We start from the raw sequence: 55,979 nt of genomic DNA, 5'->3' as shown, positions 1-55,979 counted from the left end.
TTCCCAGTTCGGCAGCGGCGCAGCGAAGGACCGGTTCAGGTTTGGGCTTGCCAGCCCGATTTGAAAGTCCGCTTCCGCCGTTTCGACTCGGTGTTCTCGCGGTCGCAGAGAATGGCCAGTGTCCGGCCATTCTGTGGAAAAACAACTTGTTGCTAGGGTCCGAAATTGCTTCGGAGGTGCGATGCGCTGATGCAGTGCCGGGCTAGAATGTTGGGCATGTTAAATGTCGGCTATCGCGTTTGAAGTAGCTGTGAAAACCAGTTCTTCGCTCAGCGCCATGCGCATCACTTCGAACTCGTACCTGTTTCATAAGCCGACTCGGATATCTGACGGAGGCCTCAAATTGACCGATTTTCCGAGCGTGTCCGAAGTATTGGTACGAGCTATGTTTTGACAACTCCAACAGCTCCGTTCACATCACCCGTGGTGACACGAAGGTGACCGCGGACCTCTACCAAAACGGTGACACGATGCCGAAACGGTAACAGGTTACCGCTTAACACGTTGGAAACATTTCAGGAATGTATGTAGGGTTTTGGTGGAGCCTAGGAGGATCGAACTCCTGACCTCTACAATGCCATTGTAGCGCTCTCCCAGCTGAGCTAAGGCCCCAAATTTTCCAAGCTTGTCAGCTTGTGACGCGCTATTTAGGCGCTCGCCGGGGCGGGATCAAGCGAAAAAATCCCGCCCCGCCAAAATTATTCGTCGTCGTCATTGCTCGGAACGTCGGCGATCTCATCGAGCGACATGTCGTCGTCCTCTTCGTCGTCCAGAACATCGTCATCGAGGTCCAGATCGACGGAATCATCATCTTCCAGAACCGAATCCGCATCATCGGACGCCATGGCTTTTGCCTTCATGGTTTCCGCATCCTCGGAATCAGCTGCGATCATCCGGCTCTTGCCGGCTTCGACTTCCACGACATCGCCCGTGTAGGGGCTGATGATTGGGTTTTTGTTCAGGTCATAAAAGCGTTTGCCGGTGGTCGGGCACACGCGCTTGACGCCCCATTCTTCTTTGGGCATGGGTAATCCCCTTCAATTCGGTGTGAGTTGTTTCTCGACGATCCGCGCCACCTGCCATATCAGGAACGGCGTGTCAAAGGGTAACACGCGACAACCGGCCAAGGAGCGCGCATGACGCAACATATCCTCCCCGGATCGCCGCCGCTGACGGTGAATCTGCGCCGCGCGCCGCGCGCCCGCCGGATCAGCCTGCGCGTGTCGCGACTCGACGGCACCGTGACCCTGACCATCCCCCCCGGCGTGTCCGAACGCGAAGCCCTCGCCTTTGCGCTTGAAAAACGCGACTGGCTGCGCGCGCAACAGGCCAAAAGCCCGGATCGCATCGCCGTCGGCCTTGGCACCACGCTGCCCGTGGCCGGCCGCCCCCGCGAGGTTGTCCCCGGCACCGGGCGCTCGGTCGTGCTTGGCGCCGACACCCTTGCTGCCCCCGGCAAAGCCGACGACGTGGGTGCGCGCCTCCAGGGCTACCTGCGCGAACTGGCCCGCCACCGGCTTGCCGAGGCCGTGGATCACTACGCCGCCCGGCTTGGCCGCCCCTATACCCGTCTCACCCTGCGCGATACCCGCTCGCGCTGGGGCTCCTGTTCGTCACGTGGCGCGCTCATGTTCTCGTGGCGCCTCGTCATGGCCCCGCCCGAGATCCTCGACTACGTTGCCGCCCACGAGGTTGCACATCTTGCAGAGATGAACCACGCACCCGCCTTCTGGAACACCGTCACCCGGATTCACGGCCCCTATGACACGGCACGCCGCTGGCTGCGCGACCAGGGGCAGGAACTGCACAAGTACCGTTTCACCCGCGACTGAAACGCGCAATTGACCCGGCGCGGTTTTGTGATCACATTCACCCCATGATCACATCCGGCCGCTCCGCTCAGGACCCTTCCAGCTCCGCCCATGACCGCGTCTACCGCACCTTGCGCGCGCGCATCATGTATGGCCGCCTCTCTCCGGGCGAAGCCCTGACACTGCGCGGCATCGGCAAGGAATTCGATGTCTCCATGACCCCCGCGCGCGAAGCGGTGCGCCGCCTTGTTGCCGAAGGCGCGCTGTTCCTGTCCAACTCCGGCCGGGTCTCCACCCCGGAACTCACCCCCGAGCGGATCGAAGAGCTTGCGGCCCTGCGCGCCCTGATCGAGGTCGAACTCGCCAGCCGCGCCCTGCCGCGCGCCCACATGGCCCTGATCGACCGACTCACGGCGATCAACGGCAACGTCGCCGAAGCGGTCGCCCGGCGCGACGCGGTCAGCTATATTCAGTCCAACCTCGAATTCCACCGCACGCTATACCTGCGCGCCCAGGCCCCGGCGATGCTTGCCATGGCCGAAACCGTCTGGCTGCAACTCGGCCCCACCATGCGCGCGCTCTATGGCCGGCTGCGCAAGACCGAACCGCCGCATTACCACCGCCTGATCATCGCCGCCCTGCGCGCCGGAGACGAACCCGGCCTGCGCCTCGCGGTGCGCTCGGATGTCACCCAGGGGCTGCGTCTGCTCGCCGGCTGACCCCTCTTTCTTTTTCCCCAAATACCCCGGGGGGAGTCGCAGCCCCGCTGCGACGGGGGGCAGCGCCCCCCACTACCCCTGTGTTGGCCAGACCCGGTGTTCATCGTCGATCACCACCGCGTGACGATGCCGTCGTCCACCATGTTCCAGAATATGCGGATGATCCTCCGGCAGGTCGGGATGCACATGCTCCACGACGCGCTCCCCCCGCCACAACCAAAGCGCCAGCGCCGTGCTCGCGGCGGCAATCGCCCCCATGAGCACCAGCGCCCCCCAAAGCGAGCCATAGGTGGCGCCATATCCCGCAAGCGGATATGTCACCAGCCAGCACAGGTGGCTCAGCGCGAATTGCGCCGTGAACACTGCCGGGCGGTCCTCGGCGTGGGCCGATCGCCGCAACAGCCGCCCCGACGGGGTCAGCACCGCCGAATAGAGCGCCCCGGTCACGGCCCAGACGCCAAGGAAGACCCCCCAGGCCAGCGGTCCCTGCATGGCCATCCACAGCCCATGTGCCAGGGTCAGCACCGTCAGTAGAACCGCCGCGCACGCCATCACCCGGCGATCCCGCAACCGTTCCAGCACCCCCGGCAGGATCAGCGCTGCTGCCATGCTGCCCGCGCCAAACGCCGCCATCGCCACGGCCAGCGCACTTTCGCCCAACCCATATGTCTCGCGCACCATCACCACCGTGTTGACCAGCACAAAGGCCCCGACCGCCGCCGCACCCATGTTAAAGGCCAGCAACCCGCGCAGACGCGGTGTGTTGAGGTAAATCCAGATCCCCCGCGTCACCCGCTCGCGAAACGGACGCGGCACATCGCTGCCACGCTGCGGTATCCGCGCCTGCCACACCAGCAGGGCGGATCCGAGAAACCCAAAAGCCGTCCCCACGAACAAACCGTGATAACTCATCACCAAGAGCAACAAACCGGCCAGCATCGGCGACAGCAGGTTTTCCAGATCATACGCCACGCGCGACAGCGACAATGCCCGCGTATAGGCCCCCTCGTCTTCCAGAATATCCGGGATCGTCGCCTGAAAGGTCGGCGTGAACGTGGCCGAAGCCGCCTGTAACAGGAAGATCAGCCCATAGACCTGCCCCACGGTCTCGACAAAGGGCAGGCACAGCGCCACCCCCATCCGCACCACGTCCATCCCGATCAACACCGCGCGGCGTGGCAGCCGCGCCACCAGCGCGCCGGTGATGGGGGACAAGCCGACATAGGCCACCATCTTGACCGCATAAGCCGTGCCCAGCACCGCCCCCGCCGCCGGTCCCGCAAGATCATAGGCCAGCAGGCCCAGCGCCACGGTCAACAGCCCGGTGCCGATCAACGCCACCACCTGTGCTGCGAACAGGCGCGCAAAATCCCGATGTTTCAGAATCTCCAGCATGGCGCCAGCCTACCCGCCGCGCCGCCGGGCGCAATGGCTCATGCCGTGTCGTCCGGGTCCGCGATCACACCCTTCCACTGTGCCCGCGCGGCGAAAGTTTGCAGCAATTGCCAGCCATAGGTCTCGCGAACCCCGGTCGCCTGCCCGTGACTGGCCGGGGTCACCGGCGCCGTCAGCGCCGGTTCAAGAAAAAACCCGACCGAATGGCGCGGCCCTGGACGGCTCAGCACCCGATGCGGCGTCGCGGGCACCGCGCCATCCGTCAGCCGGGTCATAACGTCCCCCACATGCACCGAAATCGCATTTTCACGGACCGGGATATCCCGGAACACCCCGTCCGGCCCCTCGGCCTGCAAGCCCGGCGCGGCCTGCCACAACAGCGAAAGGCCCGACGCATCCGTATGCCGCCCGGCGGACACAACCGCACCGCCCGCCGCCGGGTCGGCCGCCGCCGCCCCCTCCGGATAGCTGAGAAACCGCAGGGTCGAATGATCCCCTTCGAACCGGGCACGGATCGTCGCCTCGTCAAACCCCGCCGACCGCCCGATGGAAAGGATCATGGCCTGCGCCACCCGGTTCAGATGCGCGTAATGCGCCCGGACGGTTGCCCGCCACCCCGGTTCCGGCTCCGGATCGGGCCAAGGCGTCGGCTCGCTCAGGATCTCCATCCCCGGCAGATCCGGCCCCGGCGCCGGTCGCTCCGGCCCCACGTCATAGAAGTCATTCTGCAAAAGCCGCTCGGGACTGCGCGGCCAAAGGCCCCGATAGTAGAATCTGTTTTCCGGCGCCATATGTCGCGTCGTGATCGCGCGACGCGTGTCCTCGGGCAAGTCGAATACCTTGAGACCCACACGCGCCCGCGCATCCACCTTGTCGGCATCCGGATAGCCGGTGACAACCACCGCCCCGGTGCGTCTCAACCCATCCCATAGCGCCGCAACACAGGCGTCCCGCGCCGCCCCGTCGGGGCCAAACAACGCAGAAATATCAACGCTCTCAACGATTTCTGGTGCAGGTGTATCGGTCACGGGCACGCCTCTCGGTGTCCGAGTGTAGCGCGCCGCCCTGACCTGTCAATTCAGGGGGTCAGGCCGCCAGTCCCTTGGAGCCAAGCCCGAGGAACTTCTCGCGCCGTGCCTTGATCAGCTCTTTCGGCCCCTGGTTGTCCATTTCCTTGAGCATGCCGGCAATCGCCGCACCCACGGCCTTGATCGTCGCCGCGCGGTCCCGATGCGCGCCCCCCTTGGGTTCGCCAATCACCCGGTCCGCGACGCCCAGCTTCTTGAGGTCCTGCGCCGTCAGGCGCAGCGCCTCGGCCGCTTCGCGCATCTTTTCGGCATCCTTCCACAGGATCGACGCACAGCCCTCGGGCGAGATCACCGAATAGACCGAATGTTCCAGCATCGCGACTCGGTTCGCCGTGGCAAAGGCCACCGCCCCGCCCGATCCGCCTTCGCCGATCACCACGGACACCACCGGCACACCGATCTGCAGGCATTTTTCCGTCGAGCGCGCAATCGCCTCGGACTGGCCGCGTTCTTCCGCGCCCTTGCCCGGATAGGCGCCGGGCGTATCCACTAGCGTCACCACCGGCAGGCCGAACTTGTCCGCCATCTCCATCAGCCGGATGGCCTTGCGATAGCCTTCGGGGCGCGCCATGCCGAAATTGCGCTCGATGCGCGATTTGGTGTCGTTGCCCTTTTCGTGGCCAATCACCATCACCGGCCTGTCGTTGAACCGCGCCAGACCGCCCATGACCGCGTGGTCATCGGCAAAGTTCCGGTCCCCGGCCAGCGGCGTGTACTCGGTGAACAGCGCCTCGATGTAATCCTTGCAATGGGGCCGCTCGGGATGCCGCGCCACCTGGCATTTGCGCCACGGCGTCAGGTCCTTGTAAAGCTCATCCAGAAGCGCGGCCGCCTTGCGGTCCAGCGCCGCCGCCTCTTCGGACACATCCATCTCTTCGTTCTGCCGCGCCATCGCGCGCAGTTCTTCTGCCTTGCCTTCGATTTCGGCCAGCGGTTTTTCGAAGTCGAGATAGTTGGTCATTGGGCACTCCGGACGACTTTATTTCTCTCGCTATATGACCTTGACCAAGGGTAATTGCAACGGTCCGATGACAAGGGCAGGGATCGCCATGAACTCAGCAAGATTTGTGACATCGGCCTGTGCCATGGCTTGGGACGTGACAAGGAAACTGTAATGCAAAGCTACGAAGACCGCCTGATGCGCGTTTTGCGCTACATCCACGACAACCCCGCCGAGGACCTGTCGCTGGATCGCCTCGCAGACGTCGCCGCGCTGTCACGGTTTCACTGGCACCGCGTGTTTCACGCCATGACCGGGGAAACCTGTGCACAGGCCGTGCGCCGCGTGCGCCTGCACCGCGCCGCCAACCTGCTTCTGGAAAGCGACATGGCGCTGGATCACATCGCCTCTACGGTCGGCTATGACAACCTGCGCAGCTTTTCGCGCGCCTTCCGCGCGGAATACACCCTTTCGCCCAGCAGTTTTCGCAAAAATGGCGGTCCCCTGACGCCGCTTCTCACCCGTACCAGAAAGGCCCCCGCCATGCATCCCGTGACGATCCGCACGGACCCGCCCCGCACCCTTGTCGGCCTGCCCCATACCGGCGCCTACAACCAGATCGGACGCAGCTTTGATGCCTTCTCCGCGCTGGCCCAATCGCGCAACCTATGGCCCCAGCTTGGCCACATGATCGGCATGTATCACGACGACCCCAGCATCACACCCGAAGCCGACCTGCCCAGCTTTGCCGGGGCCGAATGGCGCGGCGAGGAGAGCCCACAAGGGCTGGAACAGCGCCACCTTCCCGGCGGACGCGTTGCGGTCATGACCTTCAAGGGCCCCTATGCCGAACTGCCCAAGGCCTATGACATGTTCTACGGTACATGGCTGCCGCACTCGGGCGAACTGCCCGCCGATGATCCCTGTTACGAGATCTCGCTCAACTCCCCGATGACCACTCCGCCACGGGACCTGATGACCGAAATCTGCCTGCCCCTCAGGGAGCCGGAACAATGACCGGCAAGCTGGATTTCAAAAAAAGCGACAAGGCGTTCTATGCGGGCAAGCAAGCCCGCTGGGACCGGCTCACCATCCCCGCCATGACCTTTCTCTGCATCACTGGTCAGGGCGATCCCAACGGCCCGACCTATGCCCGGGCCCTCGCGGTGCTCTACCCCGTCGCCTATGCGATCAAGTTCGCCCACAAGGCGCGCGGCGCGGATTTTGTCGTTCCACCGCTCGAGGCGCTCTGGTGGGCCGACGACCCTTCGGTCTTTGTCAGCGGTACCCGCAGCGCATGGCAATGGACTGCCCAACTGCGCCTGCCCGATGACGTGACACAAGACGACCTCGACACCGCGCGCGACAACGCCGCCGCCAAGCTTTCGAAAAAGGGGAGCGACACACGTGCGCTCGCGGAACTCCGCCATGAAACCCGGACCGAAGGCGACTGTCTGCAAACCCTGCATATCGGTCCCTATACCGACGAGGCTCCTACGCTGGCCCATCTGCATGATGTTCTGATGCCTGAACAGAACCTGACCTTCCACGGCCCGCATCACGAAATCTACCTCTCCGACCCCCGTCGCACCGCCCCGGAAAAACTCCGCACGCTCCTGCGTCAGCCGGTTCAGCCCGTCACAAGCACCGGATAAAGCGACGCCAGCAGCAGCCCGGCCATGCTCCAGTTGAACACCGCCAGCCGCCGGGGCGAGGTCAGCACCCGCTGCATCTGCTGGCCCAAAACGGTCCAGCAGCTCACACTCGGCAGGTTGATCGCCCCGAACACCGCCGCCACAAGGCCAATCGCCCAGAGCGTCCGGTCCGGCGCATAAAGCGTGATCGCGGTCAGCGCCATGCTCCACGCCTTGGGATTGACCCATTGGAACAGCGCCGCCTGCAAAAACGTCAACGGCCGCCCGCCCTCCTGCCCCGCCTCGGGCGCGCCCGCATGGGCAATCTTCCACGCCAGCCACACCAGATAGGCCACCGAAAGCACTTTCAAAACGGTGTAGGACACCGGAAAGGCCTCAAACACCTGCATTAGCCCGACCCCGACCAAAACGATCATCACCGTGAACCCGACCCCGATCCCCAGCATATGCGGGATCGTGCGCCAGAACCCGAAATTTGCGCCCGACGCCATCAGCATCAGGTTGTTCGGCCCCGGTGTGATCGAGGAAACGAAGGCATAAAGGCTTAGCGCCGCAAGAAGGTCAGTCGTCATGACCGAAATCTTGCCCCAATGTCACCCGCCATGGAAATCAATATGTGTGACCTGCCAGCGCACATTTCCTGATGGGCCCCACTCGACCGGCAGGCGCTCCCGCCCTCTTCGGGGCCTGACGGCCCCTGCCAGAGCTTGGGCCCGGCTCAGCAAGCTGAGCCTGCCCTTCCATGACAAACCCGCCTCAGAACCCCGCGACCCGTTCAGCCAGCCAGAAGGTCGCGATACAACCGATCCCATACCCCGCGACCCGCTCCCCCAGACGCATCACCGCCGGACCGCCAAGCCCGATACCGTTCACGACCCGCCCCCCGACAAACATCGCCGCAAGGATGACCGCCACGAAGACAAGCTGCCCGGTCTCCACCCCGATATTGAACGCCAGCAACGCAACCGCGACATCCGACTCGGGCAAACCGATCTCGCGAAGCGCCCCGGCAAACCCCAGCCCGTGCAACAGCCCGAAGGCAAAGGCGACCATCCACGGTGCCCGCTCGGACAACCGGGGATGTGCATGGTTGCGCTTGAGCATTTCGATCGCAAGGAACACGACCGAAAGCGCAATGATCGCCTCGACCGGCGGGCCCGGGATCGACAGATGCCCCAGCGCCGCCAGCGCGAGGGTGATACTATGCGCCACGGTAAAGGCGGTGATCGCACCGACAAGCCGCCGGGGCGCGCGGATCAGAAGCACGAGGGCCAGCACGAAAAGCAGGTGGTCCCACCCTTCGAGAATATGCTCGAACCCCAAGACCCCGTATGTCCCCAGAACCCCCCACACGGTTTGCACCTCCGGCACGACGAATTCCGGTGCAGACGGGGTCAACCGGAACGTCACGGGCGACTGTTCCAGAGCCTCGAAACGCACCAGAACATCCGTGGCCTGCCGCTCAAGCCCCTCGATACGGATCATCCGACCGGCCATCCCTTCGGGACAGATTGCAGTCCAGCCAGAAGCCCACGCCTGCCCGTCCGACACCGGCGCCGGCCCTGTTGCAGGCGCACAGCCTTCGGGCAACCGGGCGGTGATCGCCATGGGTGTACCCTGCACATCCGGCTTGCGCCAGAACACCTGCCACGCCCGCGCATCAAGCTGACGCAGGCTCAAGTAGCCCGGATCAAGCGCATGGGCGCGCGCACCAGTCGCCGCAACCACGAACAGGCAACAAACCATCAAAGCACGCAAAAGGCTCATTGGGACATCCAGTTCGCAATGTCGTCTGCGCTGGGCTGCTCTACCTCGTACAGCCCCAGAAGCGACTTCACATAGGCTTCGGTGATCTCGGCACCCAGCGCCCTGCGCCAATCGGCCAGCACGTCGTCCCGGATGTCGTCAAGGCGGGGCAGTTCACCCGGCTGATACGTCGAAACCCGCACAAGATGCGGCCCATAACCGGACATCACCGGACCGGCCCACTCCCCGACCGGCAGCGCCTGTACCTGCGCAAAGAACCCGGTTCCGAACACCCCGTCCACCTGTCGGTCGGTGCTGAGCGCAAAATCGGTCGGCAGCAATTGCTGTCGGCGCGCCATCGCAGGGTCCTCCCCCCGCTGCAACACCTCCAAAGCGGCTGCAATCGTCGCGCTGTCCGCGCCGCGCGGCAGGCCATATTGCGCAAACGCGATCTGCGGGCTTCTGGTGTAGCGGCTGGCATTTTCTTCCAGATGCGCCTGCAGCGTCGCATCGTCGGGGATCATGGCCTGCGCCTGCGACGTGGTCAAAAACCCCATCTTCTGAACCAGCCGGTTGCGGATGATTCCGTCCCCCTGATCCAACCCCATCGCACGCGCTTCGCGCACCATCACCTCTTCCTGCACATAGTTCTCGACAAGTGCGAACAATTCATCAACCGTCGGCGCCCGGTTCAGCTTGGCTTCGAACTGGGCGGCCATCGTCTCGACCATGGGTCGTGCGACCTGAATGCGCTTCGCATCCGGCTCCGGCTCTGGCGGCGCGTCCGCGTTTGCCAACGCAAACCATGCAAAAATGGCGATACCGATGGCGGCAAAATGAACGAAAGGTTCTTTGAGAAATGACATGGCCTGCCTGTGATTTTATGTGAATTAGATGTCCTGAACCTGTCTCGGGCAAAGTCTGCACCAGCGCCCTCAACATTTTCCAGCACCGCTCGTTTGTCCAGCCTTCATGCGTGACTATCGCCCAAAGCCCTATCCCGAAAGGCGCGCATTGGTCTGGGATGGTAGCTCGCCATAGACGGCCTTGTATTGCGCGCTGAACCGACCCAGCTCGGTAAATCCCTGCTCAAGCGCCGCCGCCTTGACCGGTGCGGCGCCTGACTCGCTCCCGGCCAGGGCCGAACGCGCACGCGCAAGCCGTTGCAGCATGAAAAACCGGTTCGGGGTTTGCCCGGTCATATCACGAAACACGCTGATCAACGTGGGTGCGCTCATGGAAAACGCGGCGCAAAGCTGCGCCATGGACACGGTTCCCGGATCTCTTTCATCGACATAGTCCCGGATACGCCTGACCAATGCCGCCTTGTTGCGAAGCGGTGTCTTTTGATCGGCATCCCGGATCGAAGACGCCGCCACCGATGCCGCCAGCAACCGGATCAACGCCTGCGCGCCACCATGGCCATCCCCGCGCATGCATCTCTGCTCAAGGATGTGTTCCATCTCGAACACAAGCTGCCTGTATTGCGCGGCAGGCAAACGGCACAAAAGCGTCAGACTGTGCCCATCCGGCAGGTCGCGCCCGGTCAGGGCCTCCAATTCCTCAAGGAAGGGCACAAGCGGCACACGGCCACACAGCACCTTGCGCCTTTCGGCCAACAGCTCGTTTTCATCCGAAAACAGGTTCATGAAGAACGTGTCTCGCTCAAGGATATGGCCGTTGATCCTCCAATGGCTGCCAGCGTCATAGGGCACCGTGAAATTTGCGTTCAGCCTGAGCTGTGCTGTATTTATGAGCGCCTGAGGTTCGAAACCCAGCCTCAGAAGACGTGAGTCGCCGAACTTTGCGACAATCAACTCGCCCACGTCCAACCCCTTGCCATATTGCACAATTTTTCCATCCACCAAACCAGACGCATAGGCTTCGCGGATTGAAGTTTGCAGGATTTTAGTCTCGGATTTTAATTTTTGCATATCGAATTTCGAAACAAAGCGAAGCGCTGGGACTATGCTGAGCTAATCTGATTTAGCTGGAGTATACCATGCGCAACTTCGTTCTGACGACTCTTCTGTCAATTTCAACTGCGATTGCCCCATTTGCGGCGGCGGCCCAGGATAACGGGGCAGAAGGTTCGCCGAATGCCGTTCTGATTCGAGGAGCGAGCATTTTCACCGGCTGTTCGCCCGACCTTCTCGAAGGTCAGGACGTCTATGTCGCGGGCAACCTGATTTCCAAGATCGGCCCCAACCTCGAGGCCCCCGATTTCGCCACCGTGATCGAGGCCGACGGCCACATCCTCATGCCCGGCCTGATCGACGCTCACTGGCACGGCGTGTTTGCCGAGGCCACGATCGGCAAGCTTTTCACCACCAACGAAGGCTATTGGAACCTGCTGGCTGCGCGCGCCAGCAAGAACGCGCTGATGCGCGGCTTCACCACGCTGCGCGACACGGCTGGCCCGATGTTCGACATCGCTCGTGCAACCAACGACGGGACCATCGTGGGCCCGCGTATTTATCCTTCCGGCCCCGCGCTGTCACAAACCTCCGGACACCAGGATTTCCGCCTGACACGCGATGTGCCCGCGACACCGGACAAGCTGCACTCATTTGAAACCTCGGACATGTTCTATATCGCGGACGGCGTGCCCGAAATGCTCAAGCGCGTACGCGAAAATTTGATGCAGGGCGCAACCCAGATCAAGGTGATGGCCGGTGGCGGTGTCACCTCGGCCTATGACCCGATCCACACGATCCAGTTCACCAAGGCCGAAATGGCGGCTGCTGTCGAGGCCGCCGAAAACTGGGGCACCTATGTCCTGACCCACGCCATCAACGACGCTGCGGTCAATCACTCGCTGGATGCCGGGGTGAAAAGCATTGAACACGGCCACACCTCCACGCGCGAAACGCTTCAGCGGATCAAGGACGAAGGCGCTTGGCTCTCGATGCAGCCGTTCCTGAATGATGACAGCGCCCCGGCCCTTAACGAGTTCCAGCAGGCGAAATACGATTCCGTGGTGAACGGTACCGAATTCGTCTATACCGTCGGCAAGGAAATCGGCGTCAAGTTCGCTTTCGGCACCGACGTGCTGTTCAGCGCGGAACTGGCCGCGAAACAGGGGGCCATCCTCGCCAAACTGGGCAAATGGTTCACCCCTTACGAAACCCTTAAGATGGCGACCTGCGACAACGCCGAACTGCTCAAGATGTCGGGCGAACTGAACCCCTACAAGCAAGGCCCGCTCGGCGTGATCGAGGAAGGCGCCTATGCCGACATTCTTCTCGTTGACGGCAACCCGCTTGATGATCTGGACCTTGTCGCAGATGCCGCAAAGAACTTCGACCTCATCATGAAAGACGGCGTGATCTACAAGAACACGCTCAACTGACCCCTTTTGCGGCGCGCGCCCGCTGCGCGCCGCGACAACTTACCCGGTCGGTACGCTCCGTACCTCATCTTCCCGACGGTTTTCTCAAGGAGTCCGACGTGACATCTTCCGTAACACACCACACCGCCATGAACACGATTGCTGTTTCCTTGATGCTGGGCGCGACGCTGGCCTCTCCTGTCGCGGCGCAGGACGGCTCGAACCTCAACCAGGTTCAGGGCGCGGTGGAAGAAATCAACAACGGCACCAACCCGACACTGCTGACCACCCAAATGGGCCTGCAGTACCAGTTCAACCAGATCAATTCGTCCCTGAACACCGGGCTGCTCGAAGCCTTCTACACCCGCCCCTTCGGTGACGGCAGCAAGGCGTTTCGCTTTACACTTCCCGTTTCCGACAGCCCCTTCAACGCGGCGCCAAATTTCGGCGGCGCGTCTGCGGCCGGGAGCGCAACCGGGCTGGGTGGTGACGAAATGCGCCTGGGTGACATCAGCGTCACCTATATCGACGTGTTCCACCTGACGGAAAGCAATGGCGCGGCCTTTACGGTGGAACTGTTCCTCGACACGGCGGAAACACCAACTTCCGGCTTCGGTCAATTCGCGATGGAAACCTCCGTGTTTTATGCATGGTTCCTCGAAAACGGGTCCATATTTGCGCCTGCATGGGTCCAGACATTCGGCCTTGAAGGCGGCAACAAGGACGGCGTCGACGTCAATACGACGACGATCGACTTCTATTACGTGCCCAAGCTCGCCAACCCCAAATATTACATGACCTTTGACCCGGCCATCATTCATGACTGGGAAAGCAACGACACCTTCGGTAGCCTTCAGGTCACGTTCGGCATGCTGACGGGCAAGGCATTTGGCGGAGATGGGCAGCTTTTCATCAAACCCGGTGTGATGTTCGGCGGCGACGCTCCGGCAGACTGGTCCATCCAGGTTGGCTACAAGGTTCTGAATTTCTGAACCGACCGGGCGCGTGCGCGCTCAGAATGGCGCTTTCGCGCGAAACTTCATGCCCTGCCCGCTTTCGGGATGGTTGATGCGCAATTCCTCGGAATGCAGCATCAACCGGTCATGGGCCGCCGCGTCCCCCTCGGCATAAAGCGGATCGCCAAGGATCACGTGCCCCAGCGCCAGCATGTGCACACGAAGCTGGTGCGACCGCCCGGTCTTGGGCATCAGCCGTACGCGGCTCTCGGCATCTGACTGTTTCAGCACCCGCCAATCCGTCACGGCGGGCTTGCCGTTTTCATGATCCACCATCTGGCGCGGCCGGTTCGGCCAGTCCACGATCAACGGCAGGTCCACCGTCCCGGTCTTTGGCTCCAGTCGGCCCCAAACCCGCGCCACATAGGTTTTCTTGGTCTTGCGCTGCTCGAACTGCATCGACAGGTGCCGCTGGGCATGCGGGGTAAGGGCGAACACCATCACCCCCGACGTGTCCCGGTCCAGCCGATGCACCAACAGGGCGGTCGGAAACGCCGCCTGCACGCGGGTCAGCAGGCAATCGGCAAGGTGCGCGCCCCGCCCCGGCACGGACAACAACCCGGAAGGTTTGTCCACCACGACAATGTCACTGTCCTCATGCAGGACCACCAGCGGGTCCATGGGCGGGTCATATTCGGTCGAAAAACTCATGCGCCCGCAATAGAGCGCCGACGCGGCGTCGGCAACCCGACGTCAGCCTTGCCTGACGCCCCGGAATGGGCAGGCTGATACGCAACAAGAGGAGATCCCCCATGCACCCCACGATCCAGCGCATGACCGAAATCGTCGCCTCGGGCGATGACAGCAAGATCATCGACATCCTGGCCCCCGACGTGGCCTTTCTGCCGCCGACCTACTGGAAAACCTGGACCGGCGGCGAACCCGTGGCCGCGATCCTCGGTCATGTCGGGCAGATCTTCGAGGATTTCACCTATCGCCGCATCATGGGCGAAGGTGCCGACTGGGCGCTCGAATTCCAGTGCAGGATCGGCGATCTCGACGCGGTTGGCGTCGACCTGATCACGCTGAATGACGACGGCCTGATCCAGACCTTCGAAGTTGTCATGCGCCCGCTCAAATCCATCGCCGTCCTGCGCGAAGAGATGATGTCCCGGATCGGCAAGGACGCGCGCTTCCTGAAATACATGAGCGCCATGCGCTGAACGCCAATGGCCTTGGATCGCCTCCTGCGCCTGCCCCTCTCCCCGCTCCTTCTGGCGCAGGGGCTCTGGGTACGTTTCAGCGCCCTGAAACTGCCCGAACCACCGGGCGCACGCGCCGGGGGCGACGCGGGCCCGCGCCTCCTCATCCTGGGCGATTCCTCGGCCGCCGGGGTCGGCGCCACGCACCAGTCCACCGCCCTCTCGGGCCAGCTTTCGCAGGCTCTCGCCCCCCTGACATGGCACCTTGAGGCGGAAACCGGCGCCACCACCAAAACCTCTCTGGCCCGGCTCGACCGCCTGCCGGATACCCCCTTTGACGCGGCCCTTCTCGTGCATGGCGTCAACGACACAACCCGTTTCACGCAACCGCACCGCTTCCGCAGTCGCCAGACAACCCTGATCAACGCGTTGCGCCAGCGCCACGGCGTGGCGCACATCATCCTCTCCGGCGTGCCGCCCATGCATCATTTTCCGCTGCTGCCCCAGCCCCTGCGCTGGGTGCTCGGGTGCCACGCCGAGCGGCTCGACCGGATGCTCGCCGACATCGCACGCGACGATCCCGCCGTCACCCACCTGCCGCTGGACCTGCCTTACGAACCCCGCTTCGTGGCCCGCGACGGCTTCCACCCCTCCGAGGCGGCCTATACCGTCTGGGCCGACCTCCTCGCTGCTCAGCTGCGCCGCACCTGACGCAGCATCGGCAACGTATAGACCACAAGCCCCGCCCAGATCAGCGGAAAGGCAATCATCCGCCCGCGTCCGATCTCTTCCCCGAACAGAAACACCGCCGTCAAAAGGATCATCGACGGCGCGATATATTGCAGGATGCCGATGGTCGACAGCCGCACCAGCTTGGCCGCATTGGCATAGATCATCAGCGGCGCCGCCGTCACCGGCCCAAGCCCGATCAACAACAGCGTATCAAGCCCCGACATGCCGAAGGTGCCCTGCCCCGAAACGCCAAGCCAAAGAACATAGGCCAGCGCCGGCGGACACAGGATCAGCACCTCCAGCAGGAACCCCTGGTTCGGCCCGATCGGCAACGAACGCTTGAACAGCGCGTAAAACCCCCAGCTCACCGTCAGGGCCAGCGATACCCATGGCAGGTCCCCCGCCTCGATCACCAGCACAAGCACCCCGCAGGCCGCCAGCCCGATGGCAATCAGCTGGTTGCGCGCCAGCCGCTCGCGCAACACCAGCGCGCCAAGCGCCACGCTGAACAGCGGGTTGATGTAATAGCCCAGCGCCGCATCAATCGCCTGCCCATTGGAAATTGCCCAGACAAAGATCGCCCAGTTCACCGAGATCAGCCCCGAGGTCAGAAACGCCATGCGCAGCATCTTCGGGTCCCGCAACGCCGCCACAAGATCGTCCGTGCGCCGAAGCAGGATCAGCACGATCCCCGCCACGGGAAGCGACCACAACACGCGGTGCGCCACGAACTCCACCGCGGGCACATGCGCCATCAACTTCATGTAGATCGGCGCCACACCCCAAAGAAGATAGGCCGTGACCGCAAGCGCCACGCCCCTCGGCTCATCCCGCCCCGTGTCCTGCATCACCAACCCTCGTTTCACCCGCTGCCCAACCGGCATAGCGCCGCTTCACTTCTGGGAACATCCGCTTTTTGTGAACACATTCATCACACCCCGTGATGCACATTCACTTTCTTTTTCCCGAAATACCCCGGAGCGCGAGGCAGCGCCTCGCACCGCACGCCCCCTTGTGGGCGTGCATCCCCTGCGCGCCTGCAAGGCGCCCCTTCAAAAACCGTCAAAAGTCATACGGCCTGCCCAAGGCAAACCGCCCCCAGCGCCAGGCACAGCGGCCCATAGACCCGACGGTCCAGCGTGGCAAAAGGCTCTTCCGGGGTCAGCCGCCGCCATCCCGGCAGATAGGCCGCCACACCGCGCCCCAGGAACACCGCCGCCGCACCCCAGATCGCCAGACCGTAAATCCAGCCGGGCAGGAGCGCCGCCGCCAGACCCGCACGCACCAAAAGCACATGCGCGACGCCCGCCAGAACCAGCGCCACGAACAGGCTTGCCGGTTTGGGCGGCATCCTCCGCATGCCTTCGAACCCGGCCACCCGGCGCGCCAGCCGGGCCTCGTCTCCGCCGGGAAACCAGATCCCCATTGCCCAAAGCCCATGCAGCCCGGCAATGCCGCCAAGCACCCCCACTGCCAAGATCACCACGACCATCCCGCGCCCTCCCGTCGTTTGGGCGCAGATTAGACCGCGTCAGCCAAAAGGCCAGCCCCCTCGGGCTGGCCTTTCCTCGCTCAAACCTTCACGCGTTCCGCCTTGGGGTCATACATCGGCTTCAGACTGGCCTCCGCCTTGACCCGCGTGCCCATCACGTCGATCTCGTAGCTCGACGCCAGCACATCCGCCGCGCTCTCGCCTTCGCAGGGCACATAGCCCATGCCGATGGCACCGCCCAGCGTGTGGCCGTAGTTTCCGGAACTGATATAGCTGACAATCTCGCCGTCGCGAATGAGCGGCTCGTTGTGATACAGGAGCGGCTCGGGATCGGTCAGCTTGAACTGCACCATCCGCATCTTCGGCCCGCTTTCCTTGCGCGCCGCCACAGCCGCCTTACCGATGAAATCGTGTTTCGACATGTCCACCGCAAAGCCCAGCCCCGCGTCGATCACATGATCCTCGCTGGTGATGTCATGTCCGAAATGGCGGAACCCCTTTTCGATCCGACAGCTGTCCATCATATGCATGCCGCAGAGTTTCAGGTCCATGTCCTGCCCGGCCTGCATCAGTGTTTCAAACACATGCTCGGCCATGTCCGACGACGTGTAGATTTCCCAACCCAGCTCACCGACATAAGTTACCCTATGCGCCCGCGCGAGGCCCATGCCGATCTCGATCTCTTGCGCCGTGCCAAACGGGGTCACCGCGTTCGAGAAATCATTGGGCGACACTTTCTGCAACAACGCGCGCGCATTCGGTCCCATCACCGCCAGCACTGCCTCACCTGCGGTCACATCGGTGATCACCACCCGCAGATCGCCCACATGCCGCTGAAGCCGTGTCTGATCCGCGAGCCGCGTGCCCGACGGCGTAACCACCAGATAAGCGGTCTCGCTCAGGCGCGTCACGGTCACGTCCGCCTCGATCCCGCCTTTGGAATTGAGGAACTGCGTATAGACGATCTTGCCCACCGGCACCGACATGTTGGCCCCGCAGACATGGTTCAACAGGGTTTCCGCATCCGGCCCCTCGACCCGCAGCTTGCCAAAGGAGGACATGTCATACATGCCCACGTTCTCACGCACCGCGCGATGTTCAGCGGCCGAGTTTTCAAACCAGTTCTGGCGCTTCCACGTGTACTGGTATTCACGTTCCTGGCCTTCATTGGCAAACCAGTTGGCCCGCTCCCAACCCGCCGATTCCCCGAACACCGCGCCGTTCTGATCCAGAAGGCCATGGAACGGCGTGCGCCGCACCCCGCGCGCAGTGGCTTTCTGGCGATAGGGGAAATGGTCCGCATAAAGCAGGCCTAGCGTCTCCTTGGAGCGTTCAAAAAGGTAATGCTTGTTGCCTTGGAAAGGCTGCATCCGACTGATGTCCACCCCCCCAAGGTCAAAAGGTTTCTCACCCGCTTCCATCCACTCGGCCAGCGCCTTTCCGGCGCCCCCCGCAGACTGGATCCCGATCGAGTTGAACCCGGCGGCGACATAGTAGTTGCGCAGCTCGGGCGCCTCGCCAAGGTGATAGGCATCGTCCGGCGTAAAGCTTTCCGGCCCGTTGAAGAACGTGTGAATCCCCGCCTCGGCCAGCATCGGCATGCGGTTCACCGCCATTTCAAGGATCGGCTCGAAATGGTCGAAATCCTCGGGCAGCTGGTCGAAACAGAAATCTTCCGAGATACCGTTCATGCCCCACGGCTTGGCGTGCGGCTCGAAACAGCCAAGCAGGATCTTGCCCGCATCTTCCTTGTAATAGGCGCATTCATCCGGCACCCGCAGCACCGGCAATTCCGTCAGTTCCGGGATGGCCTCGGTCACGATGTAGAAATGCTCGCAGGCATGCAGCGGCACGTTCACCCCCGCCATCCGGCCCACCTCATGCCCCCACATCCCGGCACAGTTGACGACGAACTCCGCCTCGATATGGCCCTGCTCTTCTCCGGCGGCCCAATCCACCCCGGTCACACGCCCCTCGGCCCGGCTCACGCCCGTGACCTTGACGTTTTCCCGGATCATCGCCCCCATCATGCGCGCGCCCTTGGCCAGCGCCAGCGCCACGTTGGCCGGATCGCCCTGCCCGTCATTGGGCAGGTACACCGCGCCGCACACATCCTCGATGTTCAGGTGCGGGTACATCTTCTTGGCTGTCTCGGGCGAGATTTCCTCGACATCGACGTCAAAGGCCCGCGCCATCGCCGCCGCCCGGTAAAGCTCTTCCTTGCGCTCTTCCGTGATCGCCACCGAGATCGACCCGTTGGCCTTGATCCCGGTCGAGATGCCGGTTTCCGCTTCCAGCTTGTGATAAAGATCGGTGGTGTATTTCGCCAGCTTGGTCATCGTCGACGACGCGCGCAACTGCCCGATCAACCCGGCAGCATGCCATGTCGTGCCGCTTGTCAACTGCTTGCGTTCCAGAAGAACGATGTCCTTCCAGCCTTGTTTTGCAAGGTGATAGGCCACGGAACAGCCAATCACACCACCGCCGATGATGACCACGCGGGCCTTGTTTGGAAGATCAGCCATTTCGCTCTCCTGTCATGCCGATTTGGCCACAGCCTGCCACGACAAGGCGACGACAAATGTGGCAAAAACGTCAGCTGTTATTCGATAATCTCCGCACCGCGCCCGGGCCCGGTCCACGCGCCTTGCGCCGGGCTGCCGGGGTGATGCCGAAAAAGCTTTTGTAAAGCCCGCTGAACCCGGTCGCGAATCCACAGGCCAGCCCGATATCGCGCACGCTCATAGTGGTGTTCATCAACAGGTTATTGGCCCGCGCCATGCGCAGTTCGCGGTAATAGGTGTTCGGTGTCGACCCCAAGATATCCCGGAACTTGCGCTCCAGTGACCGGCTCGAAATCCCCAACAGCGCCACGATCTCCTTGATCGGCAACGGCTCTTCGATATTGGCCCGCATCAGCTCGATACATTCATCCAGCTCCGCATCCCCGGTCTCGGTCCCCCGCACACCGCTGAACGGCTGCTGAGTCGAGAAATCGCGAATCCGTTCATGTAGCATGACATCGGCAATCGTCATCTGCTGCGCCTTGCTGACATGCCGCCCCATCAACCACAGGACAAGGTCGATGGTCGACTCCATGCCCGCACAGGTCACGATCCGCCCGTCTTCCGTCACCAGCGACGATCCCGCCTCGAACACGCCCCCGCGCTCGCGCAACAGGGCGCTGTTTTCCCAATGGGTCGTCAGATGCGCATGACGGTCCCCGTGCTCCGCGATATAGCGGCTCGCCGCCTCGGCCAGCAAAAACACCTGCGCCCCGCGGAACGTGTAATCCGATACCAGCTTGCCCACTGACAGCGCCGGGTTGTCCGGGTTCGAATTGCCCAGCACAAAAAGGTATTCCGCGCTGATCCGCGCGGGCACCTTTTCCGTCTCCACGATCACCCCGGTCCGGCTGCGCATCGCGCCGCCCTTTGCCGACAGGAAATGCCACTCGAACAGGGGTCGCGCGCCGACCCGGTTGGCGATCGACAGCACCTCCAAAAGCCCGGCCAGCTCGATCAGCACGAATTCTTCGGAGACATAGATGTCAAAGCGCACAAGCGCCCCTTGCCCGTCTGTTTTGTCCTGATCCCCGGTCATTCACACAATCTCATACCCGGCCCCGCGCAACTGCGATGCCAGTTCCGCAATATGCGCCGGACCGACTTCACAACAGCCCCCGGCAAACTGCAGCCCCTCCCTGACCCAGCCCATGCAGAACCCGGCATAGGCCGCCGGATCAAGATCCGTGCGCGCCCTGAGCGCATCCACCGTGCCCCCGATCTTCAGCGCGTCAATCCCCGTGAACCCGTTGGCATAGGCCCCCACCGGAAGGCCCGCCGCCCGGATGGTGTCCAGATTGGCCGACACCACCTCGGGCTTGCAGCAATTGAGCCCAATCCCGGCAATGCCCGCCCCCGCAAGCGCGTCAACCGCATCGCGCAACGCCTCGCCCGACCGTAACTGCCCGCTGGCGTCATCCTTCAACGTCAGGAACACCCAAGTCGGCTTGCCGGTTTCCACCCCGGCCTCTGCCGCTGCCGTCGCCTCGGAAATCGCCGACAGGGTTTCGCACAGGATCAGGTCGCTGGCCCCGGCCTGCCCTTCCACGATCTCGCGATAAAGCGGCAACAGGTCGGCATGGCTCTTGCTCATGTCCGGCTGATAGGACCCGTGCAGGGGCGACAGGCAGGCGGCAATCCGCACCCCCTCGGCCCCGACCTCCTCGCGCGCCGCCTCGACCAGCTCGATCGCGCGCTTCTGCAACGGGCGGAAAAGCTCCGGCGCGCCCTCGCGCGCCAGCCGCTCGGGCGTGGCCGAATACGTGTTCAACGTGATCAGCCGCGCCCCCGCCCGGATGAAATCCGCGTGCACCCCCTGTACCACATCCGGTTCTTCCATCATCACCTTGGCCGGCCACAGCGGATGTGCAGGCATCGCGGACCGGCGGATCAACTCCTGTCCGGTACCGCCATCCTTGAGGATCACTTTTGTCATGTCTCGGTCTCCTGTGGGGGAATCAACACCAGCTTGCCCGGCAGTGTCTTCGAGGAAAAGTCCTCCTGCGCCCGCGCGATGTCCTGCAACGGATAGGTGCGCGACACCAGCGGGCGAATATCCCCGGACCGCATCAACCCGACCAGCCGTTCGAACACGACGGGCGGCTGGTAGGTACATCCATGAATGGTGATGTCCGGCAGGTAAATCTCGCGCAGGTCCGCTGTCACCATCGGCCCGGCAATCGCGCCCGACACGGCGTAATGCCCCCCCGGTTTCAGCGCGCGGATCAGGTCGGGCCAGAGCGGCCCGCCGACCACGTCGATCACCACGTCAAAACAGCTCGGCGCCGGCACCTTGCCCCGCTCAAGAATATCCGTCGCACCGGCCTCGCGCACAACCGCCACCTTGGCCGGAGCGGTCTGTCCCGTCACGCGCGCGCCGCGCAGTCGCGCAAGCTGCACCGCCGCCAGCCCCACACCGCCCGACGCCCCGGTGATCAGCACCTCCTGCCCCTCCCGCACCCCGGCGCGGGTCAGAAGGTTCTCCGCCGTGCCAAAGGCACACGGAATGGCCGCAATTTCAATGTCACTGAGGGGCGATGCGCTCACATCGTAAACATCCGCCGCGTCCACGAGGCAAAATTGCGCGAACGCACCGTCCACTTCCGAGCCAAGCGCGATATAGGCGGTCGGGTTTTCCGCCGTTGGGCGCGGCAGGTTGATCGGCCCCGTCACCCGCGCGCCAATCGGCAATGCCACACCTTCGCCCACCGCAACAACGCGGCCACACAGATCACCGCCCTGAATGCGTGGAAAATCGAGCGCCCCGGCATGCCCCCCCGCTTCACCGACCTCGCCGCTCTCCGTGGCTCCGGTCACATCGCTGGAATACCAGCCTATGCGCGTGTTGATATCGGTATTGTTCACCCCCGCCGCCAGCACCTGCACAAGCGCCTGTCCCGGTCCCGGAACAGGCACCGGAATATCCTCGCACCACTCCAGCGCCTCCGGCCCACCGTGGCGGGTCAGGTATACGCCTTTCATTGTACGAGGGATCATGACGATCTTCCTCCCAGATTGGTAAAGGGCAGCGCCTGCCTGGGGAGGCGCAAAGCGCCTGCCGGTGGACAGGCCCTCTCGGCAGATCGGCAAAAGCCGATCGCCTGCCGGCAATGAGGCGCTGCCCGGCGGTGCCGGGCTGAGCTATTCGTCAACGCGAAACTCACGCCCTCAACCGCGCATTCTCCGGGTCCCAAAGCGGCTGGTCCTCCTGCACCACGGCGCGGCATTTCTCGCCATAGATTTCCACGGCCAGCTCTGTTCCCGGCACCGCCAGGTCACTGCGCACCATGCCCAGCGCGATCGAGGCATTCACCCGGTATCCCCAACCGCCCGACGTGGTTTCCCCGACGATCTCGTCATCGTGCCAGATGCAGGACATGTACGGTGCATCCGCCTCGCCCGCATCCACGGTCAGGGTCACGAACCGCTTTTTCACCCCCTGCTGTTTCTCGGCCATGATTGCCGCCTTGCCGGGGAAATCCTGCGGCTTGTCGAGCTTCACGAACCGCTCCAGCCCGCCTTCGAGCAGCGAGTAATCCGTCGAAAGGTCGCCCTTCCACGCCCGATACCCTTTCTCCAGCCGCAACGAATTCAGCGCCCACATGCCAAAGGGCTTAGCCCCGGCGTCAAGAATGGCCTCATAGATCGCGGGCATATCCTCGTTCAGCGCATGCACCTCCCAGCCCAGCTCTCCGGCAAAGCTCACCCGGATCAGATGCGCAGGCCGCCCCGCCACGTTTGCCGCCTGATGGGTCAGCCACCCCAGTGACAGATCCGCGTCGCTCAGCCCCGCCAGCAGGTCGCGCGATTTCGGCCCGGTCACGATCAGCGTGTCCCGCGTCGTGGTCACGTCTTCCACCGTCACGCCCTCGGGCATGGCATTCAGCAGGATATCGCGGTCATGCCACTGCGCCGTGGCCGCGGTGATCATCACGAACCGGTCCTCGCCCAGCCGCATACACGACATCTCGGTCAGAATGCGCCCCCGCGCATCCGCGATGTAGACAAGGTTCATCCGCCCCACCTTGGGCAATCCCCCGGTCACCAGCCCGCGCAGCGCCTCGGCAGCCCCGTCGCCTTCCACCATGAACCGCGAGAACCCCGGCAGGTCCAGAACCCCGCACCCGTCGCGCACCGCCTCGCACTCTTCCTTGATCCGCTGTTCCCACGGGCCGGACCGGCCCCATGTGTGGGTGCTTTCCTCTGAGGTGTCATCGCCTGCTTTCGCGAACCAGTTGGCCCGCTCCCAGCCGTTATAAACGCCCATCACGCCGCCCAGCGCCTTGACCTTGTCATGCACCGGCGACAGCTTCCTGTCCGGCGCAGCAGGCCAGCGGTGCCACGGGAAGTGCATCGCGTATTCGTTGCCATACACCTCCATGCCCTTCTGCACACAGTATTCATGATCGGTGTAATCAGTATAACGGCGCGGATCGACCGACCACATGTCCCACTCGGTCGCCCCGTCCACGATCCACTCGGCCAGAACCTTCCCGGCGCCGCCGCCCTGCGCGATCCCGAAGGTGAAGACACAGTTCTCGAACGCGTTCTTCACCCCGGGCATCGGCCCGATCAGCGGCAACCCATCCGGCGCATAGGGGATCGGCCCGTTGATGATGCGGCTCACCCCGGCCTCGCCCGACACCGGCACCCGCTCCATCGCGTCCGCCACGATATCGGCAATCCGGTCAAGGTCATCCGACCACAGCTGGAAACTGAAATCATCCGGCATCGGGTCGCCCTCATGCTCCCAATGCGCCCGGCAATTCGGCTCGTAGGGGCCGATATTGATGCCATTCTTTTCCTGGCGCAGGTAATAGGACACGTCCACGTCCCGCAAAAGCGGCAGCTTGCGCCCGTTCTCCTGAGACCACGCCTCAAGCTCGGGGATCTGCTCAGTCAACAGGTACTGGTGGCTCATCACCATCATCGGCACCGTGCGCCCGCCATGGGGCTTGAACCACTCCCCGACCCGCTGCGCGTAATACCCGGCGGCATTGACCACGTAGTCACACGCAATATCGCCCTTCTCGGTATGCACGATCCACGTATCATCCGCCTGCTGCTTCACCCCCGTCGCGGGGCAGAACCGCATAATCCGCGCGCCCATGTCCCGCGCGCCCTTGGCCAAGGCCTGCGTAAGCTGCGCCGGGTCGATATCCCCGTCCGAAGGATCAAAAAGCGCCCCCGCAAGGTCATGCGTCTCAAGGAACGGATAACGCTCCTTTGCCTCTTCGGGCGTCAGCATCTCCATGCCGATCCCCTGGTACCGGCCCATTGCACAGGCCCGTTCGAACTCCTGCATCCGCTCCCGCGTATGCGCCAGCCGGATCGATCCGGTCTGGTGATAGTTCATCGGGTAATCCACCTCGTCCCCCAACCGCGCATAAAGCTCGGTGGAATAACGCTGCATGTTCATGATTGCCCAGCTGGTCGAAAAGGTCGGCACGTTGCCCGCGGCATGCCATGTCGACCCCGCGGTCAACTCGTTCTTCTCCAGCAAGACACAATCGGTCCAGCCCTTCTTGGCCAGATGATAGAGCGAAGACGTGCCAACCACACCGCCGCCAATAATCACCACGCGGGCCTTCTTTGGAAAATCAGACATCTCGCTCTCCTTCAGTCCAACAATAGCCGGGCCGCAAGCCCGCCAAACACGATAGCCGTCACTTTGTTCATGATCCCCGACACCCGGCGCAGCGCCGTGCCGAAAACCCCCGCCGCCGCGCCATAGCCGGCGGTCACGAAAAACCCGGTCACGCAGAACAGCCCGCCAAGGATCAGGATCTGCTGCCAGATTGGCCCGACCTCCGGGCGCGTGAACTGGGGCAGGAATGCCAGCACGAACAGCGCCACCTTGGGATTGAGCATATTGGTCAGAAACCCGCGCGCCGCCGCGCGCCGCAGGCTGGTTGCGCCCCTGGCCGCACCAATCTCGGCCGGTGCCCGCCACGCTTTCACGGCAAGAAACATCAGGTACGCCGCGCCCGCATAGCGGATCGCATCATAGGCCCCCGGCATCGCCATCAGCATCGTCGACACGCCCACCGCCGCCAGCACCGTATGGCCCAGCCCGCCAAGCGAAATCCCCGCCGCCGCCGCCACGCCGCTCTTCCATCCCCCCGACACGCCACAGGCTGTGGCAAACACCACATCCGCCCCCGGCGTCAGGTTCAGCACGATCCCCGCCGATACGAAGGTCAGGATCAGCACCGGGTCCATGGCCAACAGCGTGTCGATCATCCGTCGCCCTCGAACTGCTCGGCGCGACAGTCGATGTCGTAATAATCGCCCTTGTCTTTCACGAAGATATTGCGTGCCACCTGCATCCCGGTCGGCGCGTCCAGCGTCCCGGCCCCGATCGAGATCGTGTCCGCGCTCTCGTGATCCCAGAACAGGCTTGATCCGCAATAGGCACAGAACCCGCGCCGCGCCGTTTCCGACGATGCAAACCAGCGCAGCCCCCGGTCCGCGATCATCGTCAGCCCCTCGCGCATCACGGCAGTCGCCGCCCAGAAATGCCCGCTGGTGCGGCGGCACTGGCCACAATGACAGGCAATGACCGGGCGCAGTGGCCCGTGCGTTTCGAACCGGACCGCACCGCATTCGCAGCGCCCGGTGTGGCGGGGCTCAGTGTGTCGGGACTCAGTCATGTTGCACCACCCCGTCCGCGATGTCGTAGTAATCGCCCTTGCCAGCCACGAAGATATGTTTCTCAAGCCGCAACCCCGTCGGCCCGTCGATCGCCCCAAGGGCAAAGCTGATCGTGTCCTCGTCATGCGCCTTCCAGAACAGAAAGGACGCACAGCGCGGGCATGATCCGCGTTTGGCCGTGGCGCTTGACTCGTGCCAATGAACCGGCCCGGAGATCTCCAGATCCGCCTCCGGCACATAGGCCGAAGACCAGATCCCGCCCGACTGTTTGCGGCATTGCGGGCAATGGCACATCGACGCCCCCTTGGCCGCCGTGTGAACCACGAACCGGACATCCCCACACAGACAGCTTCCCTTGAGCATGATCGTGTCTCCTCAATAGACCGGCGGCGCGATCACCCAGATCGCAACGCAAGGCGCGTCATAGGGGTTGGCCCATTTGTAAAGCTCGTTCCGGAACCGGAAACTGTCACCCGCGCCAACGGTGAATTTCCGCTCGCCAATCGTCAGGTCGAGACGCCCGGAAATGATATATCCCACCTCCTGTGTCGGCCGTTTGGCCGGAAGCTGCATCTCGGAATGGGGTTCAAAGGTGGAATGCACCATCTCGAAATCATCGGTCAGGTCGGGGGACAGCAGTTCCTCGACCAGCCCCTCCTCGTAAGAACCCATCTGCCGCCGCGCACCCGCCCGCACGACATAGCCTTGCTCCTCGGCAGGGCCGCGCGACTGGCCGAACAGCATCGACATGGGCACATCCATGAGCATCGCGATTTGCCGCAGATCGGAAATCGTCGGCTCCGATTTGTCCCGCTCGACCTGGCTTAACCAACCGACCGAACGGCCCAGCGCCTCGGCCAGCTCCGCCAGCGTCACTCCCCGTGCCTTGCGCAGGGCGCGGATATCGGCCCCCAGCGTGCCAAGATCGTCCGGTAACTGGTGCAGCATGCCCGCCCCCGTGAAAAAATCATCTCGATTTTCACGCTGCACCGGGAGCGGTGAAATTTTCAAGCAAAATTTCACGCCGCAGCGCGGCGCCAGACGCCCAAAGGCGGATAAACGCAGCGCACGCTACGTTCACTGCGCGATTTCGGCGTTGGATACCGACGCAATACCGACGTGATACCGACGTTCTACCGCAGCCGATTTTGTCAATTAACCAAGGGGAGTCAGGATGATTCGCACGGTCAGGCTCAAACCCGCCCGAACACCGCGCTTAAGATTCTGTTCATCTCTTCGGCGTCCTTCCGGGTAAAGGCGTCCGGCTGATCGCTGTCGATGTCAAAGACTCCAATCAGCGCTCCGTCCTTGTCCCACACCGGCAAAACCAGCTCCGATCGGGTCGAGGAGGAGCAGGCGATATGGTCTGAGAACGCCTCCACATCCGGCACCAGCTGCACCTCGCCCGTGCGCGCGGCAGCCCCGCAAACGCCCCGTTCAAACGGGATCACAAGGCAGCCGTGGCCGCCCTGATAGGGGCCTATTTTCAAAAGGTTGGGCGCGGTCACGCGATAAAAGCCGGTCCAGTCGAACCGGTCATCCGAATGGTGCACCTCGCAGGCCACCGTCGCCATAAGCGCAACCACATCGGCCTCGCCTTCTGTCAGGGCGGCGATGGTTTGAGAAAGCGTGTCGTAGTCAACCTGCATGGCGGTCCTGCGTGTTGGGGTGGGAGGGGGGCTGTCTGCCCCCCGGTTTCAAAACAGGTTTTGAAACGCTCCCCCCGAGGGGTATTTTTGGAAAAAGAAAGATCAGACCCGCTCAATCGCGATGGCCGTGCCTTCGCCGCCACCGATGCAGATCGCCGCGACGCCGCGTTTCAGGCCGCGTTTTTCCAATGCATTCAAAAGGGTAACGATGATCCGCGCGCCCGACGCGCCGATCGGGTGGCCCAGCGCGCAGGCACCGCCATTGACGTTGACCACATCGCGGCTCAACCCCATTTCATGCATGAACGCCATCGGCACCACGGCAAAGGCTTCGTTCACTTCCCAGAGGTCGACATCGTCCTTGGACCAGCCGATTTTCTCCAGCAATTTCTGTGCCGCCGGCACCGGCGCGGTGGTGAACAGGCCCGGCGCCTGGGCGTGGCTGGCATGACCCACGATACGCGCACGCACCTGCAGCCCTTGCGCTTCAGCGGCCTCCTCCGAGGCAATCACCAGCGCCGCGGCCCCGTCCGAGATCGACGAGGAATTGGCCGGTGTGACCGTGCCATCCTTGCGGAAGGCGGGCTTGAGATGCGGGATCTTTTCGGGGCGCGCATTGCCCGGCTGTTCGTCCTCGGACACCTCGACATCGCCCTTGCGGGTCTTGAGCGTCACCGGTGCGATCTCGCCTTCGAAAGCCCCGGATTTCTGGGCTTCGAGCGCGTTGGACAGGGATTTCAGCGCGTATTCATCCTGTGCCTCACGGGTGAACTGGAAGCTTTCGGCGCAATCCTCGGCGAAGGTGCCCATCAAGCGCCCCTTGTCATAGGCATCTTCGAGCCCGTCGAGGAACATGTGATCCTGTACCTGCTGATGCCCGATCCGGGCCCCGCCGCGCATTTTCGGCAGGATGTAAGGGGCGTTGGTCATGCTCTCCATGCCGCCTGCGATCATGACCTCGCGATCGCCCAAAGCGACCGCGTCAAACGCCATCATCGCCGCTTTCATACCCGATCCGCACATCTTGTTGAGCGTGGTGGCGGGCACCTCTTCGCCCAGCCCACCCTTGAACCCGGCCTGGCGCGCGGGGGCCTGGCCCTGTCCGGCGGGCAGAACGCAGCCCATCAGAACCTCGTCCACCGTCTTGGCGCCTGCGTTTTCCAGCGCCGCGCGAATCGCCGCGCCGCCCAGTTCCGCCGCCTCGATGCCGTCAAATACCCCCTGAAAGCCGCCCATCGGCGTGCGGGCTGCCCCTGCAATCACCACGTTTTTCATGCCAATTCTCCTCGGATTTGTATCGCTGGCCCATTCCTGCCCCGCAACTGTTGCAGGGGTGTTGCAAACAGATTGCGCGTTGCGCGGCAAAGCGCAAGTCGCACCCTGCTCACGGATTGGTAAGGAATCGCGCATATGCTTGGCCAAACTCTGCAAGGAAGGAGCGGCAGGCATGGATTTGTCCAGCGCGGTTGAGGGCGACATACTCGTGGTCACGGTCAATGAAACCCGTATCGACGCCTCGGTGGCGATCCAGTTCAAGGATCGCATGCGCGAAGAAACCGACGCGGTCACGGGCCGCGTCGTGCTTAATCTCGAACAGGTGGATTTCATCGACTCAAGCGGGCTTGGCGCGATTGTCGCCGCCATGAAGCAGCTTGGTACAAATCACCGGATGGATCTGTCCTGTCTCAACGAAAACGTCGACAAGGTGTTTCGCCTCACTCGCATGGACACGGTGTTCCGTATCCACGGGACGGTGGGCGAGGCGCTTTCCCAGTAACCCGGCATGGTCCCAGAAAAAGGAGCGCGCTGCAGCGTGACCAATTCTCCTTCGCCCATCCATATCGAACTGGAAGGCACCCCGCAGGAGGTGCGCGCGGCCCTGATCCGGCTGCGAAGCAAGCTCTCGCTGCCGCGCTTCGCCCATATTGACGTCGGAACCCTTGAAATTGTTTTGGGAGAGGTGCTCAACAACGTGGTCGAACATGCGCTCGCGGGGCGCAAGGATGGGCGGATCGCGTTGACCTGCGACCTTGGTGAAAACTGCTGGAACGTTTTGGTGCGCGACAACGGTGCGCCCATGCCGGACAACAACCTGCCCTCGGGCATTGCCCCGGATGTCAGCATTGCCATGGCGGACCTTCCCGAAGGGGGGTTTGGCTGGTCCTTGGTTCGCATGCTTGCGCATGACATTCATTACCACCGTAACAACGGCTGGAACACGTTGTCCTTGCGGGTCGATTGCTGAGCCTTGGCATCCCGTATGCGCGCGCTTAGTCTCGCGTGGCGAGCAAGGGGAAAACAACGATGAGAGATTTGCAACGTCCGGGGCGTTCGGCGGTGATGGCCATGAACGGCATCTGCGCCACGTCCCATCCGATTGCGGCCGAAGCCGCCGTCGACATTCTCAAGCGCGGCGGCACGGCAATGGATGCCGCCATTGCCGGCGCGGTGCTGCTGGGCTTGTGCGAGCCGCAGTCCACCGGGATCGGCGGCGATTGTTTTGCACTGGTCTCCCCGGCGGGCTGCGACGACGTACTGGCCTTCAACGGATCGGGCACCGCGCCTGCCGCAGCGGACGCGGCCGATCTGCGCAATAAGGGTTTGGCAACAATTCCCCTGCATTCTGTGCATGCAGTCACGTTGCCCGGCGCCGTCGACATGTTCTGCACCCTGTCCGAACGGTTCGGCAAACTGGGCCTCGACGTCAGCCTTGCCCCGGCGATCCATTATGCCGAAGCCGGTGTACCGATTGCCCAGCGTGTCGCCTTTGACCTCGCCCGCGAGGCCAAGGTGCTTCAGGGCGCGTCGCGACGGCACTATCTTCATGACGATGCCGTGCCGGTGCTTGGGTCGATTTTCCGCGCGCCCGGCCAGGCCGAAGTGCTGCGCCGCATCGCCCGTGACGGGCGTGATGCTTTCTACTCGGGCGAGATTGCCGAGGACATGGTGACCTCGCTGAACGCCGTCGGCGGTGCGCATACGATGGACGATTTTGCCGACGTTTCCGGCATGGAAACCACCCCTGTTTCAGGGACTTACAAGGCCTCCGAACTGGTCGAGCATCCGCCCAACGGGCAAGGCGCGACAGCGATCCTGTTGCTCAACATCCTCAAGCACTTCGACATTGCCGGCATGGATCCCCTTGGCGCCGAGCGGGTCCATATCGAAGCCGAAGCCGCCAAGCTGGCCTATGACGCGCGCAATCGCTTCATCGCCGATCCGGATCATACGACGCGCCTTGATCACCTTCTGGCCCCCGACACCGCCGCGAAACTGGCCGCACTTATTGATCCGAATAAGGCAATGACCGCCCCCGCCACGCTCGGAGAGGCGGTGCACAAGGACACCGTCTACATAACCGTGGTCGACAAGGATCGCATGGCCGTGTCGCTCATCTATTCGATTTTTCACGGTCTCGGGTCCGGCATCGCGTCCGAGAAGTTCGGTATCCTGTTTCAGAACCGCGGCGCGGGTTTCACCTTGCAAGAGGGGCATCCGAACGAACTCAAGGGCGGCAAACGCCCGATGCACACGATCATTCCGGGCATGCTGCGCCGTGATGGCCGTGTCGAGATGCCCTTTGGCGTGATGGGCGGTCAGTATCAGCCCAACGGCCATGCCCGTTTTCTTTCGAACATGGTCGATTTCGGCATGGACCCGCAAAGCGCCATCGACGCCCCGCGCAGTTTTACCGATGGCGGCAGGCTCAAGGTCGAGCGCGGGTATTCGGACAAGGTGCGGCAGACTCTGGCCGATATGGGGCATGACATCGAGGTCCCGGACGTCCCCATCGGCGGCGCACAGGCCATTCGTATTCACCAAAACGGGGTGCTTGAAGGCGCATCCGATCCCCGCAAGGACGGTTGCGCAATCGGGTACTAAGCAGGCAAATGGCGCGTCCCGACGTGCCTTTTCCGTCAGTTCAAATGGAAATGGAGCGGGTAGGTGCCGTCTTCGAACGGTCCGAACATCTCGTCGAGATCCGGGTGGCTGACCGGCTCCCCCGAGTAATCCGCGACCAGGTTCTGTTCGGAGACGTACGCCACGTAATAGCTCTGATCATTCTCCGCCAGAAGGTGATAGAACGGTTGCTCTTTCGACGGTCGGCTGTCTTCGGGAATGGCTTCATACCACTCCTGTGTATTCGCGAACTCTGGATCGACGTCAAACACCACACCACGGAACGGATGCTTGCGGTGACGGACGACCTGACCCAGATGATATTTTGCGCGTGTTCTCAACATTACTTGCAGCCCCTACCCCCCAAAGGTAGACCCTTCAAGGGGGTTTTGTCCAATTTTTGCCACATTTTCCCGGGAAACAGTCTGTGAACCTTATCTTGACAGTTCTTGAGATCGTCGCGCCTGTCTTCCTCTTGGCCGGGCTTGGCTTCCTGTGGGTCAAGGCGGGATTCGAGTATAGAATTCAATTTGTTACCCGTCTGGCGATGACCGTGGCCGTGCCCTGCCTGATCTTCACGGCGCTGATGAAAACCGAGGCGGATCTGGCCTCGCTCGTCACGCTGACGCTCGCCGGCACCGTCGGCTATACCGCGATTGGCGCGCTCGGACTGTCCCTTCTGGTTGTGGCAAATCTGAATCTCCGCACCTATCTGGCCCCCTTCATTTTCGGAAACACCGGCAATCTCGGCATCCCTTTGGCGCTTTTTGCATTCGGCCAGCCGGGGCTGGAAAAAGCCGTCGTGATGCTGGCGCTTTCGGCAATCCTGTCTTTCACCATTGGTATCTGGCTCGTGGCCGGGCGGGGTTCGTTCGGCAAGATGATGAAGGAACCGATGATCTGGGCAACCATTCTCGGGGCGTTGTTTCTCTGGCAGGGCTGGGAAACGCCGCGCTTTCTCACCAACACGCTTGACCTGATCGGACAGATGGCAATCCCGTTGATGCTGATCACACTTGGCGTGGCCGTAGCCCGTCTCACGCCGGGGCGTGTCGTGACGGCGGTCTGGCTGTCGCTGGTCAAGCTCGTGCTTTGTGCGGCTGTTGGCTGGGGCGTGGCCCACCTCTTTGGCCTGACCGGGACAAGCTTTGGCGTGCTCGTCCTGCAATTGGCCACCCCGGTTGCCGTGACCGCCTATCTCCTGGCCGAAAAATACGAGGCCGACAGCGAGGCGGTGGCCGGTTTCGTCGTGGTCTCGACCCTGACCTCGGTCATTGGCCTGCCGCTCTTGCTGGGCCTGCTTGTCTGAGGTCAAATCCCTGGGGCAATTGTGATTTCCCCTTCCGGGCAAAATCCTCTAAACTGCAAAGAAAAAACAAGACATAGCGAGAGGCAGATGAGCAGACTTCTTCGCGCCCTGGTCATTCTTGTGCTCGTTGCCTCCTGTGGCGGCGGCGACAAGACGCCACCGCGCAACATGGAAAACGCGTGTTCCATCCTTCAGGAACGCAAGCATTTCAAACGCGCCTTCAAGGCAACGCAACGCAAATGGGGCGTGCCGATCAACGTGCAGATGGCCATCCTTTATCAGGAGAGCAAGTTCGTCTCCAATGCGCGCACCCCCAACAAATACGTTCTGGGCGTGCTGCCGATGGGCCGCCAAAGCAGCGCCTATGGCTATGCACAGGCGCTGGATGCCACCTGGGATCATTACCGCCAGAGCACGGGCAACCGCAGTGCCAAACGCACCAATATCCGAGATGCGACCGATTTCATGGGCTGGTACATGAACCAGACCAAGGAGCGCAACGGCGTCGCCTTGTCGGACGCGCGGGGTCAATACCTGGCCTATCACGAAGGGCACACCGGCTATAATCGCGGCACCTACAAGAACAAGTCCTGGCTTCTCCGCGTGGCGGATCAGGTCGACGACCGTTCACGCCGGTATCGCCACCAGCTCGAGAAATGCACGCGCCTTCGCTAAGGCGCGCTGATCCTCAGTTGTTCCGCTTGAGCAGGAGCTCGATGTTGAAGATCGAGTTCTTCAGAGCGAGATCCCGTTCGGTTTCTCCAAGGATCACGGTTGTCCGGCTGCCATTGCCGTCATTGATGATCCATTGCCGCAGCTCCACCGGGTCAGCGGTGAATTTCAGCTGGATATTGCCATATTCCGGGTGCTCGGGGTCTTGCGCGGTGACGATGGTCGCCGTGCCATCATAGTCGTGGCCGACAACCATGTTCGCGCGTTGGAGATCGACGTTCTTTGCCAAAATGATCGACAGCGGCGTGCGTTGAAGCGGATAGGTCTCGGGCGGCTGGTTCGACCGCCCGTCAAAGATTGCCACCGTGTTGCCGCTGGTCAGTACAAGCGCCTTTTCCGGCGGGTTGTATTCGAACCGCATCCGCCCCGGACGCTTGATATAAAGGTTGCCCGTCTGCACCGAGCCATCATCTGAAATCTGGGTGAATTCGGATTTCACGGTTTTCATCGCATTGAGATAGGTCGAAAGCGCGTCCAGCGACAGCTTTTCAGCCATCGCAGGAAATGCCGTGGCCACCAAGAGGGCCGGCGCCAGAAGAAGTCGTTTCATCATCATGAGTCCCATCTAAACACAAACCGCCGGGATTTCAGCCCCGGCGGTTCATCACGAAATCGCGCGCGCAAATTATTGCTCAGGCACAAGAATCTCGCGCTTGCCCACATGGTTGGCCGGGCTGACCAACCCCTCGTCTTCCATCTGTTCCACAAGGCGTGCGGCCTTGTTATAGCCGATGGCCAGCTTGCGCTGGATGTAAGATGTCGAACATTTGCGATCCTTGATCACGATGGCAACGGCCGCGTCATAAAGCGCGTCTTCGCCATTGGTGTTGCCGCCTGTCGACAGGCCCAGAACCGCGTCAATATCGTCAGCCTTTTCCTCGTCCGGCCCCTCGACGACACCGCTCATGTATTCCGGCGGGCCAAAGCTCTTGAGGTGGTTGACGATTTCCTCAACCTCTTCATCGCTCACGAACGGACCGTGGCAGCGGGTGATCTTTGCGCCACCAGCCATGTAAAGCATGTCCCCCATGCCCAGAAGCTGCTCGGCGCCCATCTCGCCAAGGATCGTACGGCTGTCCACTTTCGACGTCACCTGGAACGAAATCCGGGTCGGGAAGTTGGCCTTGATCGTGCCGGTAATCACGTCCACCGACGGGCGCTGCGTTGCCATGATGATATGGATGCCGCTGGCCCGCGCCATCTGCGCAAGGCGCTGGATACAAGCTTCAATCTCCTTGCCCGCCACCATCATCAGGTCGGCCATTTCGTCGACGACCACCACGATATAGGGCATTTTCTCGGGCATCAGTTCTTCGGTCTCGAACACGGGCTCGCCCGTCTCGTCGTCAAACCCGGTCTGTACCGTGCGGCTGAACATTTCGCCCTTGGCCAGCGCATCTGCCACGCGGCTGTTATAGCCGTCGATGTTGCGCACGCCCATCTTGGACATCTTGCGATAGCGCTCTTCCATCTCGCCAACGGTCCATTTGAGCGCAACAACCGCCTTCTTCGGGTCGGTCACAACCGGCGAAAGAAGGTGCGGAATACCGTCATAAACGCTCAGTTCGAGCATCTTGGGGTCGATCATGATCAACCGGCATTCCTCCGGCGTCAGCTTGTAGAGCAGCGACAGGATCATGGTGTTGATCGCCACTGATTTACCGGAACCGGTGGTCCCCGCGATCAGGAGGTGAGGCATCTTGGCAAGGTTCGCCACGATTGGGTCGCCACCAATGTCCTTGCCCAGCGCCAGCGGCAGCTTCTGGTTGCCGTCGCCATAATCCCGGCTCGACAGGATTTCGCGGAAGCCCACCATCTCGCGGTTTTCATTGGGCAGTTCGATCCCGATCACGCTCCGGCCCGGCACGGTCGACACACGGGCAGACAGGGCTGACATCGAACGCGCGATATCGTCCGCCAGACCAATCACGCGGCTCGCCTTGAGCCCCGGAGCGGGCTCCAGTTCGTACATGGTCACGACGGGGCCCGGACGCACCGAAACGATCTCGCCCTTCACGCCATAATCATCCAGCACGGTTTCCAGCATCCGCGCATTTTCTTCCAGCGCCTCGTCGCTCAGGTGATGGCGCTGAATGTCCATCGGGTTGGACAAAAGGCTCAGCGGAGGCAGCTCATAGGCGACCTTGTTTTCTTCGAACGCCAGCGACGGCTGGGCTTCGGCCTTGGCCCGGCTCGACGGTTGCACCGTTTTGCGGGTGCGCGGCTGAACAACTTTCTTGGGCTCTGCCACGGGGATCGGTTGATAAGCCGCCGCAGTTGGGGCCGGGCTTTGCAGGGGAAGCGCTTCTTCGGCCACATCCATCGCCATCGGCGCATCCTGCACAGGCGCCGACAACGGCGGTTCCGCCCGCAGGGGCGCGGATGCCGTCAGCGGCGGTTCCGGTCGCAGTTCAACATGCGCATGCTCGGGGTGCGGCTGTTCCTCAAGAACCAACGGATCGGGGCCACGCCCCCGGCCACGCGTCAGCGGCTTGTCCGGATGCAGGTCGGGCGGCGCAACCGGCGCCCCCCGGCGCGCACGGCTGCGCACCACATCGGCAATCTTGGCCTTGATACGGTCTTCACCCGGCGCATCGTCAATCTCGTCGACAAAGATGTTCTCGACCAGCTCCGGCTCCGGCATCGGCTCGGGCGCTGGCTCGGCCCGTTTGATCAGGGACGGCATCCGCAGGCGCGGTTTTGGCGCAGGTGCGGCGTCCATCGGTTCGGCCATGTCGTCCTCGATCACGGCCGCGTCCTGCCAGCCAGCCTCGGCGGCGGCCTGCACTCTGGCCTCGGCTTCACTACGCCGTTCCTGCCGACGAGCCTGTGCGGTCTTTGCGGCGGCGAATGCCCCGTTGGCTCCACGCCCGATCACCGTCATCAACCCGGCATAGGTCAAAACGATCCCGACAATCGCCATCCGTGCAAGGCGCTGAAGCTCGTCACGGGTGAATCCCAGAACAAACAGGCTCATCGCCACGAACGCCAGCCCCATGACCAGCGACAAAAGCTTGACGCCGGTCGACGCGCTCACCGGAAGAATGGTCAACAGTGCGCCCGTAACGGTGTCGCCGAACATACCCCCCAGCCCGAAACTGTTCGTCCAGGTTTCGCCCGGCGTCAGGGTCGAGGCATAGACCGCCCCAAGCGCAAGCATGATTGGCGCCAGGATCACGCGGTTGATTGCCCGTTCCTCACCCCAATGCATCGCGAACCGCACACCCCATGCGCCCAGCACAAAGGCCAATCCCCAGCTGCTCCAGCCAATAATCATGAACAGCGGCGCCGCAATCGACGCGCCAATCCGCCCCATCCAGTTCTGCACCGGCGCATCCGTGACCGAAATCCAGCTCGGGTCATTGGGCGTGTACGAGGCGATCATCGCAGCCGACATCAAGGCCAGCCCGATCAGCACGATCCCGATCAGCTCCTTGCCGCGTTTCTCGATTGCTGCCTGCATGTTGCTGTCCAACAGCGGGTCCCGCCCTCGTGCCTGAAATGCCATCTCGTTCCCTCGTCTTTTTATCCGTAGAGGCAGTCGCGCAGCTTTGTCAGCGCTTCAGCCACCTCGGCCTTTGGGGCCACCAGCGCGACCCGAACATACCCTTTACCGGGGTTTTCCCCGTTTACATCGCGACTGAGATACGCGCCCGGCAACACCCGGACCCCTGTTTCCGTCCACGCCTTCACCGCTGCTGCCTCGCCATCTTCGACCGGCAGCCACAGGAAAAACCCGGCCCGCGGGCTGACATAGCCCGGCACATCCGCGAAAATTTCATCTGCCAGGTCAAACTTTTCGGCATAAAGTCGGCGGTTTTCCTCGACATGCGCCTCATCCGCCCAAACCTTTTCCGCCGCGCGCTGCAACGGCAACGGCAAGGGCGCCCCTGAATAGGCCCGAAGCTGCATGATACGCTTGAGGCTCTCCGGCCCGCCCGCAACAAATCCCGACCGCAGCCCCGGCAGGTTCGACCGCTTGGAAAGCGAATGGAAAATCACTACCCGCTCTGGATCGGCCCCCATCTCCGCAGCAACTTGCAACGCGCCCACCGGTGCCTCGCCCCGGTAGATTTCCGAATAACATTCATCCGCGAAAATGCGGAAATCATACCGCTCGGCCAGCGCGATCAGCGCTTCCCAATAGGCGCGATCCGCCACCGCGCCCTGCGGGTTGGCCGGCGAACAGAGATAGGCAATTGCCGTGCGCCGCAGCACGTCCTCGGGCAGGGCGCAATAGTCCGGCAGGAATCCGTTTTCCGCCCGCGCCGCAACATAAACCGGCTCTGCCCGAACCGAGATCGCCGCCACCGCATAGACCTGGTAGAACGGGTTCGGCGTGAGAATGACAGGCGCCTGCCCGTCCTTCTCTTCGGGACAAAGCGCCATGGCGGCATTGTAGAGCCCTTCGCGCGTGCCATTGAGCGCCATCACCTGCGTCGCCGGGTCCACCGCAACGCCATAGCGCCGCAAGATCCAATCCGAAATCGCCTGCTGCAACTCCGGTGTGCCGTCATTGGGAGGATATTGATTGAACCCTTCGGCATGTTCGGAAATCACATCGGTGACCCATGCTGGAAAAGCATGCTTGGGTTCGCCAATCGTCATGTGCACCACCGGACCGCCCGGGTCCAGATGGTCCAAAAGCGCCCGCAAACGCGGAAACGCATAGGCCGGTAGGTTCGAAAACCGCTCGGGGAACACCATTCTTCAACTGCCTCAGCTTCGGGATCATTTCGCCCCGTTTGTACCCAAGTTACCGAAACCCACTCCGCTCGTCCAGAAAAATGCCCGCGAATCCGCGTCTTGTGGCCTCTGCGCCACCACGACCACGTCGTACCCTGTTTCTCAATGGTCCCATACACCCCGGGGAAGTCGCTGTGCACGGCGACGGGGCAGCGCCCCCTACCTCAGCGCGGCCTCTGCCGCAGCCGCAACCCGCAAGAGACGTTCTTCCTGCATGGGTCTCCCCAGCATCATCAATCCACAGCTCGGCAGTCCGGTCGGCAGGCTGACCCCGCAACTGCCCATCAGGTTGCCGATCCTTGTGTTGCGCAACGCCAGCAGGTTCTCTGTCACGTAATAGTCTTCGTCCTGCATCAACCTCTGCGCATCGGGCGGCAGAATCGGTGACGTCGGCAAAAGCACCGCATCAAAACCGGCCACTCGCGCATTCCACCGGCGCCGTAAATCCCTGAGCAGGTTCCAGGCGGCCACGAAATCCGGCCCGGAAAACTGCGCTCCGGCACGGAAACGTTCAAGGATCTGGTCGAACATCAGGTCCGGCGCCGCCTCGATATCCTCACGCCACTCGCCATAAGCTTCCGATGTGAACAACACTCCGCTCAACGCCAGCGCCCGCGCCACTTCCGGTGCCCGGATCACATGGACCTCTGCCCCGCCGTCCCGAAGCCGCGCCACGGCAGTTTCGAATCCGGCCAGGGGTGCCTCGCGTACATCCTCCAGAGCCACGGTCTCCAGCACCGCTAGCCGCACACCACGTAGATCCGCCCCGCGCAGGTCTGCCGCGCGCCCCCCTTCCAGAACCGCCAGAAAAAGCGCGGCATCCTCCACCGTCCGGCACAAGGGCCCAACCGTATCGAAACTCCGGCACAACGGCACCACGCCGTCGTTGGACACCCGCCCGGCGGTGGTTTTCAACCCGACAAGGTCATTCCACGCCGAGGGGATCCGCACCGACCCTCCCGTGTCCGACCCGATCCCGGCCGCTGCCAGACCAAAGGCCACCGACGCCGCCGCGCCTGACGATGATCCCCCCGGCACCGCCTTGGGATCATTGAGACAAGGCGGCGTCGCCGTCACCGGGTTGAGGCCGAGCCCGGAAAAGGCCAGCTCGGACATGTGGGTCTTGCCAAGGCACACCAGGCCTTGCGCCGTCGCATTGCGCAACACCTCGGCATCCTGCCCCGGAATGCGATCCTTCAACAGCGCGGACCCGGCCTCGGTTTCGACCCCGGCACTGTCAAACAGGTCCTTCCAGCTGATCGGCACCCCATCCAGCAGCGACAGGCGCATCCCCGCCCGCGCGCGTTCAGCGGCTGCTTCGGCCTCGGCCAGCGCACGCTCATGGGTCACTTTCGAATAGATCCGGTCCCGATGATCATGGCTGTCGATCGCACCCAGGAACGCCTGAGTCAGCGCCACCGGATCGATTGCCCCTTCCCCGATTGCGCGCCCCAGGTCCCCTGCACTCATGCCCAGCCAGTGAAACATCGCCTGCCCTCTCCTCCAATCTTGTTGGAAATAACGGTAGCGACGCAGATGCGCATGGACAATCCCGAAGCAGCACCCATATTGGCCCCATGACTTACGACAGCGACATTCTGATCGCCGGCGGAGGGCTGAACGGCCCCGCCCTGGCGCTGGCCCTTGCCCAATCCGGTTTCAACGTAACCGTGGTCGATGCCCGTCCCGCCCCGGACCGTGCAGGCGACAATTTTGATGGGCGCGGCTATGCCTTAGCGCTCGCTTCACAACGCCTTATGCGCGCCATTGGCGTTTGGGACGACGTGGCGAACAATGCCCAGCCCCTGCTCGAAATCAAGGTCTCTGACGGGCGCGCCGGAGAAGGGCCTTCGCCTTTCTTCCTGCATTTCGATCACGCCGAGATCGAAGAAGGCCCAATGGGCTACATGCTCGAAGACCGCTACCTCTACCGCGCCTTCCTGACCGCGATGCAGAACGAGCCGCGCATCACGCTCCTCTCTGAAACAGGCGTGACCGATCAGGATGTGGATGCCTCGGGTGTTGCCGTGTCGCTCTCCACCGGCGAAACCCACCGCACCCGCCTGCTGGTGGGGTGTGACGGGCGCGGCAGCGGTGTCGCGAAACGCGCCGGCATCCGGCGCACCGGCTGGGGCTATGGCCAAACCGCACTGGTCTGCGCCATTGCACATGAAAAACCACATGGCGGTATCGCGCATCAGTTCTTCATGCCGCCGGGCCCGCTGGCCATCCTGCCGCTTCCCGGCAACATGTCCTCGATCGTCTGGTCGGAAACCGATGAAAACGCCACCCGCATCCAGGCACTCTCGGATGACGACTACATGCAGGTGTTGCGCCCCCGTTTCGGCGATTTCCTTGGCAAAATCGAACTGGTCGGCAACCGCTTCACCTATCCGCTCTCTCTGAGCGTCGCCAACCACTTCGTGGCTGATCACATCGCCCTTGTCGGCGATGCCGCCCACGGCATGCATCCGATTGCCGGGCAGGGACTGAATGCGGGCCTGCGCGATGTCGCCGCCCTCGCCCAGGTCCTGCGCGAGGCCCGACAGCGCGGCGAAGACATCGCCTCCACCCTGGTCCTCGAGCGTTACCAGGAATGGCGCCGCTTTGACACCGCCGCTCTCGTGATGGCCACGGATCTCACCAACAAGCTGTTTTCGAACGACAATCCAATCCTGCGCGCCGGGCGTGACATCGGCATGGGTCTGGTCAACGCCGTCCCCGGCTTGCGCCGCACTTTCATCCGCGAAGCCGCCGGCCTGACCGGCAATCTGCCCGACCTGATGCGCTAATGAAACGCGCGCCCTGTTTCACAAGGCGCGCTTCCAGTCTTTCTTTTTCCAGAAATACCCCGGGGGGATCGCAGCCTCGCTGCGATGGGGGCAGCGCCCCCGCCTACCCGTCCAGTACCCGTGCCTCATCAATCAGCATGACCGGAATGCCATTGCGGATCGGAAAGGCCAACCCAGCCGCCTTGGAGATCAACTCCTGCGCCGCAGCATCATACTTCAGCGTCGTGCGCGTCTGCGGGCAGATCAGTGCCTCCAGCATACGACGGTCAAATTCACCTTGTTCACTCATTGCATCAAGTCCTCTCCGGCGCCGCCCCGCAGCGCAAATTCTATCAACGTCACCAACGTCTCGCGACGTGTCGACAACGATGGCGCCTCCAGCAACGCCTGCTTGTCCTCGGCCTCGAAATCCAGAAGCATCGACAACGAGTTGATCAGCAACTCATCACTGGCATCCTTGAGCGTTTCCCAATCCGTGGACAGCTCCAGCGTCTCGAAATACCGCCGCAGCAAAGCCATGAACCCGGTCCGGTCGAACCCGGCATCGCGCTCCGCAGGCCCAAGATCGCGCGCAAACCCGTCCCAGCTCACTTCGCAGCGCCGATAAGGGGTGAACCCCTCCACCTCGCTCAGGACCCGGAACCGCGACACGCCGGTCAGCGTGATGAGATACCTGTGATCCTCGGTCTCTGAAAACTGCGTGATCCGCCCGACACAACCGATCCGGTGCAACCCATTGTCTTCCCGGCCGGGGACCTCGTTGGGCTGCACCATTCCAATGAGCCGCCCCCCCGACTTCAGCGCATCGTCGAACATCGCGAGGTAGCGGGGTTCGAAAATGTGTAGCGGCAACCGTGCCCGGGGCAAGAGCAACGCCCCGGGCAAGGGGAACACGGCCAGTGTATCGGGCAGGTCTGCGGCTTTGATCATGTCACGAACCTAGCCCGGATTGCCCGATCAGGCAAAGATCATCGAGCTTAGCTTGCGCCGCCCGTTCAGCACAACCGGATCGTTGGGCTTCAATGCCTCGAAAATGGTGAACAACTGTGCCTTGGCAGCCCCATCGTTCCATTCGCGATCCCGCCGGAACAGCTCGAGCAATTCTGCGACGGCCTCTTCTACCTGCCCGGCGGCATGCAACGCCTGCGCAAGGTCAAGCCGTGCCGCGTGGTCATCCGGGTTGGCCTCGACCCTGGCGTGCAGCTCGGCCACCGGCCCGGCATTTTCCGCCTGCCGCGCCAGTTCAAGCTGCGCATGCGCGGCTTCGATCTCGGGCGCTCCGGAGTATTCTGCAGGCGTGCCATTCAGCACCGCCTCCGCCTGATCCAGCGCCCCCATAGCGATATTGGCCCGCGCCAGTCCGCCATAGGCGGCCACGACACTCTGGTCCTGTTCGATGATCGCGGCAAAGGTCTCACCCGCTGATTGCGCATCACCTTCGGCCAGCATCTCTTCGGCGGCGGCCAGCGCATCGTCCAACCCGTTGTCGGGCACCTGCCCGCCGGATGCTTCCACCACCTTGGTCACGAAAGCTTCGATCTCGCTGGGCGGCAACGCGCCCTGGAAACCGTCAATCGGCTGGCCCTGCCAAAAGGCATAAACAGTCGGGATCGACTGGACACGCATCTGCCCGGCAATCATCTGGTTCTCGTCTACATTGACCTTGGCCATCTTTACGGCCCCGCCCGCCGCTGTCACGGCGGCTTCCAAAGCTGGCCCCAAGGTCTTGCAGGGCCCGCACCACGGGGCCCAGAAATCCACGATCACCGGCACCGACATCGACGCATCCACAACGTCGGTCATGAACTCCGCTTCGCTGACATCCTTGATCAGATCGCCCCCAGGCGCCGCCGTGCCTTGTCCAAGTTCAAGCATCTCGTCATTCCTCATGTCTGTTGGCCCCTATATGACCCCCTGCAACGGGGTTTCAAAGTGCCTTTGCATGATTTTTCGCTCAGATCACCATCAGGGCGCCTCGAATGGCAGACCAAAGCGCTCCCCGTTGAAGGTATGCGTGCAACAGGCGCAATCTGGACGCATCGACGATGCATCCAACCCGGGATCGACCTTGGCCAGCCGCCCGGCCTCATCAACATGAAGCCCGCTGTAAAAACTCGACTCCCCGCACCGCACCACCGCGCGCCGCTCAACTTCCGAGCGCGCGACCAGATGCCAAATGGCCGCATCCTCCTCCAGGCGCGCCACCGCCTCGGAATAGACTGCATCCCAGGGCTGGCCCACCTTGGAAAGCAGGAACTTGTAAAGCGGCGTATAGTCCAGCCCGTGCCGCAACCCCTGCCGCATGCCCTGCTGCGTGGCCTCACTCACGCGCGCTTTTTTGGTGTTGCCATCACGGCCCTCCAGTCGCGGACACCCGTGCCGGACACGAAACGTGCGCGTGTTCACCTTGCGAAAAAGCGGCTTCTTGTGCGGGCCGCCCCGCATCAGAGATCAAAACTGGCAAAGACCGGTGCGTGATCGCTGGGCTTCTCCCAGCCCCGCGCCGCCCGCAGGATACGGCTGGAATGGCCCGCGTTCGAAATATCCGGCGTCGCCCACACATGGTCCAGACGCCGCCCCTTGTCCGCCGCATCCCAATCCCGCGCACGATAACTCCACCAGCTGTACAGCAGCCCTTCTGGAATATCCTGCCGGGTGATGTCCACCCAGCCGCCGGCCTCCTGTGTCTGCGCGAGGTGCTCCACCTCTATCGGCGTATGGCTCACGACCTTCAGCAACTGCTTGTGGCTCCAGACATCATCCTCGCGCGGCGCGATATTGAGATCCCCCACCAAAATCGACTTCTCCGGCCTGTCTCCATGAAACCAGTCCCGCATCTCGGTAAGATAGTCGAGCTTTTGCCCGAATTTCTCATTCACCTCCCGGTCCGGCTTGTCCCCCCCTGCCGGAACATAGAAGTTATGGATCGTCACCCCGTTTTCCAGCCGCCCCGCGACATGGCGGGCATGGCCCAGCCCCGCGAAATCTTTATCCCCGACATCCTCGATCGGCAGCTTGGACAGGATCGCTACACCGTTATATCCCTTCTGTCCGCGCGCGATCATATGTTGATACCCCAATGCGGCGAACCCCTCGGTCGGGATTTTGTCCACCGGGCTCTTGCACTCCTGAAGGCACAGAACGTCCGGCGCCTCTTCCTGCAACAGCTTGAGGACGATCGGCTCACGCAACCGCACCGAATTGATATTCCAAGTTGCCAGTGAAAAGCTCATGCCGCGCTCCCGTTGCCTGTGATCGGCGCACCCTACCCCGCCCGATCACGGCTTGCCAACGCATATGCGCCACGTCCCGCTTTCAATTTGCCAGAAATACTCCGGGGGAGTCGCAGCTTGCTGCGACGGCGGCTGCGCCCCCTGCCCCATGAACAAACCTGCCCAAAACAAAAAAGAGCCCGGATCATATCCGGGCTCAGTCCAACAGGGAGGTGCATGTCATAACCCGGACATGCGCGGGATCCGTAAAGACTTGATATAAGGTATCGTTCATATGCTTCTTTGATACATATCAAGAATCCGCTCATTCTGCCATGCGCTTATCAACAAAAGGTTGAAAACTGCGGCATAGGAGTCACGCCACCAACCGATAGCCCCCCGATTCCGTGATCAGCAAACGGGCGTTAGAGGGGTCGGGTTCGATCTTCTGACGCAGCCGGTAAATATGTGTTTCCAGCGTATGTGTCGTGACACCCGCATTGTATCCCCAGACCTCGTGCAACAGCACATCACGCGCCACGACACCATCTGTCGACCGGTACAAGAACTTGAGAATATTGGTTTCTTTCTCGGTCAGCCTGATCTTGCGCTCGTCTTCGGTGATCAGCATCTTCATGCTCGGCTTGAACGTGTACGGCCCAAGCTGGAACACAGCATCTTCGCTCTGCTCGTGCTGACGCAGCTGCGCCCGAATCCGCGCCAGAAGTACCGGAAACTTGAACGGCTTGGTCACATAGTCGTTCGCTCCGTAATCAAGGCCAAGGATCGTATCGGCATCGCTGTCATGCCCGGTAAGCATGAGGATCGGGCTTTTCACCCCCTGCTTGCGCATCAGCCGACAAAGCTCCCGCCCGTCCGTATCCGGCAACCCGACATCGAGAATGACCATGTCATACAGGCCTTCCTTGACCCGGCTCATTGCCTCCGAACCATTGCCCGCTTCGAACACGTCAAAATCTTCGGTCATGATCAACTGCTCGGACAACGCCTCGCGCAGGTCCTCGTCGTCATCCACCAACAGGATTTTCTTGAGCTGTGCCATGTGACCTCCTCGCCCTCTCTTACGTACACCCGCGATGTGGACCCGCTTCACGTCCACGACAAGATTTGCTGCATTTCGCTCACGGCCTCGTGTACGAGCACTGGTAAATGTTTCATATTGCTGCCATCACAGCTATATCCATTACGCCTATCTTCGCCGGACAGATCACCTTCCCATGAGCTTTTCGCCCGATATCATCGAACGCCTCGCCCGCGCCCGTGCAGATTTGCGCATGGGCGTGCCCATCGTGCTGACGGGTGACGGGCAGGCGCTTCTGGTGCTGGCGGCTGAAACCCTGACCGACACTCGGCTCTGCGACCTGCGCGCCTTGCCCGGAACGCCAGTGCTGGTCCTGACGTCGCGGCGCGCCGAAACGCTCAAGGCGCGCGCCTATGATGGCGATGTCGCCCGAATCCTGCTGCCCTCGGATGCCGGGCTTGCATGGGTACTGTCCATCGCCAACCCGGATGACGACCTGCGAAGCCCGATGAAAGGCCCCTTGGCCAGCGATCGTGACGGCCCCGCCACTCTGCACCGCGCCGCAACGCAGTTGGTGAAAACCGCGCAACTCCTGCCCGCCGCCGTGGTCCTTCCCCTTGCCGATGCTGCCCGTTTCGCCATGGAGCACGGCCTCACCGTGATTCCCGCCGACCTCGCCGCCCCGCATCTGGCCGCCACCAGCCCCCTGCACCCGGTCGCGCATGCCCGCCTGCCGATGGCCGCCGCCGAGGCGGGCCGCCTGCATATCTTCCGTCCCGAAGATGGCGGCGAAGAGCATTACGCCATCGAAATCGGCCGCCCCCCCCGTGACAAACCCGTCCTCGCCCGCCTGCATTCGGCATGCTTCACCGGCGACGTTCTGGGCTCGCTGAAATGCGACTGTGGCCCTCAACTGCGCGGCGCGCTGGCCCAGATGGGGGCCGAGGGCACGGGCGTTCTGCTCTACCTCAACCAGGAAGGGCGCGGCATTGGGCTGGCCAACAAGATGCGCGCATATTCGCTGCAGGACCAGGGGTTCGACACCGTTGAAGCCAATCACCGGTTGGGCTTCGAAGACGACGAACGCGATTTCCGCATCGGCGCCAAGATACTGAAGGAAATGGGGTTTTCCTCGGTCCGCCTGCTCACGAACAACCCCCGCAAGATCGAAATGATGGAGAAAACCGGCATCTCCGTGGCCGAGCGCGTGCCGCTCAAGGTGGGCGAAACCGTTCAGAACCGCGCCTATCTCGCCACAAAGGCCGCCAAGTCCGGCCATTTGCTGTGACCCCTTTCGATCTTGTCCTGACCCCGCGCGGTCTGCGCTTTATGGGGCAGCTTTTTCCCTGCACTATCGGGCGCGGCGGTCTATCAGCCACCAAGCGCGAGGGGGATGGTGCGACGCCGCGCGGCACGCACTGTATCACCGGCCTGCTCTATCGCCCCGACCGCATGACCTGTCCAGCGCCCTGGGCCATCCCGATTCGTTTGGGTGATCTGTGGTCTGACGACCCCGCCGACCCGGACTATAACCAACAGGTCCGCGCGCCCTACGCCCCCAGCCATGAAACCCTGCGGCGGGCTGATCCTCTTTATGACCTGATCATGCTGACCGACTGGAACTGGCCCAAGGCTACGCCCGGACGCGGTTCGGCGATTTTCCTGCACCAATGGCGCCGCCCCGGATACCCGACCGAAGGATGCCTCGCCTTTTCGCGTGCTCACATACGCTGGATTGCCGCCAACGCTCCGCCCGGCACCCGGCTAATTATTCCCTGAGTGCTGTGTTTGTCCGGCATTTCTGAGGACGGCGGCAACGCCTTTAGTAAGCGCGATCCCCGAAAATGGCCGACCCGACCCGCACATGCGTTGCGCCCAACGCCACCGCGCGTTCGAAGTCGCCGCTCATCCCCATGCTCAGACCGGTCAAACCATTGCGCTCCGCGATTTTGGCCAAGAGCGCGAAATGCAGCGAAGGCTCTTCCTCAACTGGCGGAATACACATCAGCCCGACCACCGGCAGGTCCAAGGCCCGGCACTCTGCGACAAACGCATCTGCCTCCAACGGCATCACGCCAGCTTTCTGCGGCTCTTCGCCCGTATTGACCTGAATGAAAAGCTCCGGGCACTGCCCGATCTCCTGCGCCAGTCGGGCAAGGGTTTTGGCCAGCTTCGGGCGATCCAATGAATGAATGGCGTCAAACAACCCCATCGCCTGACGGGCCTTGTTGGTTTGCAACGGCCCCAGCAGATGCACTTCGACCCCGTCAAAGCGCGCGCGGAAATCCGGCCACTTTCCCGCAGCTTCCTGAACCTGATTTTCTCCAAAAAGCCGATGTCCCTCGGCCAACATCGCCTCGACCCGTTCGTCGGGCTGGCGTTTGCTCACCGCGATCAGCTTGGTTTCGCCAACCGTGCGTCCGGCAGCAGCCTCAGCCTTGTGAACGCGTGCGGTAATATCTGTCAGCGACATGTTTCGTGATCCTTCCTGCCCGGGTCATCTGCCGGCAAGGAACACCAAATGCGCGCAAAAGAAAAGGGCAGGTCAAAAGACCTGCCCTCTCTTTGGATGGTTTGTCGTTCAGATTAGAACGAGAAACGCAGACCCAGGTCAGCAACGGTCGTCGAGGTTGCGCCGCCGAGCGAAGCAACACCACCTTCGAGGAAGGTGCCGCCGCCCAGACGATGCTGGAAGCCGATGCCGTAGTTTTCGTCACCCGAAGCGCCGAGGCCTTCGTCGTGGTTCACGTAACCGCGGATGAAGGTTGCTGCGCCAACCTGGTAGTCGCCAGCGATGCCGTACTTGGCGTTACCGTCGTTGTCAGCATATGCCAGGGTACCGGTGAAGTTGCCCCAGGTGCCGGTTGCGGTTGCGGCCCACTCGGTGTCACCAGCGTTGTCCGAATCCTGGAAACCAACAGCAAAGGTGTACTGACCGGTGCTGTACGAACCGTGGACTGCGGTGCGGTCGAAGCCGCGACCGGCGTTACCCGAACCGTCCCACGAATGCGACAGGTGAACGCCCCATGCGCCCGACGAGTAGATCACGTCAACACCCTGCGAACCGGTGGAACCCGAGGTGTATGCGTCTGCGCCGAAGTTATAAACAACGTTGCGGTAGCTCAGGCCGGTCAGACCGATCGAGCCGGTGTACATGCCGGGCATGTTTTCGATTGCGCCCAGAACCTGGCCAACCGACACGGTGAAGCCGTTGGTCGAAACCCAGAAACGCGGGGTGTTGAACGCGGCGTTACCCTGGGGGGCGCCGTAACCGTCACGGTGCTCGTTCGACTGGTAGCGGATCTGTGCGCCGAACGACAGGCCGTTGTCCGACTCTGCAGTGCCGGTCACGATCAGACGGAAGCGGCTTTCCAGCGTAACTTCGGTAGCTGCGTTTTCGTTGTAGTAGACACCAAAGCGGCCCAGGCCGCCGAAGGTCACGTCTGCTGCGGCGACACCGGCGGTGGCGACGAGAGCAGTCGTTGCGAAGAGAACTTTTTTCATAGTTTTTCCCTCGGTTTTCCAATTCATGCGCCCAGCCGGAGAATCCCAAACTGGGTATGCGTAGTCTCTCGCTCTTTTCGGGGGGTCTTTGCAAGCACGGGCCGATGCCTCGGGACAAAGTCGCCGGATATGGTGCAGACATGTCACAGTTCTTCGGCGCCCCCCACGTCCACCAACCCCAAACTGCTGTCTGGCCGCCCAAAACCGGGCGCGCCTACTATAACCCTTGCCCATCCAGCCCCTGTTGGCTAGGACGTTAGGCAAAGCTACGCTTGGGGCAGAAAGATGAAGAAATCCGGCATTTTCGGCATCACGGTCGCGATGGTCGCGCTCCTGACGATTGGCGCTTGTGGCGGCAGGACGGTTGTTATTCAGGGCGACGCCGAGGGGTATCTGGAACGTGACGACGTCGGCAACCCCATTGAAAACCAGCAGATCACCGGAACCAAGACCGGCTCGACCATCTGGGATATTTTCAAGGACGACAACTCTGATGTCACGGTTCGGGTCAACAAATACCTCTGGGCCGCATCGCTTGAAGTTCTCGACTTCCTGCCCATCGAAAGTGTTGATCCGTTCTCCGGAGTGATCTCCACCGGATACGGCGTGCCACCGGGCGGTGGGCGCTCTTATCGCGCAACTGTCTATATCCGTGACCCCGCACTTGATGCACGTTCCCTGAACGTCGCGATGCAGACCCGCGGCGGCGGTTCGGTCAATGCGGGTACGGTGCGTGCCGTTGAAGATGCCATCCTGACCCGTGCCCGCCAACTGCGGATTGCAGACGGCAAGCTCTGATCAACGCATTCTGAGCGCTTTGCGGGCCGCACTCTAAAAGGGGTGCGGCCCTTTTTCGTTGAATCAGGTCCGCACCGGACGGGGGCTCATTTCAAAAAGCCGGTCGATCCAGTCAAGCTGCCGTGGAAGACAGACTCCCTGCAAATCATAGGTATCAACCGCAAGACGCCGCGCGTTTCGTCCCAGCGCCTCGCGCATCTCCGCGCTGTCCAGAACAGTGCAAACCTCTTCAACCAATCGCGCGCCATCAAAAAACGGGAACAACCGGCCGGTTTCGCCATGCCGGATCACCTCTTTAAGAGGGGCGGTGTCGCTTGCCACGATCGGCGCCCCCGCCGCCATGGCCTCGATGAGCGACCAGCTCAGGACAAACGGATACGTCAAATAGACATGCGCCTTGCTGATCTGCAGCAGGCGCAGGAACTGATCATATGGAATACGTCCCAGAAAATGCACCCGCTCCCAGTCTTTCGTCGGAATTCGCCCACGCACCTCGTCGATGAATATCTGCTTCCACGTCTGTCCCTTCGGCGGTCGGGCACCATAGCTCACCTCGTCCCCACCCACGATCAACACCCGCGCATCGGGACGCGCCTTGAGCAGCTCCGGCAAGGCCCGCATGAAAACATGATACCCACGATAGGGTTCAAGGTTGCGATTCACAAAGGTGATTACCTCGTCGCCGCGATCAAGAACCGTTCCGTCCGACAAGGAAAACCTCACGTCCGGGTTGGGGCGCACCACGTCCGTGTCGATCCCGTCGTGGATGACGTCAATGATCTGGCGATACTCCTCGGGAAAGCTGGACGCCTGGAACTCGGTCGGACATATGCCCCGATCCGCGATCTGCTGATGCATCATGTTGTTGAGGTTCTTCAGCCGCAACCGGATCGTGTCGGTCTGCTGATCGAACTTGGAGAATTCCGAATCGAAGCCGACATCATTGTCGTTGTTGGAATAATACAGCTCGAAATACAGCCCGATCCGCGCGTTGGGCCACAGGTCGCGCAGGAACATCGACTCGCCCCAGCCCGGATGCGCCACGATCACATCCGGCTCAAACCCTTCGGCCTTCAGCTTGCGCGCCGCAACAAAACAGGACTCACCCCGCAGCAGCTTGGTTTCGAAATCCACCAACCACGGATGTAACCCCTGCGATGGCTTGCGCTGGATCGAATAAGGAAGCACCTGCACCCCTTTCCAAAGAGAGGGTTCCTTTACGCGCAAGGTCAGGCACACGACCTCGTGCCCCTTTTCGGCAAGTGTTGGCGCCAGATGTTTGAACTGGCCCGGAAAATTCTGGTGGATGAAAAGGATTTTCATAAAAACGTACCCAACATAGTCGCGGTTGCGACCTGTATATCGCAGTTTTTCCCACAACAAAGCCCGCCCAATTTACGATTTGCAACAGCATCGGCACTGGACCACAGGGAAAAGCACGCATATCACCGCTTGCGAACCGCGCCGCGAGACCAGCGGCACCACGAGAATCAAAAGGGTGAACCCGACCATGTCGCGCTACAGCACCGCAGAGATCGAAGCCAAATGGCAGGAAGCCTGGGCCAAGGCACAAACCTTCAAGGCCGTCCGGGACGAGAGCAAACCGAAATACTACGTGCTCGAGATGTTCCCCTACCCTTCAGGCAAGCTGCATATCGGCCACGTGCGCAACTACACGATGGGCGACGTGATTGCACGCTACAAGATCTCGACCGGGCATAACGTGCTGCACCCGATGGGGTTTGACGCGTTTGGTATGCCTGCGGAAAACGCCGCCATGGCGATAGGTGGCCACCCCAAGGAATGGACCTATTCCAACATCGACACCATGGTCGAACAGATGAAGCCGCTCGGCCTCTCGCTCGACTGGTCGCGCATGTTTGCCACCTGTGACCCCGAATATTACGGCCAGCAACAGGCGCTGTTCCTCGATTTCCTTGAACATGATCTGGTCTATCGCAAGAACGCCGTGGTGAACTGGGATCCGGTCGATATGACCGTGCTTGCCAACGAACAGGTCGAAGGCGGGCGCGGCTGGCGCTCGGGCGCTCTGGTGGAACGCCGCGAACTGACCCAATGGTTCTTCAAGATCTCGGACTATTCCGAAGAACTGCTCGACGCGCTCGACACGCTTGAAAACTGGCCCGCCAAGGTGCGCCTGATGCAGGAGAACTGGATCGGCAAATCCCGCGGTCTGGAGTTTTCCTTTGACCGCACCGACGATGGCGACCCGATCACCGTTTATACCACCCGTCCTGACACGCTCATGGGCGCATCCTTTGTAGGCATCTCGCCGGATCACCCAATTTCCAAAGAACTGGAAGCGGACAATCCCGAACTGGCCGGTTTCCTCACCGAGTGCCGCAAGGGCGGCACCACCGAAGAAGCCATCGAAACCGCCGAGAAACTGGGCTATGACACCGGCATCCGGGTGAAACACCCGCTTGACCCGAACTGGGAACTCCCGGTCTGGATCGCCAACTTCATCCTTATGGATTACGGCACCGGCGCGATCTTTGCCTGCCCGGCCCATGATCAGCGCGACCTCGATTTCTGCCGCAAGTACGACTTGCCGGTGATCGACACCTTCTTTGATCTCGACAATCCCAAGCCTGTCGAGACCGAAGCCTTCGTGCCGCCGAAAGAGCAAAAGGTGAAATGGATCAACCACTTCGCCGGCCTCGACGAAGCCACCGGTCAGGAAGCGATCGACGTCACCATCGACTTTGCGGAACAGGCCGGTTGGGGCAAGGGCGTGACCAAGTTCCGCCTGCGCGACTGGGGCCTTTCCCGTCAGCGCTACTGGGGCTGCCCAATCCCGGTTGTCCACTGCGAAAGCTGCGGCGTGGTGCCCGAGAAGAAAGAAAACCTGCCGATCGAACTGCCCGATGACGTGTCGTTCGACAAACCCGGCAACCCGCTTGACCGCCACCCGACATGGCGCGATTGCGCCTGCCCGTCCTGCGGCGCTCCGGCGAAACGCGAAACCGACACGATGGACACCTTCGTGGACAGCTCGTGGTATTTCGCGCGATTCACCGCGCCCCGCGCCGAAACGCCGACCTCGATGGAGGACGCGGAATACTGGATGAATGTCGACCAGTATATCGGCGGCATTGAGCACGCGATCCTGCACCTGCTCTATTCGCGCTTCTTCGCCCGCGCGATGCATATCTGCGGCCACCTGCCCGAAAAATCCAAAGAGCCGTTTGATGCGCTCTTTACCCAAGGCATGGTTACCCACGCGATCTTCAAGAACGCCGAGCGCACCGACGAAAACGGCCGCGCGATCTATCACTACCCCGCCGAGGTCGAAGAACGGGACGGCGGCGTTTTCGTCAAGAAAACCGGCGAACGGATCGAGGTCATCCCCTCGGCCAAGATGTCTAAATCCAAGAACAACGTGGTCGACCCGGTCGAGATCATCAAAAGCTATGGCGCCGATACCGCGCGCTGGTTCGTGCTGTCGGATTCGCCCCCGGAACGCGACGTGGAATGGACCGCTTCCGGTGCCGAAGCCGCCTACAAACACCTTGCACGCGTGCACCGTATCTCCAGCGACATCGCAGGTGCCCAAGATGGCCCACAGGGGGCGGATGAGGAACTGCTCCGCGAAATGCACAAGGCAATCCGCGACGTGACGCTTGGCATTGAAAGCTTTGGCTTCAACGCCTCCATCGCCAAGCTTTATGCCTTTACCAACACGCTCGCCAAATCCAAGGCGGGCGCGGCGGCCAAGCGCGAAGCCGCTCTGGTTCTGGCACAGCTGATGTCGCCCATGACCCCGCACCTCTCCGAGGAAATCTGGTCAATGCTGGGGGGCGAAGGTCTTCTGATCGACGCGCCGTGGCCTGAGGCGGATGAGGCGATGCTGGTCGAATCCACCGTGACCCTGCCAATCCAGATCAACGGCAAGCGCCGCGCGGAAATCAGCGTGCCCAAGGACATGCCGAAGGAAGAGGTTGAAAAACTGGTCCTCGCCCACGAAGCTGTCACCAGCCGGCTGGAAGGGGCCCAGCCCAAGAAACTCATCGTTGTCCCCGGTCGGATCGTGAATGTCGTCTTGTAACCGCCGAATCTTCCTGCTCTCTGCCGCTGCCCTTGTCGGGGGCTGCGGCTTCACGCCGGTCTATGGCCCCGGCGGCGGCGCCCGCGGGCTGCACCAGAACGTCTTGGTGGACGAACCCACCGATAACGCGTCCTACCTGCTCGTGCGCGAACTCGAAGACCGGCTGGGCCGTGGGACGGGGGGCGAAGCCTATGGCCTCACCCTGTCGCTCAAGACCCGGCAGGAATCGGTCGGCAAGACGGTGGCGCAGGTCACATCCCGTTACAACGTCGTGGGCGAGGTGACCTATGCGCTGCGCGATATCGGCACGAACGAGGTGATGACCACGGGCAAGGTTGATACGTTCACAAGCTATTCGACCACCGGCTCGACCGTGTCCGAACTCGCTGCCGAGAAAGACGCCTATCAACGTCTCATGGTCATCCTTGCCGATCGGATCGTGACCGATCTGCAGGTCTACGCCACCTCGAACCCACTATGAAGCTGTCTGCCCGCGACAGTGCGAGGTATTTCGCCAAACCCGATCCCGATCGCACGGGTCTCCTGATCTATGGGCCGGACGCGATGCGCACGGCCCTCAAGCGGCAAGAGGTCATCGCTGCCCTGATCGGCCCAGAGGGCGAAGAGGAAATGCGCCTCACCCGCATCCCCGGCACCGAGTTGCGCAAGGACCCCGCACGCCTCAATGACGCCATCAAGGAAGTCAGCTTTTTCCCCGGCCCCCGGGTCGCCTTTGTCGAAGACGCTACCGATGTGGCGGCCTCCGCGATCCTCTCCGCGCTCGAAGACTGGGCGCCGGGTGACGCCCAGATCATCGTCACCGCAGGGCAGCTCAAGGCCAGCTCCAAGATCCGCAAGGCGTTCGAAACGCATCCCAATGCCTATGCCGTCGGCATCTACAACGATCCGCCCAGCCGTGAAGAGATCGAGGCCGAACTCAAACGCTCTGGCCTGAACAATATCGACCACGACGCGATGACCGACCTGACCAACCTGTCACGCGAACTGGACCCGGGGGATTTCCGGCAAACCCTTGAAAAGCTTTCGCTCTACAAGCTGAACGACGATCTGCCCGTGACCTCGCAGGATGTCATCGACTGCGCCCCGGTCTCGACCGAGGCCGCGCTGGACGACATTCTCAACATCGTTGCCGAAGGCCGCCCCCAGGAAATCGGCCCCGTGTTGCGAAAACTCGAGGCTCAGGGGGTCAACCCCGTGGCACTGATCATCTCTGCCACCCGCCATTTCCGTGCGCTCTATACCGCAGCCTCCGACCCCGGCGGCGCGGCGGCAGGCATTGCCCGCATGCGCCCGCCCATCTTCGGCCCGCGTCGCGACCGCATGTTACGGCAGGCGTCGAACTGGGGCCCGGCCAAGCTCGAACAGGCGCTCACCGGTCTGACCGACACCGACCTGCAACTCCGCTCTGCCGGACAACGCGCCCCCGAAATGGCGCTCGTGGAACGGCTGTTCCTACGGCTTGCCATGTTGGCGCGCAGGTGACCGCACCCGCCGGACCTAGCCAAGCGCGTCCTGCAAAAGCAATCGGCCATATTGGGCGTTCATGTGCACGAAATCGTTGCCCGGGTGCTGTGCATCCACCTCCGGCTTGAACAGCATCGACCCCTTGCAATACGCGGACCGGGTGAAAAACCCGCTGTCCTCCAACGCGTCGGCGGGCGGGGCTTTCATCCTGAAATTCCCGGCGGATCGCGCGACAACACTTCGGTCGATCATGGTTCTCAGATTTCGAGCGCGCACGCCTACACCCGTATCCCGATCATGGTATTGCGCCAGGAACTTTTGGGCACGCGGGCTGTCGACCGAAATCAACGGGCTGCCCACAAAGGACACCTGCACCGAACCGCTCACTTCGGCAATCAGGCGCGCCAGGCCAATGGCCCAGTCCTGTTCCATGTGGTGCGTTATGATGGCATCCGC

The 55,979-nt window shown here is 62.3% G+C and carries 57 protein-coding genes and 1 tRNA gene (1 of these 58 only partly in view); 20 read left to right on the top strand and 38 right to left on the bottom strand.

Features of this window, described 5'->3' with window-relative positions; genetic code table 11:
- Positions 1–536: 536 nt before the first annotated feature.
- Positions 537–612, bottom strand: a tRNA-Ala gene (locus tag BMZ35_RS10860).
- Positions 613–698: 86 nt separating this feature from the next.
- Positions 699–1,025 (bottom strand): TIGR02300 family protein, encoded by a 327-nt coding sequence (locus BMZ35_RS10855; RefSeq protein ID WP_093093838.1) that lies wholly within the window; start codon positions 1,023–1,025, stop codon positions 699–701.
- Between the two features lie 111 nt (positions 1,026–1,136).
- Between BMZ35_RS10855 and BMZ35_RS10850 the strand changes: the two genes are divergently transcribed.
- Positions 1,137–1,832, top strand: coding sequence for a M48 family metallopeptidase (locus tag BMZ35_RS10850; RefSeq protein ID WP_093093836.1), 696 nt, complete (start codon positions 1,137–1,139; stop codon positions 1,830–1,832).
- Between the two features lie 44 nt (positions 1,833–1,876).
- Positions 1,877–2,530: a GntR family transcriptional regulator gene (locus BMZ35_RS10845; protein WP_093093834.1), complete on the top strand. Its 654-nt coding sequence runs from the start codon at positions 1,877–1,879 to the stop codon at positions 2,528–2,530.
- Positions 2,531–2,602: 72 nt separating this feature from the next.
- Here the strand turns inward: BMZ35_RS10845 and BMZ35_RS10840 are convergent, their stop codons facing one another.
- From BMZ35_RS10840 to BMZ35_RS10830, 3 genes are read right to left on the bottom strand one after another with little or no spacing between them, the layout of a single operon-like run.
- Positions 2,603–3,925 carry an MFS transporter gene (locus BMZ35_RS10840; protein ID WP_093093832.1) on the bottom strand — a complete coding sequence of 441 codons (1,323 nt, stop codon included), beginning with the start codon at positions 3,923–3,925 and terminating at the stop codon, positions 2,603–2,605.
- 38 nt (positions 3,926–3,963) lie between these two features.
- The gene (locus tag BMZ35_RS10835) at positions 3,964–4,953 is read right to left on the bottom strand and encodes a 2OG-Fe(II) oxygenase family protein (protein ID WP_165610054.1); all 990 of its coding nucleotides are present in this window, start codon (positions 4,951–4,953) and stop codon (positions 3,964–3,966) included.
- A 58-nt stretch (positions 4,954–5,011) separates the two neighbouring features.
- Positions 5,012–5,974 (bottom strand): acetyl-CoA carboxylase carboxyltransferase subunit alpha, encoded by a 963-nt coding sequence (locus BMZ35_RS10830; protein WP_093093828.1) that lies wholly within the window; start codon positions 5,972–5,974, stop codon positions 5,012–5,014.
- 153 nt (positions 5,975–6,127) lie between these two features.
- Here BMZ35_RS10830 and BMZ35_RS10825 point away from each other — a divergent pair, with 153 nt between their 5' ends.
- Positions 6,128–6,970 carry an AraC family transcriptional regulator gene (locus BMZ35_RS10825; protein ID WP_093093826.1) on the top strand — a complete coding sequence of 281 codons (843 nt, stop codon included), beginning with the start codon at positions 6,128–6,130 and terminating at the stop codon, positions 6,968–6,970.
- Positions 6,967–7,608: a GyrI-like domain-containing protein gene (locus tag BMZ35_RS10820; protein ID WP_093093824.1), complete on the top strand. Its 642-nt coding sequence runs from the start codon at positions 6,967–6,969 to the stop codon at positions 7,606–7,608. Before BMZ35_RS10825 ends, BMZ35_RS10820 begins: the two co-directional genes overlap by 4 nt.
- Here BMZ35_RS10820 and BMZ35_RS10815 read toward each other — a convergent pair.
- From BMZ35_RS10815 to BMZ35_RS10800, 4 genes are all read right to left on the bottom strand, one after another.
- Positions 7,584–8,180 carry a LysE family translocator gene (locus BMZ35_RS10815; protein WP_093093822.1) on the bottom strand — a complete coding sequence of 199 codons (597 nt, stop codon included), beginning with the start codon at positions 8,178–8,180 and terminating at the stop codon, positions 7,584–7,586. The genes BMZ35_RS10820 and BMZ35_RS10815 overlap by 25 nt on opposite strands.
- Before the next feature lie 184 nt (positions 8,181–8,364).
- Positions 8,365–9,375, bottom strand: coding sequence for a HupE/UreJ family protein (locus BMZ35_RS10810; protein WP_242654760.1), 1,011 nt, complete (start codon positions 9,373–9,375; stop codon positions 8,365–8,367).
- Positions 9,372–10,220, bottom strand: coding sequence for a peptidyl-prolyl cis-trans isomerase (locus BMZ35_RS10805; protein ID WP_093093820.1), 849 nt, complete (start codon positions 10,218–10,220; stop codon positions 9,372–9,374). The genes BMZ35_RS10810 and BMZ35_RS10805 overlap by 4 nt, the downstream gene beginning before the upstream one ends.
- A gap of 129 nt (positions 10,221–10,349) precedes the next feature.
- Positions 10,350–11,288: an AraC family transcriptional regulator gene (locus BMZ35_RS10800; protein WP_093093818.1), complete on the bottom strand. Its 939-nt coding sequence runs from the start codon at positions 11,286–11,288 to the stop codon at positions 10,350–10,352.
- A 68-nt stretch (positions 11,289–11,356) separates the two neighbouring features.
- Between BMZ35_RS10800 and BMZ35_RS10795 the strand changes: the two genes are divergently transcribed.
- Complete coding sequence (locus BMZ35_RS10795) at positions 11,357–12,706, top strand: metal-dependent hydrolase family protein (protein WP_093093816.1); 1,350 nt, start codon at positions 11,357–11,359, stop codon at positions 12,704–12,706.
- 98 nt (positions 12,707–12,804) lie between these two features.
- Complete coding sequence (locus BMZ35_RS10790; RefSeq protein WP_131814359.1) at positions 12,805–13,677, top strand: hypothetical protein; 873 nt, start codon at positions 12,805–12,807, stop codon at positions 13,675–13,677.
- A 21-nt stretch (positions 13,678–13,698) separates the two neighbouring features.
- Here the strand turns inward: BMZ35_RS10790 and BMZ35_RS10785 are convergent, their stop codons facing one another.
- Positions 13,699–14,352, bottom strand: a complete 654-nt coding sequence (locus BMZ35_RS10785; RefSeq protein ID WP_093093812.1) for an RluA family pseudouridine synthase — start codon at positions 14,350–14,352, stop codon at positions 13,699–13,701.
- A gap of 101 nt (positions 14,353–14,453) precedes the next feature.
- Here BMZ35_RS10785 and BMZ35_RS10780 point away from each other — a divergent pair, with 101 nt between their 5' ends.
- Both BMZ35_RS10780 and BMZ35_RS21040 read left to right on the top strand, forming a co-directional pair.
- Positions 14,454–14,864: a nuclear transport factor 2 family protein gene (locus BMZ35_RS10780; RefSeq protein ID WP_093093810.1), complete on the top strand. Its 411-nt coding sequence runs from the start codon at positions 14,454–14,456 to the stop codon at positions 14,862–14,864.
- Positions 14,865–14,870: 6 nt separating this feature from the next.
- Positions 14,871–15,554: an SGNH/GDSL hydrolase family protein gene (locus BMZ35_RS21040; protein WP_093093808.1), complete on the top strand. Its 684-nt coding sequence runs from the start codon at positions 14,871–14,873 to the stop codon at positions 15,552–15,554.
- On the opposite strand, the gene rarD is transcribed toward BMZ35_RS21040, so the two are convergent.
- The 13 genes from rarD to BMZ35_RS10710 all read right to left on the bottom strand — a co-directional run bounded on the left by rarD (position 15,536) and on the right by BMZ35_RS10710 (position 29,209).
- Complete coding sequence (gene rarD / locus BMZ35_RS21035; protein ID WP_242654759.1) at positions 15,536–16,459, bottom strand: EamA family transporter RarD; 924 nt, start codon at positions 16,457–16,459, stop codon at positions 15,536–15,538. The two genes, BMZ35_RS21040 and rarD, sit on opposite strands and share 19 nt — an antisense overlap.
- Positions 16,460–16,644: 185 nt before the next feature.
- Complete coding sequence (locus tag BMZ35_RS10765; RefSeq protein ID WP_093093806.1) at positions 16,645–17,067, bottom strand: DUF3995 domain-containing protein; 423 nt, start codon at positions 17,065–17,067, stop codon at positions 16,645–16,647.
- A gap of 80 nt (positions 17,068–17,147) precedes the next feature.
- The gene (locus tag BMZ35_RS10760) at positions 17,148–19,592 is read right to left on the bottom strand and encodes a GcvT family protein (protein ID WP_093093804.1); all 2,445 of its coding nucleotides are present in this window, start codon (positions 19,590–19,592) and stop codon (positions 17,148–17,150) included.
- A 70-nt stretch (positions 19,593–19,662) separates the two neighbouring features.
- Entirely contained in the window at positions 19,663–20,670 is a 1,008-nt protein-coding gene (locus tag BMZ35_RS10755) for a GlxA family transcriptional regulator (RefSeq protein WP_093093802.1), read from the bottom strand.
- Positions 20,671–21,567, bottom strand: coding sequence for a homocysteine S-methyltransferase family protein (locus BMZ35_RS10750; protein WP_093093800.1), 897 nt, complete (start codon positions 21,565–21,567; stop codon positions 20,671–20,673). It lies immediately after the preceding gene.
- Entirely contained in the window at positions 21,564–22,625 is a 1,062-nt protein-coding gene (locus BMZ35_RS10745; protein WP_093093901.1) for an alcohol dehydrogenase family protein, read from the bottom strand. The genes BMZ35_RS10750 and BMZ35_RS10745 overlap by 4 nt, the downstream gene beginning before the upstream one ends.
- Before the next feature lie 166 nt (positions 22,626–22,791).
- Positions 22,792–25,239, bottom strand: coding sequence for a GcvT family protein (locus BMZ35_RS10740; RefSeq protein WP_093093798.1), 2,448 nt, complete (start codon positions 25,237–25,239; stop codon positions 22,792–22,794).
- Between the two features lie 11 nt (positions 25,240–25,250).
- Complete coding sequence (locus tag BMZ35_RS10735; protein WP_093093796.1) at positions 25,251–25,874, bottom strand: LysE family translocator; 624 nt, start codon at positions 25,872–25,874, stop codon at positions 25,251–25,253.
- Positions 25,871–26,284: a GFA family protein gene (locus BMZ35_RS10730; protein ID WP_093093794.1), complete on the bottom strand. Its 414-nt coding sequence runs from the start codon at positions 26,282–26,284 to the stop codon at positions 25,871–25,873. The genes BMZ35_RS10735 and BMZ35_RS10730 overlap by 4 nt, the downstream gene beginning before the upstream one ends.
- A complete protein-coding gene (locus tag BMZ35_RS10725) occupies positions 26,277–26,648 on the bottom strand; it encodes a GFA family protein (RefSeq protein ID WP_207502957.1) in 372 nt (123 codons plus the stop codon). Before BMZ35_RS10725 ends, BMZ35_RS10730 begins: the two co-directional genes overlap by 8 nt.
- Before the next feature lie 12 nt (positions 26,649–26,660).
- Positions 26,661–27,233 (bottom strand): helix-turn-helix domain-containing protein, encoded by a 573-nt coding sequence (locus tag BMZ35_RS10720; protein WP_093093900.1) that lies wholly within the window; start codon positions 27,231–27,233, stop codon positions 26,661–26,663.
- Positions 27,234–27,478: 245 nt separating this feature from the next.
- Positions 27,479–27,934, bottom strand: coding sequence for a GAF domain-containing protein (locus BMZ35_RS10715; RefSeq protein WP_093093790.1), 456 nt, complete (start codon positions 27,932–27,934; stop codon positions 27,479–27,481).
- A 102-nt stretch (positions 27,935–28,036) separates the two neighbouring features.
- Positions 28,037–29,209 carry a thiolase family protein gene (locus tag BMZ35_RS10710; protein ID WP_093093788.1) on the bottom strand — a complete coding sequence of 391 codons (1,173 nt, stop codon included), beginning with the start codon at positions 29,207–29,209 and terminating at the stop codon, positions 28,037–28,039.
- A 172-nt stretch (positions 29,210–29,381) separates the two neighbouring features.
- Here BMZ35_RS10710 and BMZ35_RS10705 point away from each other — a divergent pair, with 172 nt between their 5' ends.
- From BMZ35_RS10705 to BMZ35_RS10695, 3 genes are read left to right on the top strand one after another with little or no spacing between them, the layout of a single operon-like run.
- Positions 29,382–29,711, top strand: coding sequence for an STAS domain-containing protein (locus BMZ35_RS10705; protein ID WP_093093786.1), 330 nt, complete (start codon positions 29,382–29,384; stop codon positions 29,709–29,711).
- A gap of 36 nt (positions 29,712–29,747) precedes the next feature.
- Positions 29,748–30,179 (top strand): ATP-binding protein, encoded by a 432-nt coding sequence (locus BMZ35_RS10700; RefSeq protein WP_165610053.1) that lies wholly within the window; start codon positions 29,748–29,750, stop codon positions 30,177–30,179.
- A gap of 59 nt (positions 30,180–30,238) precedes the next feature.
- A complete protein-coding gene (locus BMZ35_RS10695; RefSeq protein ID WP_093093782.1) occupies positions 30,239–31,816 on the top strand; it encodes a gamma-glutamyltransferase family protein in 1,578 nt (525 codons plus the stop codon).
- 35 nt (positions 31,817–31,851) lie between these two features.
- Here BMZ35_RS10695 and hspQ read toward each other — a convergent pair whose 3' ends face one another.
- The gene (gene hspQ, locus BMZ35_RS10690) at positions 31,852–32,178 is read right to left on the bottom strand and encodes a heat shock protein HspQ (protein WP_093093780.1); all 327 of its coding nucleotides are present in this window, start codon (positions 32,176–32,178) and stop codon (positions 31,852–31,854) included.
- An 83-nt stretch (positions 32,179–32,261) separates the two neighbouring features.
- Between hspQ and BMZ35_RS10685 the strand changes: the two genes are divergently transcribed.
- Complete coding sequence (locus tag BMZ35_RS10685; protein WP_093093778.1) at positions 32,262–33,143, top strand: AEC family transporter; 882 nt, start codon at positions 32,262–32,264, stop codon at positions 33,141–33,143.
- Between the two features lie 87 nt (positions 33,144–33,230).
- The gene (locus tag BMZ35_RS10680; RefSeq protein WP_093093776.1) at positions 33,231–33,818 is read left to right on the top strand and encodes a transglycosylase SLT domain-containing protein; all 588 of its coding nucleotides are present in this window, start codon (positions 33,231–33,233) and stop codon (positions 33,816–33,818) included.
- A gap of 13 nt (positions 33,819–33,831) precedes the next feature.
- Here the strand turns inward: BMZ35_RS10680 and BMZ35_RS10675 are convergent, their stop codons facing one another.
- The 4 genes from BMZ35_RS10675 to BMZ35_RS10660 form a co-directional block, all read right to left on the bottom strand.
- On the bottom strand, positions 33,832–34,431 hold the full coding sequence (locus BMZ35_RS10675; RefSeq protein WP_093093899.1) for a LolA family protein: 600 nt from the start codon (positions 34,429–34,431) through the stop codon (positions 33,832–33,834).
- A 69-nt stretch (positions 34,432–34,500) separates the two neighbouring features.
- Positions 34,501–37,383, bottom strand: a complete 2,883-nt coding sequence (locus tag BMZ35_RS10670) for a DNA translocase FtsK (RefSeq protein WP_093093774.1) — start codon at positions 37,381–37,383, stop codon at positions 34,501–34,503.
- Positions 37,384–37,400: 17 nt separating this feature from the next.
- Positions 37,401–38,582: an aminotransferase class I/II-fold pyridoxal phosphate-dependent enzyme gene (locus BMZ35_RS10665; RefSeq protein ID WP_093093772.1), complete on the bottom strand. Its 1,182-nt coding sequence runs from the start codon at positions 38,580–38,582 to the stop codon at positions 37,401–37,403.
- A 198-nt stretch (positions 38,583–38,780) separates the two neighbouring features.
- Complete coding sequence (locus tag BMZ35_RS10660) at positions 38,781–40,109, bottom strand: amidase (protein ID WP_093093770.1); 1,329 nt, start codon at positions 40,107–40,109, stop codon at positions 38,781–38,783.
- 89 nt (positions 40,110–40,198) lie between these two features.
- Between BMZ35_RS10660 and BMZ35_RS10655 the strand changes: the two genes are divergently transcribed.
- Complete coding sequence (locus tag BMZ35_RS10655; RefSeq protein WP_093093768.1) at positions 40,199–41,413, top strand: FAD-dependent monooxygenase; 1,215 nt, start codon at positions 40,199–40,201, stop codon at positions 41,411–41,413.
- A 103-nt stretch (positions 41,414–41,516) separates the two neighbouring features.
- Here BMZ35_RS10655 and BMZ35_RS10650 read toward each other — a convergent pair whose 3' ends face one another.
- The 6 genes from BMZ35_RS10650 to BMZ35_RS10625 form a co-directional block, all read right to left on the bottom strand.
- On the bottom strand, positions 41,517–41,702 hold the full coding sequence (locus BMZ35_RS10650; protein WP_093093766.1) for a Trm112 family protein: 186 nt from the start codon (positions 41,700–41,702) through the stop codon (positions 41,517–41,519).
- Entirely contained in the window at positions 41,699–42,343 is a 645-nt protein-coding gene (locus BMZ35_RS10645) for an LON peptidase substrate-binding domain-containing protein (protein ID WP_093093763.1), read from the bottom strand. The genes BMZ35_RS10650 and BMZ35_RS10645 overlap by 4 nt, the downstream gene beginning before the upstream one ends.
- Before the next feature lie 27 nt (positions 42,344–42,370).
- A complete protein-coding gene (locus BMZ35_RS10640) occupies positions 42,371–43,288 on the bottom strand; it encodes a thioredoxin family protein (protein ID WP_093093761.1) in 918 nt (305 codons plus the stop codon).
- Positions 43,289–43,378: 90 nt separating this feature from the next.
- On the bottom strand, positions 43,379–43,741 hold the full coding sequence (locus tag BMZ35_RS10635) for a hypothetical protein (RefSeq protein ID WP_207502955.1): 363 nt from the start codon (positions 43,739–43,741) through the stop codon (positions 43,379–43,381).
- A gap of 116 nt (positions 43,742–43,857) precedes the next feature.
- Positions 43,858–44,646: an exodeoxyribonuclease III gene (locus tag BMZ35_RS10630; RefSeq protein ID WP_093093757.1), complete on the bottom strand. Its 789-nt coding sequence runs from the start codon at positions 44,644–44,646 to the stop codon at positions 43,858–43,860.
- A gap of 355 nt (positions 44,647–45,001) precedes the next feature.
- Positions 45,002–45,688 carry a response regulator transcription factor gene (locus BMZ35_RS10625; RefSeq protein WP_093093755.1) on the bottom strand — a complete coding sequence of 229 codons (687 nt, stop codon included), beginning with the start codon at positions 45,686–45,688 and terminating at the stop codon, positions 45,002–45,004.
- Positions 45,689–45,863: 175 nt separating this feature from the next.
- On the opposite strand from BMZ35_RS10625, the gene ribA reads away from it, so the two are divergent.
- Together ribA and BMZ35_RS10615 are read left to right on the top strand one after the other, a co-directional pair.
- Positions 45,864–46,955, top strand: a complete 1,092-nt coding sequence (gene ribA / locus BMZ35_RS10620; protein ID WP_093093753.1) for a GTP cyclohydrolase II — start codon at positions 45,864–45,866, stop codon at positions 46,953–46,955.
- Positions 46,952–47,446 carry a L,D-transpeptidase family protein gene (locus BMZ35_RS10615; RefSeq protein ID WP_093093751.1) on the top strand — a complete coding sequence of 165 codons (495 nt, stop codon included), beginning with the start codon at positions 46,952–46,954 and terminating at the stop codon, positions 47,444–47,446. The genes ribA and BMZ35_RS10615 overlap by 4 nt, the downstream gene beginning before the upstream one ends.
- Before the next feature lie 43 nt (positions 47,447–47,489).
- Here BMZ35_RS10615 and BMZ35_RS10610 read toward each other — a convergent pair whose 3' ends face one another.
- Complete coding sequence (locus tag BMZ35_RS10610; protein WP_093093749.1) at positions 47,490–48,140, bottom strand: YggS family pyridoxal phosphate-dependent enzyme; 651 nt, start codon at positions 48,138–48,140, stop codon at positions 47,490–47,492.
- Between the two features lie 113 nt (positions 48,141–48,253).
- Positions 48,254–49,171 carry a porin gene (locus BMZ35_RS10605; RefSeq protein WP_093093747.1) on the bottom strand — a complete coding sequence of 306 codons (918 nt, stop codon included), beginning with the start codon at positions 49,169–49,171 and terminating at the stop codon, positions 48,254–48,256.
- 285 nt (positions 49,172–49,456) lie between these two features.
- On the opposite strand from BMZ35_RS10605, the gene BMZ35_RS10600 reads away from it, so the two are divergent.
- Positions 49,457–49,969, top strand: coding sequence for a DUF3576 domain-containing protein (locus BMZ35_RS10600; RefSeq protein WP_093093745.1), 513 nt, complete (start codon positions 49,457–49,459; stop codon positions 49,967–49,969).
- A 63-nt stretch (positions 49,970–50,032) separates the two neighbouring features.
- Here the strand turns inward: BMZ35_RS10600 and BMZ35_RS10595 are convergent, their stop codons facing one another.
- On the bottom strand, positions 50,033–51,292 hold the full coding sequence (locus BMZ35_RS10595) for a glycosyltransferase family 4 protein (protein ID WP_093093898.1): 1,260 nt from the start codon (positions 51,290–51,292) through the stop codon (positions 50,033–50,035).
- A gap of 187 nt (positions 51,293–51,479) precedes the next feature.
- Here BMZ35_RS10595 and leuS point away from each other — a divergent pair, with 187 nt between their 5' ends.
- From leuS to holA, 3 genes are read left to right on the top strand one after another with little or no spacing between them, the layout of a single operon-like run.
- Positions 51,480–54,038 carry a leucine--tRNA ligase gene (gene leuS, locus BMZ35_RS10590; RefSeq protein WP_093093743.1) on the top strand — a complete coding sequence of 853 codons (2,559 nt, stop codon included), beginning with the start codon at positions 51,480–51,482 and terminating at the stop codon, positions 54,036–54,038.
- The gene (gene lptE / locus BMZ35_RS10585; protein ID WP_093093741.1) at positions 54,025–54,519 is read left to right on the top strand and encodes an LPS assembly lipoprotein LptE; all 495 of its coding nucleotides are present in this window, start codon (positions 54,025–54,027) and stop codon (positions 54,517–54,519) included. The genes leuS and lptE overlap by 14 nt, the downstream gene beginning before the upstream one ends.
- Entirely contained in the window at positions 54,516–55,541 is a 1,026-nt protein-coding gene (gene holA, locus BMZ35_RS10580; protein WP_093093739.1) for a DNA polymerase III subunit delta, read from the top strand. The genes lptE and holA overlap by 4 nt, the downstream gene beginning before the upstream one ends.
- A 15-nt stretch (positions 55,542–55,556) precedes the next feature.
- Here holA and BMZ35_RS10575 read toward each other — a convergent pair whose 3' ends face one another.
- Positions 55,557–55,979: the 3' portion of a hypothetical protein gene (locus tag BMZ35_RS10575; protein WP_093093737.1), read on the bottom strand. 327 nt of this gene lie beyond the right edge of the window; the window shows 423 of its 750 coding nt (coding positions 328–750); its start codon lies off the right edge, out of view; the stop codon is at positions 55,557–55,559.

The organism is Shimia aestuarii (assembly GCF_900114635.1).
In the GTDB taxonomy this organism is placed as follows: domain Bacteria; phylum Pseudomonadota; class Alphaproteobacteria; order Rhodobacterales; family Rhodobacteraceae; genus Shimia; species Shimia aestuarii.
The sequence above is the reverse complement of the archived record's forward strand: the minus strand, read 5'-3'. Positions and strand labels throughout refer to the sequence as shown.

Coding starts and splice junctions, on each gene's coding strand:
- BMZ35_RS10630 (WP_093093757.1), bottom strand. CDS start 44,646: ATGAGCTTTTCACTGGCAACTTGGAATATCAATTCGGTGCGGTTGCGT.
- BMZ35_RS10645 (WP_093093763.1), bottom strand. CDS start 42,343: ATGATCAAAGCCGCAGACCTGCCCGATACACTGGCCGTGTTCCCCTTG.
- BMZ35_RS10720 (WP_093093900.1), bottom strand. CDS start 27,233: ATGCTGCACCAGTTACCGGACGATCTTGGCACGCTGGGGGCCGATATC.
- BMZ35_RS10740 (WP_093093798.1), bottom strand. CDS start 25,239: ATGTCTGATTTTCCAAAGAAGGCCCGCGTGGTGATTATTGGCGGCGGT.
- BMZ35_RS10705 (WP_093093786.1), top strand. CDS start 29,382: ATGGATTTGTCCAGCGCGGTTGAGGGCGACATACTCGTGGTCACGGTC.
- BMZ35_RS10755 (WP_093093802.1), bottom strand. CDS start 20,670: ATGACCGGGGATCAGGACAAAACAGACGGGCAAGGGGCGCTTGTGCGC.
- BMZ35_RS10765 (WP_093093806.1), bottom strand. CDS start 17,067: ATGGTCGTGGTGATCTTGGCAGTGGGGGTGCTTGGCGGCATTGCCGGG.
- BMZ35_RS21040 (WP_093093808.1), top strand. CDS start 14,871: ATGGCCTTGGATCGCCTCCTGCGCCTGCCCCTCTCCCCGCTCCTTCTG.
- ribA (WP_093093753.1), top strand. CDS start 45,864: ATGAGCTTTTCGCCCGATATCATCGAACGCCTCGCCCGCGCCCGTGCA.
- BMZ35_RS10845 (WP_093093834.1), top strand. CDS start 1,877: ATGATCACATCCGGCCGCTCCGCTCAGGACCCTTCCAGCTCCGCCCAT.
- BMZ35_RS10825 (WP_093093826.1), top strand. CDS start 6,128: ATGCAAAGCTACGAAGACCGCCTGATGCGCGTTTTGCGCTACATCCAC.
- BMZ35_RS10600 (WP_093093745.1), top strand. CDS start 49,457: ATGAAGAAATCCGGCATTTTCGGCATCACGGTCGCGATGGTCGCGCTC.
- rarD (WP_242654759.1), bottom strand. CDS start 16,459: ATGCCGGTTGGGCAGCGGGTGAAACGAGGGTTGGTGATGCAGGACACG.
- BMZ35_RS10815 (WP_093093822.1), bottom strand. CDS start 8,180: ATGACGACTGACCTTCTTGCGGCGCTAAGCCTTTATGCCTTCGTTTCC.
- BMZ35_RS10660 (WP_093093770.1), bottom strand. CDS start 40,109: ATGTTTCACTGGCTGGGCATGAGTGCAGGGGACCTGGGGCGCGCAATC.
- BMZ35_RS10675 (WP_093093899.1), bottom strand. CDS start 34,431: ATGATGATGAAACGACTTCTTCTGGCGCCGGCCCTCTTGGTGGCCACG.
- BMZ35_RS10730 (WP_093093794.1), bottom strand. CDS start 26,284: ATGACTGAGTCCCGACACACTGAGCCCCGCCACACCGGGCGCTGCGAA.
- BMZ35_RS10710 (WP_093093788.1), bottom strand. CDS start 29,209: ATGAAAAACGTGGTGATTGCAGGGGCAGCCCGCACGCCGATGGGCGGC.
- holA (WP_093093739.1), top strand. CDS start 54,516: ATGAAGCTGTCTGCCCGCGACAGTGCGAGGTATTTCGCCAAACCCGAT.
- BMZ35_RS10805 (WP_093093820.1), bottom strand. CDS start 10,220: ATGTCATTTCTCAAAGAACCTTTCGTTCATTTTGCCGCCATCGGTATC.
- BMZ35_RS10610 (WP_093093749.1), bottom strand. CDS start 48,140: ATGTCGCTGACAGATATTACCGCACGCGTTCACAAGGCTGAGGCTGCT.
- BMZ35_RS10725 (WP_207502957.1), bottom strand. CDS start 26,648: ATGCTCAAGGGAAGCTGTCTGTGTGGGGATGTCCGGTTCGTGGTTCAC.
- BMZ35_RS10625 (WP_093093755.1), bottom strand. CDS start 45,688: ATGGCACAGCTCAAGAAAATCCTGTTGGTGGATGACGACGAGGACCTG.
- BMZ35_RS10715 (WP_093093790.1), bottom strand. CDS start 27,934: ATGCAGGTTGACTACGACACGCTTTCTCAAACCATCGCCGCCCTGACA.
- BMZ35_RS10670 (WP_093093774.1), bottom strand. CDS start 37,383: ATGGCATTTCAGGCACGAGGGCGGGACCCGCTGTTGGACAGCAACATG.
- BMZ35_RS10605 (WP_093093747.1), bottom strand. CDS start 49,171: ATGAAAAAAGTTCTCTTCGCAACGACTGCTCTCGTCGCCACCGCCGGT.
- BMZ35_RS10820 (WP_093093824.1), top strand. CDS start 6,967: ATGACCGGCAAGCTGGATTTCAAAAAAAGCGACAAGGCGTTCTATGCG.
- BMZ35_RS10760 (WP_093093804.1), bottom strand. CDS start 19,592: ATGGCTGATCTTCCAAACAAGGCCCGCGTGGTCATCATCGGCGGTGGT.
- BMZ35_RS10750 (WP_093093800.1), bottom strand. CDS start 21,567: ATGACAAAAGTGATCCTCAAGGATGGCGGTACCGGACAGGAGTTGATC.
- BMZ35_RS10640 (WP_093093761.1), bottom strand. CDS start 43,288: ATGCTTGAACTTGGACAAGGCACGGCGGCGCCTGGGGGCGATCTGATC.
- BMZ35_RS10840 (WP_093093832.1), bottom strand. CDS start 3,925: ATGCTGGAGATTCTGAAACATCGGGATTTTGCGCGCCTGTTCGCAGCA.
- BMZ35_RS10735 (WP_093093796.1), bottom strand. CDS start 25,874: ATGATCGACACGCTGTTGGCCATGGACCCGGTGCTGATCCTGACCTTC.
- BMZ35_RS10855 (WP_093093838.1), bottom strand. CDS start 1,025: ATGCCCAAAGAAGAATGGGGCGTCAAGCGCGTGTGCCCGACCACCGGC.
- BMZ35_RS10830 (WP_093093828.1), bottom strand. CDS start 5,974: ATGACCAACTATCTCGACTTCGAAAAACCGCTGGCCGAAATCGAAGGC.
- BMZ35_RS10650 (WP_093093766.1), bottom strand. CDS start 41,702: ATGAGTGAACAAGGTGAATTTGACCGTCGTATGCTGGAGGCACTGATC.
- BMZ35_RS10850 (WP_093093836.1), top strand. CDS start 1,137: ATGACGCAACATATCCTCCCCGGATCGCCGCCGCTGACGGTGAATCTG.
- leuS (WP_093093743.1), top strand. CDS start 51,480: ATGTCGCGCTACAGCACCGCAGAGATCGAAGCCAAATGGCAGGAAGCC.
- BMZ35_RS10780 (WP_093093810.1), top strand. CDS start 14,454: ATGCACCCCACGATCCAGCGCATGACCGAAATCGTCGCCTCGGGCGAT.
- BMZ35_RS10680 (WP_093093776.1), top strand. CDS start 33,231: ATGAGCAGACTTCTTCGCGCCCTGGTCATTCTTGTGCTCGTTGCCTCC.
- BMZ35_RS10665 (WP_093093772.1), bottom strand. CDS start 38,582: ATGGTGTTCCCCGAGCGGTTTTCGAACCTACCGGCCTATGCGTTTCCG.
- lptE (WP_093093741.1), top strand. CDS start 54,025: ATGTCGTCTTGTAACCGCCGAATCTTCCTGCTCTCTGCCGCTGCCCTT.
- BMZ35_RS10795 (WP_093093816.1), top strand. CDS start 11,357: ATGCGCAACTTCGTTCTGACGACTCTTCTGTCAATTTCAACTGCGATT.
- BMZ35_RS10800 (WP_093093818.1), bottom strand. CDS start 11,288: ATGCAAAAATTAAAATCCGAGACTAAAATCCTGCAAACTTCAATCCGC.
- BMZ35_RS10655 (WP_093093768.1), top strand. CDS start 40,199: ATGACTTACGACAGCGACATTCTGATCGCCGGCGGAGGGCTGAACGGC.
- hspQ (WP_093093780.1), bottom strand. CDS start 32,178: ATGTTGAGAACACGCGCAAAATATCATCTGGGTCAGGTCGTCCGTCAC.
- BMZ35_RS10785 (WP_093093812.1), bottom strand. CDS start 14,352: ATGAGTTTTTCGACCGAATATGACCCGCCCATGGACCCGCTGGTGGTC.
- BMZ35_RS10810 (WP_242654760.1), bottom strand. CDS start 9,375: ATGAGCCTTTTGCGTGCTTTGATGGTTTGTTGCCTGTTCGTGGTTGCG.
- BMZ35_RS10695 (WP_093093782.1), top strand. CDS start 30,239: ATGAGAGATTTGCAACGTCCGGGGCGTTCGGCGGTGATGGCCATGAAC.
- BMZ35_RS10595 (WP_093093898.1), bottom strand. CDS start 51,292: ATGAAAATCCTTTTCATCCACCAGAATTTTCCGGGCCAGTTCAAACAT.